42 protein-coding genes and 5 pseudogenes (1 of these 47 cut by a window edge) are annotated in these 57671 nt (G+C 70.0%); 29 read left to right on the forward strand and 18 right to left on the reverse strand.

The window, feature by feature from the left end; genetic code table 11:
- A pseudogene (locus ABT063_RS01675) lies at window positions 1–3415 on the reverse strand (type I polyketide synthase); the annotation flags it as partial.
- Window positions 3416–3847: 432 nt separating this feature from the next.
- Here ABT063_RS01675 and ABT063_RS01680 point away from each other — a divergent pair.
- From ABT063_RS01680 to ABT063_RS01710, 7 genes and pseudogenes are all read left to right on the forward strand, one after another.
- The gene (locus ABT063_RS01680; RefSeq protein ID WP_351055040.1) at window positions 3848–4987 is read left to right on the forward strand and encodes a WS/DGAT domain-containing protein; all 1140 of its coding nucleotides are present in this window, start codon (window positions 3848–3850) and stop codon (window positions 4985–4987) included.
- 82 nt (window positions 4988–5069) lie between these two features.
- On the forward strand, window positions 5070–5342 hold the full coding sequence (locus ABT063_RS01685; RefSeq protein WP_351055041.1) for an acyl carrier protein: 273 nt from the start codon (window positions 5070–5072) through the stop codon (window positions 5340–5342).
- Complete coding sequence (locus ABT063_RS01690; protein ID WP_351055043.1) at window positions 5339–6553, forward strand: beta-ketoacyl-[acyl-carrier-protein] synthase family protein; 1215 nt, start codon at window positions 5339–5341, stop codon at window positions 6551–6553. The genes ABT063_RS01685 and ABT063_RS01690 overlap by 4 nt, the downstream gene beginning before the upstream one ends.
- A 9-nt stretch (window positions 6554–6562) precedes the next feature.
- Window positions 6563–7897, forward strand: coding sequence for a wax ester/triacylglycerol synthase domain-containing protein (locus tag ABT063_RS01695; protein ID WP_351055044.1), 1335 nt, complete (start codon window positions 6563–6565; stop codon window positions 7895–7897).
- Window positions 7898–8383: 486 nt separating this feature from the next.
- Complete coding sequence (locus ABT063_RS01700; protein WP_351055045.1) at window positions 8384–8515, forward strand: hypothetical protein; 132 nt, start codon at window positions 8384–8386, stop codon at window positions 8513–8515.
- Between the two features lie 120 nt (window positions 8516–8635).
- Window positions 8636–9148, forward strand: a complete 513-nt coding sequence (locus ABT063_RS01705) for a hypothetical protein (RefSeq protein ID WP_351055046.1) — start codon at window positions 8636–8638, stop codon at window positions 9146–9148.
- A 180-nt stretch (window positions 9149–9328) separates the two neighbouring features.
- Window positions 9329–10095: pseudogene (locus ABT063_RS01710) on the forward strand (SDR family NAD(P)-dependent oxidoreductase).
- A gap of 167 nt (window positions 10096–10262) precedes the next feature.
- Here the strand turns inward: ABT063_RS01710 and ABT063_RS01715 are convergent.
- A pseudogene (locus ABT063_RS01715) lies at window positions 10263–11614 on the reverse strand (flavin-containing monooxygenase).
- Window positions 11615–11795: 181 nt separating this feature from the next.
- On the opposite strand from ABT063_RS01715, the gene ABT063_RS01720 reads away from it, so the two are divergent.
- On the forward strand, window positions 11796–12752 hold the full coding sequence (locus ABT063_RS01720) for an expansin EXLX1 family cellulose-binding protein (RefSeq protein WP_351055047.1): 957 nt from the start codon (window positions 11796–11798) through the stop codon (window positions 12750–12752).
- A gap of 37 nt (window positions 12753–12789) precedes the next feature.
- Here ABT063_RS01720 and ABT063_RS01725 read toward each other — a convergent pair whose 3' ends face one another.
- On the reverse strand, window positions 12790–13380 hold the full coding sequence (locus ABT063_RS01725) for a TetR/AcrR family transcriptional regulator (RefSeq protein WP_351055048.1): 591 nt from the start codon (window positions 13378–13380) through the stop codon (window positions 12790–12792).
- Between the two features lie 154 nt (window positions 13381–13534).
- Here ABT063_RS01725 and ABT063_RS01730 point away from each other — a divergent pair, with 154 nt between their 5' ends.
- A complete protein-coding gene (locus tag ABT063_RS01730; protein ID WP_351055049.1) occupies window positions 13535–14554 on the forward strand; it encodes an aldo/keto reductase in 1020 nt (339 codons plus the stop codon).
- Between the two features lie 89 nt (window positions 14555–14643).
- A pseudogene (locus ABT063_RS01735) lies at window positions 14644–14811 on the forward strand (serine hydrolase domain-containing protein); the annotation flags it as partial.
- Between the two features lie 394 nt (window positions 14812–15205).
- On the opposite strand, the gene ABT063_RS01740 reads toward ABT063_RS01735, so the two are convergent.
- Window positions 15206–16132, reverse strand: a complete 927-nt coding sequence (locus ABT063_RS01740) for a hypothetical protein (RefSeq protein ID WP_351055050.1) — start codon at window positions 16130–16132, stop codon at window positions 15206–15208.
- 131 nt (window positions 16133–16263) lie between these two features.
- Here ABT063_RS01740 and lanKC point away from each other — a divergent pair, with 131 nt between their 5' ends.
- Together lanKC and ABT063_RS01750 are read left to right on the forward strand one after the other, a co-directional pair.
- Window positions 16264–18840, forward strand: a complete 2577-nt coding sequence (lanKC, locus tag ABT063_RS01745) for a class III lanthionine synthetase LanKC (protein ID WP_351055051.1) — start codon at window positions 16264–16266, stop codon at window positions 18838–18840.
- Between the two features lie 58 nt (window positions 18841–18898).
- The gene (locus ABT063_RS01750) at window positions 18899–19027 is read left to right on the forward strand and encodes a SapB/AmfS family lanthipeptide (RefSeq protein ID WP_351055052.1); all 129 of its coding nucleotides are present in this window, start codon (window positions 18899–18901) and stop codon (window positions 19025–19027) included.
- A gap of 99 nt (window positions 19028–19126) precedes the next feature.
- On the opposite strand, the gene ABT063_RS01755 is transcribed toward ABT063_RS01750, so the two are convergent.
- Entirely contained in the window at window positions 19127–20827 is a 1701-nt protein-coding gene (locus tag ABT063_RS01755) for a VanW family protein (protein WP_351055053.1), read from the reverse strand.
- A gap of 275 nt (window positions 20828–21102) precedes the next feature.
- Between ABT063_RS01755 and ABT063_RS01760 the strand changes: the two genes are divergently transcribed.
- The 3 genes from ABT063_RS01760 (at window position 21103) to ABT063_RS01770 (ending at window position 23356) form a co-directional block, all read left to right on the forward strand.
- Window positions 21103–21315, forward strand: a complete 213-nt coding sequence (locus ABT063_RS01760; RefSeq protein ID WP_351055054.1) for a hypothetical protein — start codon at window positions 21103–21105, stop codon at window positions 21313–21315.
- A gap of 360 nt (window positions 21316–21675) precedes the next feature.
- Entirely contained in the window at window positions 21676–22911 is a 1236-nt protein-coding gene (locus ABT063_RS01765; protein WP_351055055.1) for a cation:proton antiporter, read from the forward strand.
- Window positions 22898–23356 (forward strand): CBS domain-containing protein, encoded by a 459-nt coding sequence (locus ABT063_RS01770; protein WP_351055056.1) that lies wholly within the window; start codon window positions 22898–22900, stop codon window positions 23354–23356. The genes ABT063_RS01765 and ABT063_RS01770 overlap by 14 nt, the downstream gene beginning before the upstream one ends.
- A gap of 112 nt (window positions 23357–23468) precedes the next feature.
- On the opposite strand, the gene ABT063_RS01775 is transcribed toward ABT063_RS01770, so the two are convergent.
- Window positions 23469–24482, reverse strand: coding sequence for a PucR family transcriptional regulator (locus tag ABT063_RS01775; RefSeq protein ID WP_351055240.1), 1014 nt, complete (start codon window positions 24480–24482; stop codon window positions 23469–23471).
- A gap of 339 nt (window positions 24483–24821) precedes the next feature.
- On the opposite strand from ABT063_RS01775, the gene ABT063_RS01780 reads away from it, so the two are divergent.
- Window positions 24822–26303: a SulP family inorganic anion transporter gene (locus ABT063_RS01780; RefSeq protein ID WP_351055057.1), complete on the forward strand. Its 1482-nt coding sequence runs from the start codon at window positions 24822–24824 to the stop codon at window positions 26301–26303.
- 201 nt (window positions 26304–26504) lie between these two features.
- On the opposite strand, the gene ABT063_RS01785 is transcribed toward ABT063_RS01780, so the two are convergent.
- Window positions 26505–28412: an NAD-binding protein gene (locus ABT063_RS01785; RefSeq protein WP_351055241.1), complete on the reverse strand. Its 1908-nt coding sequence runs from the start codon at window positions 28410–28412 to the stop codon at window positions 26505–26507.
- A 508-nt stretch (window positions 28413–28920) separates the two neighbouring features.
- Between ABT063_RS01785 and ABT063_RS01790 the strand changes: the two genes are divergently transcribed.
- From ABT063_RS01790 to ABT063_RS01800, 3 genes are all read left to right on the forward strand, one after another.
- Window positions 28921–29361, forward strand: a complete 441-nt coding sequence (locus ABT063_RS01790; protein WP_351055058.1) for a hypothetical protein — start codon at window positions 28921–28923, stop codon at window positions 29359–29361.
- A gap of 114 nt (window positions 29362–29475) precedes the next feature.
- Window positions 29476–31521: a flotillin family protein gene (locus tag ABT063_RS01795; RefSeq protein WP_351055059.1), complete on the forward strand. Its 2046-nt coding sequence runs from the start codon at window positions 29476–29478 to the stop codon at window positions 31519–31521.
- A gap of 90 nt (window positions 31522–31611) precedes the next feature.
- The gene (locus tag ABT063_RS01800; RefSeq protein WP_351055060.1) at window positions 31612–36501 is read left to right on the forward strand and encodes a DNA repair ATPase; all 4890 of its coding nucleotides are present in this window, start codon (window positions 31612–31614) and stop codon (window positions 36499–36501) included.
- A gap of 147 nt (window positions 36502–36648) precedes the next feature.
- Here the strand turns inward: ABT063_RS01800 and ABT063_RS01805 are convergent, their stop codons facing one another.
- The 6 genes from ABT063_RS01805 to ABT063_RS01830 form a co-directional block, all read right to left on the reverse strand.
- Window positions 36649–36840 (reverse strand): hypothetical protein, encoded by a 192-nt coding sequence (locus ABT063_RS01805; RefSeq protein ID WP_351055061.1) that lies wholly within the window; start codon window positions 36838–36840, stop codon window positions 36649–36651.
- Window positions 36841–36980: 140 nt separating this feature from the next.
- Window positions 36981–38417 (reverse strand): flotillin family protein, encoded by a 1437-nt coding sequence (locus ABT063_RS01810; RefSeq protein ID WP_351055062.1) that lies wholly within the window; start codon window positions 38415–38417, stop codon window positions 36981–36983.
- Window positions 38418–38521: 104 nt separating this feature from the next.
- Window positions 38522–39037 (reverse strand): NfeD C-terminal domain-containing protein, encoded by a 516-nt coding sequence (locus ABT063_RS01815; protein WP_351055063.1) that lies wholly within the window; start codon window positions 39035–39037, stop codon window positions 38522–38524.
- Between the two features lie 210 nt (window positions 39038–39247).
- Window positions 39248–39613, reverse strand: a complete 366-nt coding sequence (locus ABT063_RS01820) for a transglycosylase family protein (RefSeq protein ID WP_351055064.1) — start codon at window positions 39611–39613, stop codon at window positions 39248–39250.
- Window positions 39614–39979: 366 nt separating this feature from the next.
- The gene (locus ABT063_RS01825) at window positions 39980–40120 is read right to left on the reverse strand and encodes a hypothetical protein (RefSeq protein WP_351055065.1); all 141 of its coding nucleotides are present in this window, start codon (window positions 40118–40120) and stop codon (window positions 39980–39982) included.
- 446 nt (window positions 40121–40566) lie between these two features.
- Entirely contained in the window at window positions 40567–40794 is a 228-nt protein-coding gene (locus tag ABT063_RS01830; protein ID WP_351055066.1) for a hypothetical protein, read from the reverse strand.
- Window positions 40795–41484: 690 nt separating this feature from the next.
- Here ABT063_RS01830 and ABT063_RS01835 point away from each other — a divergent pair.
- From ABT063_RS01835 to ABT063_RS01855, 5 genes are read left to right on the forward strand one after another with little or no spacing between them, the layout of a single operon-like run.
- Window positions 41485–43044, forward strand: a complete 1560-nt coding sequence (locus tag ABT063_RS01835; protein ID WP_351055067.1) for a sensor histidine kinase — start codon at window positions 41485–41487, stop codon at window positions 43042–43044.
- A 37-nt stretch (window positions 43045–43081) separates the two neighbouring features.
- Window positions 43082–43519: a roadblock/LC7 domain-containing protein gene (locus ABT063_RS01840; RefSeq protein WP_351055068.1), complete on the forward strand. Its 438-nt coding sequence runs from the start codon at window positions 43082–43084 to the stop codon at window positions 43517–43519.
- A gap of 2 nt (window positions 43520–43521) precedes the next feature.
- Window positions 43522–43899, forward strand: coding sequence for a DUF742 domain-containing protein (locus ABT063_RS01845; protein WP_351055069.1), 378 nt, complete (start codon window positions 43522–43524; stop codon window positions 43897–43899).
- Complete coding sequence (locus ABT063_RS01850) at window positions 43877–44479, forward strand: GTP-binding protein (RefSeq protein WP_351055070.1); 603 nt, start codon at window positions 43877–43879, stop codon at window positions 44477–44479. Before ABT063_RS01845 ends, ABT063_RS01850 begins: the two co-directional genes overlap by 23 nt.
- Before the next feature lie 30 nt (window positions 44480–44509).
- Window positions 44510–45112, forward strand: coding sequence for a GAF domain-containing protein (locus ABT063_RS01855; protein WP_351055071.1), 603 nt, complete (start codon window positions 44510–44512; stop codon window positions 45110–45112).
- A gap of 92 nt (window positions 45113–45204) precedes the next feature.
- On the opposite strand, the gene ABT063_RS01860 is transcribed toward ABT063_RS01855, so the two are convergent.
- The 3 genes from ABT063_RS01860 to ABT063_RS01870 form a co-directional block, all read right to left on the reverse strand.
- Window positions 45205–46440 (reverse strand): acyl-CoA dehydrogenase family protein, encoded by a 1236-nt coding sequence (locus tag ABT063_RS01860; RefSeq protein ID WP_351055072.1) that lies wholly within the window; start codon window positions 46438–46440, stop codon window positions 45205–45207.
- 1054 nt (window positions 46441–47494) lie between these two features.
- Complete coding sequence (locus tag ABT063_RS01865) at window positions 47495–47725, reverse strand: hypothetical protein (RefSeq protein ID WP_351055073.1); 231 nt, start codon at window positions 47723–47725, stop codon at window positions 47495–47497.
- 506 nt (window positions 47726–48231) lie between these two features.
- Complete coding sequence (locus ABT063_RS01870) at window positions 48232–49302, reverse strand: choice-of-anchor P family protein (RefSeq protein ID WP_351055074.1); 1071 nt, start codon at window positions 49300–49302, stop codon at window positions 48232–48234.
- A gap of 989 nt (window positions 49303–50291) precedes the next feature.
- Between ABT063_RS01870 and ABT063_RS01875 the strand changes: the two genes are divergently transcribed.
- The 3 genes and pseudogenes from ABT063_RS01875 to ABT063_RS01885 form a co-directional block, all read left to right on the forward strand.
- Window positions 50292–51032, forward strand: coding sequence for a hypothetical protein (locus tag ABT063_RS01875; protein ID WP_351055075.1), 741 nt, complete (start codon window positions 50292–50294; stop codon window positions 51030–51032).
- 100 nt (window positions 51033–51132) lie between these two features.
- The gene (locus tag ABT063_RS01880) at window positions 51133–51549 is read left to right on the forward strand and encodes a hypothetical protein (protein ID WP_351055076.1); all 417 of its coding nucleotides are present in this window, start codon (window positions 51133–51135) and stop codon (window positions 51547–51549) included.
- A gap of 429 nt (window positions 51550–51978) precedes the next feature.
- Window positions 51979–52317, forward strand: a pseudogene (locus ABT063_RS01885) (winged helix-turn-helix transcriptional regulator); the annotation flags it as partial.
- 480 nt (window positions 52318–52797) lie between these two features.
- Here ABT063_RS01885 and ABT063_RS01890 read toward each other — a convergent pair.
- Both ABT063_RS01890 and ABT063_RS01895 read right to left on the reverse strand, forming a co-directional pair.
- On the reverse strand, window positions 52798–53820 hold the full coding sequence (locus ABT063_RS01890) for a methyltransferase domain-containing protein (RefSeq protein WP_351055077.1): 1023 nt from the start codon (window positions 53818–53820) through the stop codon (window positions 52798–52800).
- Entirely contained in the window at window positions 53817–54575 is a 759-nt protein-coding gene (locus ABT063_RS01895; RefSeq protein ID WP_351055078.1) for an RraA family protein, read from the reverse strand. The genes ABT063_RS01890 and ABT063_RS01895 overlap by 4 nt, the downstream gene beginning before the upstream one ends.
- 666 nt (window positions 54576–55241) lie before the next feature.
- On the opposite strand from ABT063_RS01895, the gene ABT063_RS01900 reads away from it, so the two are divergent.
- Both ABT063_RS01900 and ABT063_RS01905 read left to right on the forward strand, forming a co-directional pair.
- The gene (locus ABT063_RS01900; RefSeq protein WP_351055079.1) at window positions 55242–56123 is read left to right on the forward strand and encodes an ATP-grasp domain-containing protein; all 882 of its coding nucleotides are present in this window, start codon (window positions 55242–55244) and stop codon (window positions 56121–56123) included.
- Window positions 56124–56136: 13 nt separating this feature from the next.
- Window positions 56137–57671 carry the 5' portion of an NAD(P)/FAD-dependent oxidoreductase gene (locus ABT063_RS01905; protein WP_351055080.1) on the forward strand. 361 nt of this gene lie beyond the right edge of the window, so only the first 1535 of its 1896 coding nucleotides appear in the window; the start codon lies at window positions 56137–56139; its stop codon lies beyond the right edge, outside the window.

Below are 57671 nucleotides of genomic sequence, written 5' to 3' on the forward strand. Positions count from 1 at the left end.
AGCCCAACCCCGCATGCCCGGCGACGTCATGAGCCGTAACCCCGACGGAGCCCAACCCCGCATGCCCCGTCGAGTCCAGCGCGAGCAGCGACAGTACGCCGTCGAGCGTGCCGCCCGCGTCGGCCATCCGCTTCTCCAGCAGCTCCGCCATCCGCCGACGGTCCGCGTCCTGTGGCCCGACCGGCACGCGCACCGTGCGGCCGCCGAGCCGGTCGATCACCCACGTCATGCGCGTGACCAGTTCCTCGTCGACGCCGGCCGGCGGTGTCATCAGCAGCCATGTGCCGGACAGCGAGGGCGGCACCGCGGTCGGCGGGGCCACCACCGGCCGCCACCGCACCCGGTAGCGCCACTGGGCCGGGTCCGACACCGCCGCGGTCGGGGCGGGCTTGTGCGCCCTCGCGGTGGACTCGAGCCAGTAGCGCCTGCGCTGGAAGGCGTACGTGGGTAGTTCGACGTGCGCCGCGCCCCGCCCCTCGTAGAGCGCGCGCCATTCGACGTGCACACCGCGTACGTGCAGTTCGGCCAGCGCCGTCTGCAGGGTCGCCGCCTCGGGGCGTCCGGCCCTCGCCGCCGCCACGAAGGTGGAGCTTGTCGCGTCCTCGGGCAGGCAGCCGGCTCCCATGGCGGACAGCACCGCGTCGGGGCCGAGTTCCAGGTAGGCGGTCACACCCTGCTGGTGCAGGCAACGCATGCCGTCCAGGAACCTGACGGCCTCGCGCACGTGCCGCACCCAGTAGTCGGGCGAGGCGAGTTGCTCGGCCGTGGCCGGCTGCCCGGTGAGGTTGGAGACCACGGGCAGGAGCGGAGGCCGGTAGGTGACGCGCGCGGCGACCTCGCGGAAGGCGTCGAGCATGTCGTCCATGTGCGGGGAGTGGAAGGCGTGGGAGACCGTCAGCCGCTTGGTCCTGCGGCCCCGCTCCCGCCACAGCGCGACCACCTCGGCCACCGCGTCCGCGTCGCCCGCGACGACGGTCGCGGCCGGGCCGTTGACCGTCGCCACGACCACCCGGTCCCCGAACCCGGCCAGGGTCGCCAGCACTTCGTCCTCGGCCGCCTGCACCGCAGCCATCGCGCCGCCCGGCCGGCAGGACTGCATCAGCCGTCCCCGTGCGGCGACCAGCGCGCACGCGTCGTCCAGGGACCACACTCCGGCCAGGTGGGCGGCCGTCAACTCGCCGATCGAGTGCCCGATCAGCACGTCCGGGACCACGCCCCACGACTGGAGGAGACGGAACAGAGCGGTCTCGTACGCGAACAGGGCGGGCTGTGTGTACGCGGTCTCGTTCAGCAGCGCGGCCCCGTCTGGTCCCTCGACGCCCTGGGAGCCCTCGGATCCCTCGGAGCCCTCGGAGCCCTCGGGCGCGAACATCACCTCCCGCAGCGGCCGTTCCAGATGGACGTCCATCCGGGCGCACACCTCGTCCAGGGCCTCGGCGAAGACCGGGTACACGGCGTACAACTCGCGCCCCATGCCGGGGCGTTGGCCGCCCTGCCCGGTGAACAGCGCGGCGAGCCGCCCGTCCACGAGCTCCGGCGGCACGCTGCCGCGCGTCACGCCCGGCGCGGCGCCGCCCTCACCCACCGTCAGCAGGGCACGTACGGCCTCGTCGCGGTCGGCCGTGACGATGACGGCGCGGTGCTCGAAGCGGGTACGGGCCGCCAGGGTGAACCCGGCGTCCGGCAGGTCGACTTCCGGGTGGTCGGACAGGTACGCACCGAGGCGTCCGGCCTGCTCGCGCAGCGCCACCTCGGTCCGCGCGGACACCACGACCGGCAGGGCGGGCTGGGCGGCGACGGGCTCCGCCGGGGCCTCCTCGATGATGGCGTGCGCGTTCGTGCCGCTCACGCCGAAGGCGGACACGGCAGCCCGGCGCGGACGACCGGTGCGCGGCCACGGCACCGGTTCGCGCAGCAGCTCCACGGCGCCCGCGGACCAGTCGACGTGCGGGGAAGCCTCGTTGACGTGCAGGGTGCGCGGGAGCACCTCGTGGCGCATCGCCATCACCATCTTGATCACTCCGGCCGCGCCCGCCGCCGCCTGGGCGTGCCCGATGTTCGACTTCAGCGATCCCAGGCGGAGCGGCCGGCCCTCGGGCCGGTCCTGGCCGTACGTGGCGATCAGCGCGTTCGCCTCGATCGGGTCGCCGAGCGCGGTGCCGGTGCCGTGCGCCTCCACCGCGTCCACGTCGGCCGCGCTCAGCCGGGCCCTGGCCAGTGTCTGCCGGATCAGCCGTTGCTGGGACGGCCCGTTGGGCGCGGTCAGGCCGTTGCTCGCGCCGTCCTGGTTGGTGCCGGTGGCGCGCAGCACCGCCAGCACCCGGCGGCCCGCGCGACGGGCGTCCGAGAGCCGCTCGAGCAGCAGTACGGCCGCGCCCTCGGCCCATCCGGTGCCGTCCGCGTCGGCGGAGAACGCCTTGCAGCGTCCGTCCGGGGCCAGACCGCGCTTGCGGCTGAACTCCAGCAGCATGCCCGGCGTCGACATCACGGTGACGCCTCCGGCCAGCGCGAGGTCGCACTCACCGGTGCGCAGCGCCTGCGCCGCCGCGTGGAGCGCGACCAGCGACGACGAGCACTGCGTGTCGATGGTCAGGGCCGGTCCCTCGAACCCGAAGGTGTAGGAGACACGCCCGGAGACGACGCCCAGGGCGTTGCCGGTGAGCATCTGTCCCTGCGCCTCGTGCGGGGCCTCGTGCCAGGCGGGCCCGTAGTCCTGGAGCGACACGCCGGTGAAGACGCCCGTGCGGCTGCCGCGCAGGGAATGCGGGTCGATGGCCGCCCGCTCCATCGCCTCCCAGGAGATCTCCAGCATCAGCCGCTGCTGCGGGTCCAGTGCGGCCGCCTCGCGCGGGCTGATCCCGAAGAATCCGGGGTCGAACTCGCCCACCCCGTCGAGGAATCCGCCGTGCCGGGTGTACGCGGTGCCGTGCTGCTCCGGATCCGGGTCGTACAGCCCGTCCAGGTCCCAGCCCCGGTCCCCGGGCAAGCCGCCGATCGCGTCCCCGCCCTCGTCGACCAGCCGCCACAGGGCCTCGGGGGAGTCGATTCCGCCGGGCAGGCGGCAGCCGAGGCCGACGATGACCACCGGGTCGTCGGCGGTGCTCCGGGTTTCCGGCGCGGCGGATTCGGGCACGGTCGAGACGCCCAGCAGCGCGGAACGCAGATATTCGACCAGGGCGCGCGGCGTCGGATAATCGAACAGCAGAGTGGCCGGCAGCCGAAGCCCGGTCGCGTCCGACACTCCGTCCCGGAACTGTTGCGCCACGTGCCGGTAGATACCGAGGCGCCGCCACGGAGCCTGTGCCTCGACGGGGAGGCAGGCCGCTTCCGCGTCGGTGACCGCGGATATCTGTTCCTTTACCACTTCCAGCAGCGCGGTGTACTGCACAGCCGGAGAGAGATTGACCAGCCGCTGAAAATCCACCGTCTCACTCTGCACTCGCAACGCCCATCCCAGCACCCAATACTGTCGCCGGTGAATTTCCGGCCGCCCGAGCGATGATAGAGGCTGTGCGATTGCAATGTCCAGTAAAAGACATGTTAATGAGAATCGTATTATTTACCGAGCCCCGCACACACCATATCTGAATCTCGGGCGACATTGTGACGGGCACGTGAAGCGGCCACGTCAGTTTCATATGAGCAGAATAATCACCGTCCAAAAACGCCCCAAACGTGCGTTATGGTGATTGCGCCACTTTCTCCGGCCAGCACTGCTTCCTAAGGGTTCATGATGATGAATCGCATGAGGTTCCCGTTTGCGGATGAGTTGCTGGCGTCGAACGGATGCGCGGGAGTAGTCGGTGTCACCGCCGTGCTTTCAGGAGATCCGCCGCATATCGACGACGTGAGGTCCCGGGTGGTGGAGCGGTGGGGACCGCTGGACCGGATGAGCTGGGTGCGGGCGACCCCCCACAACCAGCCGGCTCGGTTTCACTGGACATGTCCGGGAAGGTTCGACGCCGCGGCCCAGGTCCTGGACTCGGGTGAAAAACTCGAGGACCTGCTGACCTCCCACGTCGACCGTCCACTCGGATACGAACTGCCGCCCTGGCGACTGCTGGTGGTCCGGGACGCCGCCTACGACGGTGACTTCGCCCTGGCGTTGGTGGCACAGCACGCCCTGCTCGACGGCCGGTCGCTGGTCACGCTGTTGAGCCTGCTGATGGACGACGCACCCGACCCCGCTCCAGCCCTGCGTCCCCCTCCTGCCGTACCCGCGGAAGGAGTGGGCTGGAGAGATGTCGGCAGGGAACTGCTCACCTTGTTCGCGCCGGGCCAGGCCATCCCGCTCGGAGCGACGGGTGATCCCCGCCCCTCGGTGGCGACCGTCGCGCTGCCGTCGGAGGTCGTGCGGACCGCCTGCCGACGGCGGATCGACGGGGGCCGCGTCACGCTGAACCACCTGCTGGTGGCCTCGGTGACCGGTGCCCTGTCCGCCCGTTACGGGCCCGCCGGCCGATGGCCGCGGGCTTCCCGTCCCGTCTACGCCATGGTGCCCTGCGATGTGCGCGGCGGTCATGAGGCCGCGGAACTGGGCAACATCGTCGCCGCTCCCCGGTTCCCCCTGCCCCTCGACCTCGACGACCCCCTGGACCGGCTGCGGGCCAGTGGCCGGCTCGTGGCGGACATCCGGCACCGCGGCAGGGCTCAGAGGGCGCTCGGATCGGCGTTCGAGACCGCGCGGCACTTCGCCCCCTGGCTGCCCAGAACCCTCGGCACCCACGGGGTCGACGCGTCCCACGTAGCCGCCGCGATCACCTCGCTGAAGTGGCCGGTCACAGCCAGTTCGTGGAACGGCGGGCCGCTGATCCGGCTCGTGTGTCTCTCCCCCCTGCACCGGCCGGGAAGCGCCGCCTTCAGTCTCGCGGAGGTTGTCGGCACGGTCACCCTCACCGTGGTCTGTCACCTCTCCGCGGGGGAAGCACAACGGCTCGCGGAGGCGATCACTCAGGAAGTGGAGGCGTTGGCCGAGCACGCGGGCTGACGCCCGCTCCCGGAAGTCCACCATGCCCACGATCCGACGGCGGGCCGCCGCCGCCGGACAACAGGAAGGCACGCAAGGACGCATGACAGTTGATCAGCAGCAGGTGCTGGATGCGCTACGCCCCCTGTGCGCCGAGGTGATGAGCGTTTCCCTTGAACGGGTCGTCGCGTCGGCCCGCCTGGTGGCCGACCTCGGGGCCGACAGCCTGGACCTCACCGAACTCGAAGTCGCCATCGAAGCGACGTTCGGCGTGCGGCCCGAGGCTTCCCAGGTCAGGGGCGTGGCCACGGTCGAGGACGTCGTCCACCTCATCATGGGGCTGCGCGCGGGGAGCCAGTCGAGTGTGGTCGTATGAAGGGCGGCCACGTCGCCATCACCGGGCTGGGCGTGCGGAGTGCGGCGGGACACACTCCCCCGGAGTTCTGGCAGACCCTGCTGCGGGCCCGGCCCACCGCACGCCTCCACGCCTTCGACGACGCCCGCTCCGTACAGCACGCGGCCTGCGCGATCATCGACTTCGCCCCTGACGGCTACCTGACGCCGAAGGAGGCACGTCGTACGGACCGGTCGTCACAGATGGCCCTGTGCGCCGCCACCGACGCGATCCGCGACGCGGGCGGGCTGGCCGCCCCGCCCCGCCGACGTGCCGTGGTGACCGGCACCGGATACGGCGGGGTCATCTCCCAGGAAGACGGGCTCGGCAACCCCGGTTCCCTGTACGCGCCGCTCCTGATGCACAACGCCGGCGCCTACTGGATCACCGCCCGGCACAGCATCACGGGTCCCAGTCTGACCGTCTCCACCGCATGCGCCTCCGGCACGCACGCGATCGGCGAAGGCATGCAGCTGATCCGCTCGGGTGCGGCCGACGTCGTCGTGGCGGGCGGACACGACGCCCCGCTCACCGCCACGACCGCCCTGGCCTTCGCCAGAGCGCGCGCGATGGCCGGCGGGTACGACGACCCGTCGACGGCCTCACGCCCCTTCGACGCCGACCGTCTCGGCTTCGTCCTGGGCGAAGGGGCGGCCTTCCTGGTCATGGAACGACTCGACGCCGCGCGCGTCCGCGGCGCACGTGTCTACGCGCTGCTGACCGGGTACGGACGCACCTCCGACGGCTACCACCTGACCGCACCCCATCCCGACGGGGCGGGAGCACGCGCCTGTATCGAGCAGGCGCTCGCCGATGCCGGCACGGCACCCGACAGCGTCGTCCACGTCAACGCCCACGGCACGGGCACCGAGCTGAACGACCTGGCGGAGGCGCGGGCTCTCGCCGCGGTCTTCGGGCCCGGGAGGGTGGCGGTCACCGCGCCCAAGGGGGTTCTCGGTCACGCCCTCGGCGCGGCCGGCGCCCTGGAGGCCGTGGCGACGGTCCTCTCCGTGGCCGAGGGACTCGCACCGCCGACGGCCAACCTGACGAGGCCCGACGCCCGGTGCGAGATCGACGTGGTCACCGGCGAACCGCGCAAACTCGGCGCGGGGCCAGTGATCAGCAACAGCTTCGCCTTCGGCGGCCACAACGCCTGTCTCGTCTTCGCGGAAGCCGGTGCAGATGAGCTATGAGGATGCGGAATGACTGACGCGATGAGACTGCCGGCTGTGGACGAGGGCCACATCCGTACGGGCCGCCCCGGCGTCATCGGGATCGCCGCCGTCTTTTCCGGACGCGGACCCGAGCTCGCCACGATCCGCGCCCGCGTCGTCGAACGCTGGAGCGAACTGCCCCGCGTGAGCTGGACTCTACGACCGCCACCGCGGCGGCCCGGAATCCGCGCGGGTGCCTCGCTGTCGAGCCACCGGTGGGCCGCTGCCACCTCCGCGTTCGATCCCGAGTCCCAGGTCCTCGCAGCCGACGAGAAACTCGAACCGCTGCTGCGCACCGTCATCGAGCAGCCGCTTCCCACGGATCTGCCGCTGTGGCGGATGTGGCTGACCGAGGGCGCCTCCTACGGAGGCGACTTCGCCGTCGTACTGCTGGCTCACCACGGTCTGATGGACGGCCGCTCGCTGGAGACCCTGATGCGACTGCTGATGGACGAGCCTCCGTCCTCGCGCCGCTTTGCCCGCCCCCCACAACCGTCCGCCGTGACGATGAAGGATGCGGGCAGGGAACTGCGTCGCATGCGAGCCGGTGGCCAGGCACTCCCGCTGCCCTCACCTCGCGCCGCCGAGGCCTCGGTCGCGGTGGCGGACCTTCCGGCCCAGGTGATCCGGGCGGCCCGACGCCTCCCGGCCGGTGGGCCGGACGCCACGCTCAACGAGCTGCTCCTGGGATCACTGGCCGGCGCCCTGCGAGCCCGTTACGGACCGGTCGCCAGGTGGCCCGAGGCGCCTGCGCCCCTTCACGCCACGGTTCCGGTGGACCTGCGTTCCGGCGCCGACGCGTACCGCCTGGGCAACATCGTCACCGCTCTGCGCCTGCCGCTGCCGGTCGACGGCGACTCCCCCGCGGACCGCCTGCGCGCCTGCCAGCGGCTGTGTGCCGAGCTGCCCGCCCGCACCGAGGTCCACCGCAAGGTACTGCCCCTGCTCGAAGCCGCGGCACGCCCCGGCCCCTGGGTTCCGGCGCTGCTGGCCCGGCATCTGATGCAGCCCGACGTGACCCCGACGGTATGCACGGCGTTCAAGTGGAGAGACAGGGCCAGCACTCTGCACGGACGCCCGCTGGTCCGCGTCATCCCCCTTCCCCAGCTGCACCGACCGGGCACGGCCAACCTGTGCCTCATGCAGACCGGCGACACCTACACCCTCACCGTGGTCAGCAACCACAGGCCCGGTGAGGCCACGGAGCTCGGCGACGCGGTCGCGCGTGAGCTCGAGCAACTCGCGGCGGGCCAGAAGGGGACGCCTTCTGGCGTATCCGGCGCGCCCACGCAGGACGATACGGATGAAACGTGGTCATGCTGAAGTGAGCCGGCCAGCGCTGTCCCCGTCCGCGCTCTCCCGGTTCGCGCCATCCGGTCCCTCGCTGTTCGGTCCCTCGCTGTTCGGATCGGTCCGCTCCGCCGCGCAGTGGCTGACCGGCGTACCGGCGGCACTGCCGGTGGTCGGGCCCCTGCTGCGACCTCGGGCGCCCCGGCTCTGGCGGACCCCCGGCGGCGTGCAGATCGAGGTCCAGCGCCTGGGACGGCCCGGGACGGCCGGCGCGGCACGCGAGGTGGAGACCACGCTGCGGGGGATGCCGGGGGGGTACCGCGCCGAGGTGAACGGCACGCCGGCCCTCCTCGGTGCGGGGCGCCGCCGGTGTCGCCGCGCGGGCGGGACGGACGGAGGGGCATACCGTGCCGGAAAGGGAAAATTCACCCCCAGGTCACCCTGGTGCCGCCTTCCGGAAGCCGTGAGACCGCACAAAGGAGCGGTACCCAGCACGACGCACACGAAAGGCGGCTGAACATGCCGCACATCCTCGGCACGATCCTGACCCAGGTGGCGGTCGCCCTCCTCGAGGCCGCCCTCATTCGCCTGTCCATCCAGCTCTGGAAGGCGTTCGTCGGCAACGGGCGCCCGGTGGCCGCTCACGCCTGACCCGGCACCGGACACAACCTCTGTCCTTTTTGACGCATTTAAGTGGTTTGTCGCGGCCCAGGGGTGGAAGCGTGGTGAGGGAGGACACATCCACACGCTTCCCAGCACGGGAGGACGGAGATGACTTCCCCGCAGCCCCAGCCAGAACAACCACTGACCCAGGAACAGCGAGCCCAGACCGCTACGGCCCCGACACAGGCGCAGACCACGGTGGCTCCCACACCCGCCCAGGCGCAGCAGGCGCCCGAGGCTCCGGCGGAGCGCCGCGAGGAGGAAGCACAGGGCCTGGAGCCCGGCGCGGTCGGCAAGGTCGTGCACCTGCACACCGCGCACCCCCGGGTCCCGATCCCCTATGTGACCCCGGGCGACTTGTTCAGCGGCGCCGGCAGGGGCACCTCGATGCTCCCCTCGCCCCGCAAGATGGTCTACTACGGGATCCTCGGCGGCATGACCGTGGCCGGAGCCCTGCAGTGGCCGGTCGCGGTCGCCATCGGCGCCGCCACCGAAGTGATCACCCGCGAGCAGGCTGCACGGCAACGCGCCGAGCAGCAGGAGCAGCAGCGCCGGCGACCGGACACCGAGCCTTCCGCCCGGACGGAAACCACCCAGCCCGCGCACACAGCGACGGCATGACCGACGCCTTCGCGTCGTGAACGCCGCTGGGGTCCGGACGCGGTCCAGCGTCCGGACCCCAGCGGCGTTCCCATGCCCGCATCCGAACCGGTTTCCGCCTTTATTACTTGACTCAAGTAATGCTCCCTGCTTGCTTGTCCAGGACAAGCAGGCAACCGCCGAGGGAGTCGAGGAGCACCTATGGTCAGCACCGGTTTGGCGGGGCGCAGCGTCGTCGTCACGGGAGCGGCGTCCGGCATCGGCCGGGCCGCGGCCCTGAAGTTCGCGCGGGAGGGCGCCAAGGTAGTGGTGGCCGACCTGAGCCAGGGGGCGCCGAAGAGACCGTCAAGGAGATGGAGGCCGCCGGGGGCGTCGGCCTCGCGGTCGTCGGCGATCTGAGCGACCAGCAGGTCGTGGACCGGGTCGTCGAGCGTGCCGTGGAGGCGTTCGGCGGCCTGGACGTCCTGGTGAACAACGCCGGGATCATGGACCGTATGTCGGCGCTCGGCGAGGTCGACGACGCCGAGTGGGAGCGGGTCATCCGGATCAACCTGACCGCGCCCTTCCTGCTCACCCGCGCGGCGCTGCCGCACATGCTGGCCGCGGGCCGCGGTTCCATCGTCTTCACCGGCTCCGAGGCGGGCCTGCGCGGCAGCGCGGCGGGCGCGGCCTACACCGCCTCCAAGCACGGCGTCGTCGGCCTGGTCAAGAACCTCGCCGTCATGTACCGCACGCAGGGCATCCGCGCCAACCTCGTCGCCCCCGGGCCGACGGCGACCCCCATCAAGGTCGACACCGACCCCGAGGCCCATGGCCCGGCCGTGATCGGCCGGCTGATCGGAGCCAACATCGGCCGGCTGGGCACCGCGGAGGAGCAGGCCGACGCCATCGTCTTCCTCGCCTCCGACGCCGCCGCCTTCATCAACGGAGCCGTCCTGCCGGTCGACGACGGTTGGGCCGCCGTCTGACGACGGCCCTCCCCCCACGCCCTTCCGGGACGGTCTCAGGCCCGGCTGTTCACCGTGGACCTTGGAACCCCACAGCCGGTTGGGCGGGTTGAGCCGCTCGGTCTGCCAACGGGCGCTGGTGACCTGCCGGTTGCCGGTGTCGTCGAACCGGCTGGGAGATCCGCTGCTCATGCCGGCTGCTCCGACTCCGCCAGGACGTCGTCCATGCCGCCCTCCGCGCGCCAGCGGCGGAGCAGTTCGTGGAAGGCGACCGGCCCGTCGCCGTACGACTCGCTCCGCTCTCTGGGCCTGCCCTCGTTGTTGTAGTAGCCGGGGGTGCACTCGGCCTGGAACTCGTGCAGGTCGGCGGCCTTCGCGCGGATCGTGGCCACCCAGGCTTCCTGGGCCTCGGCGGTCGGTTCGACGTACCGGGCCTGCCGCTTGCGCGCCTCGGCGACGATCTCGGCGACGTGGGTCGCCTGCTCGTCGAGGATGTGCACGTAGTTCACGGCGGAGGCGTTCTGCGGCGGGCCGAGCTGGAAGAGGCCCGGACAGGATCCCCGGCACCCCGGCCTGGAAGCCGGTCGCGAAGATGACGCAGTCGACCTCGCACTCGGTGCCGCCGACCACGACGGCGTCCTCGGTGATCCGCTCCACTCCGTGGGTGTCGGCGGTGCCAGCCCGGCTGCAGCGACTCGACCCACTCCGGGTCCGTGGGACGCTGGCCGCGCACGTCCACCGTGGAGGGCGTTCGCTGGAACACGTACAGGTGCCCGGCGTCACGGCCAAGGTGCGGGACGACCTGGATCGCGGTCGCGCCGGTGCCGATGACGGCCACCTGCTTGTCGGCGAGCTTGCGCAGGCCGCCGTCCGCGTCACCGCCCGTGTAGTCGTAGTCCCAGCGGCTGGTGTGGAACATGTGCCCCTTGAACGTCTCGATGCCGGGGACGGCGGGGAGTTTGGGCATGCTGAGCGTTCCGCTGGAGATCACCACGTAGCGGGCCCGCATCCGGTCACCGCGGTCCGTGCCGACGATCCACTCCGAGTCGGTGTCGTCCCAGCGCAGTTCGCTCACCTGGGTCTGGAAGCAGGCGTCCCGGTAGAGGTCGAAGTGCCGCCCGATCGCCATCGCGTGCTGCCGGATCTCCTCGCCCGGCGCGTACTTCCACTTCGGGACGTGGTTCAGTTCTTCCAGCAGCGGCATATAGACGTACGACTCGATGTCGCAGTGGATGCCCGGGTACCGGTTCCAGTACCAGGTCCCGCCGAAGTCGCCGGCCTGCTCGATCACCCGGATCGGCTCCACGCCCGCCTGCCGCAGCCGCGCCCCGGCGAGCAGCCCGCCGAACCCGCCGCCGATCACCACCGCCTCGACCCGGTCGCGCAACGGCTCCCGAGCGACGAACTCGGTGTACGGGTCGTCGGCGTACGAGCCCGACTCGCCGGTGAGGCGCCGGTACTGCCCGTTGCCGTCGGGGCGGATCCTGCGGTCGCGCTCGGCGCGGTACTTCGCGCGCAGGGCGTCGGGGTCGAAACCCAGGGCAGGCTGACGGCCTGCGGCCGGTTTCCTGACGGAAACCTGACATGACCGAGATCACATCTCCATTCGGCCGAAACCTCGGCAACCTTTACGGACCCCGCGACCACTGATGGGTCGGGAGCTCCCTCCACCGGAGCCTCACACGAACGCGCGTTCTCCCGAACTACGTAAGGGCTCATCCGTGGCGTCCCCTTCTCACCGCCGTCTTCCGCGCAAGCGGGGCACCGTCCTCGTCTCCGCCGCCGTGGCGGCCGTCGCGCTCGTCGTATCCCTGGTCATGGCTCTCCACCCCGACCGCGAGGACGATGACGGGCGGTCAGCGGCCACGTCCGTCGCCGACGCCCGGACGCCCGTGCCTCCCGCGACGCCAGGGCGGAAACCGTCCACGGCGCCCCCGACCGCGACCGCCGGTGCGACGACCCCGGCGGCTACCGCGACCACCGCTGCGGCTACCGCGACCGCCGCGGCGACGCGGCCATCGGCTAAGACCACCCCCCAGCCGGCCTCCGCCGTGGCACCGTTGGCGGGACGGATTCGGCCCGACGTCACCTACCGAGGAGTCGCCACCGTCTACGACGCCGGGACCGGCGACGGCGCCTGCTCGTACGGCCCGAGCGACGACCTCATGATCGCGGCGATGAACCACGCCGACTACGAGTCGTCCAAGGCGTGCGGGGCGTATGTGCTCGTTCGTGCGGCCACCGGGGCCTCCGTCACGGTCCGGATCACCAACGAATGCCCACTGCCCTGCGCACCCGGGCAACTCGACCTCAGCGCACAGGCCTTCGCCGAACTCGCCGACCCGTCGCGCGGCCGGATCCCGATCACGTGGACCCTGCTGAGCCCCGGCACGCCCGACACGGTCTCGATCCGGTACAAGACCGGGTCCAGCCGCTGGTGGTGCGGCATCCAGGTGATCGGCCACCGGAACCCGATGGCGCGGCTGGAGGTGCGCACCAGCGGCGGCTGGACCCGGCTGCCCCGTACCGAATACAACTACTTCCTCTCCGACCAGGGCAGCGGGTGTGGCGGCGCGATCAGGATCACCGACATCTACGGAGAACAACTGACCGTCGACGGGATCGCGCTGCGGCCGAACGTCGTACAGCCGACCCGCGTGCAATTCGCCGAACGCTGACCCCGCCGCAGGGCCCCACCGCTGCCCTCACCGATGGTCAGTGCGGTCGGCGCAGTCCCGCGATGAGGAGTTCGACCAGTCGACGTGCGTCGTAGCGGGGATCGCTGTCCGCGCCGATGCAGAGGTTCCCGACGCCGCGCATGAGCTCGTAGGCCTCCAGGTCGGAGCGGATCTCGCCGGCGGCGGCCGCGGCTTCGAGCAGTTGGGCGCACACGGGCACGAGCCGGTCGAGGAAGTAGGCGTGCAGCGTCTCGAAGCCGGCGTCGTCGGAGTGCAGCACGGCGGCGAGTCCGTGCTTGGTGACCAGGAAATCGACGAAGAGGTCGATCCATTGCCCCAGTGCGGCGTGCGGAGTCGCGCTGGTCGCCAGCAGGGCCGGCCCGGCCTCGGCGCAGGCGTCGACCTGGTGCCGGTAGACGGCGATGATGAGATCCGCTCGCGTCGGGAAGTGGCGGTAGATCGTGCCCAGCCCGACCCCGGCCTTGGCCGCGATGTCGCGTACCGGCGCTTCCACGCCTGACGTGACGAAGACCGCGGCGGCCGCGTCGAGCAGGGTCTCCTTGTTGCGCCGGGCGTCCGCCCGCTTGGACTGGGCCGCGCGCCCCGCGCCCTTGTCGCTGTCGTTCACCGCGCCGCTCCCTCCGCTATCGAGCTTGCCAAAACGGAACAGCGTTCCATATCGTTCCGGAACGAGGTTCCGTTTGCTCATGATGTCAGAGCAGGAGCCGACAACCAAGCCACGCGTTGCCACCACGCTTCATCCGCAATGGAGGAACACGGTCATGCAGTACCGCACCTTGGGCCGCACCGGTGTACAGGTCAGCTCCCTCGCGCTCGGCGCGATGAACTTCGGCGAGATCGGGCGCACCACCCAGGACGAGGCCACCGCCATCGTCGACGCCGCCCTCGATGCCGGGATCAACCTCATCGACACCGCCGACATGTACAGCGGCGGCGAGTCGGAGGAGATGGTCGGCAAAGCCATCGCCGGCCGCCGCGACGACATCGTGCTGGCCACGAAGGCGGGCATGCCCATGGGCGAGGAGCGCAACCATCGGGGCAGTTCGCGCCGCTGGCTGGTCACCGAGCTGGACAACAGCCTGCGCCGTCTCGGTGTCGACCACGTCGATCTCTACCAGATCCACCGGTGGGACCCGAGCACCAGCGACGAGGAGACACTGTCGGCTCTGACCGACCTGCAGCGCGCGGGAAAGATCCGCTACTTCGGCTCCTCGACCTTCCCGGCCTACCGCATCGTGCAGGCCCAATGGGCCGCCCGCGAGCATCACCTGAGCCGTTACGTCACCGAACAGCCCAGCTACTCCATCCTGCAGCGCGGGATCGAGACCGACGTCCTGCCCGTGACCGAGCAGTACGGGCTCGGTGTGCTGGTGTGGAGCCCGCTGGCCTCGGGCTGGCTGTCGGGCGCGATCCGTGAGGGCCGGGAGACAACCACCAGCCGCTCCACGTTCATGCCGGAACGCTTCGACACCGCCATCCCCCACAACCGGGCCAGGCTCGACGCCGTCGAGCAGCTGGCCAAGGTCGCCGACGAGGCCGGCCTGACCATGATCCAGCTCGCGCTCGGTTTCGTGACCGCGCATCCCGCCGTGACCAGCGCGCTCATCGGCCCCCGCACGCTCGACCACCTGCACGCGCAGCTCGCCGCCGCCGACACCGTGCTCTCCGCCGACGTGCTCGACGCGATCGACGCGATCGTCGCTCCCGGCACCGACCTGGCCGCGCACGAGAAGTACGACACTCCGCCCGCGCTGCTCGATTCGTCACTGCGGCGCCGCTGATCGGCCGGGGGACAGCGTCCACATCCCGGGTCGGGTCAGGGCCCTTGTGATGGATCTCCGCAGGAGAAGGAGCGGCGTTCGGGGCGAGCGTGCGCACCGCCAACCCCGCCGACCACACTCGGCTGCGGGCACTCCTGCGACGGCTGACCACGGTCGACGGCGGGCCCGGAGCCCTCGTCGAAGTACGGGACCGGCGCGGCAGCGTGGTGCTGACCAGCGGCGTCGCGGACGTGAAGAGCCACGCGCCGGTGCGCCGCGACAGCAGGTTCGGGATCGGCAGCATGACCAAACCGTTCGTGGCGACGGTCATGCTGCGCCCGGCCCAGCTCCGGGAGATGACGAAGACCCGGCCGACCGGCAACCCGGACGGCCGGGCGTACGGCCTCGGCCTGGAGAGCAGGCCGCTGCCCTGCGGCGGCCTCTACTGGGGGCACACCGGCGACATCTTCGGGTACGAGACGGCGGGCGGCGCCACGTGTCGACGGCGGGCAGGCGACGGTCATGGTGAACCTCGGTCCGGGTGGTTCGGACGCCCAGAGCGACGACATGAAGGCCGCCGTCCAGACGGCGGCTCTGCGAGGGCCGGCCATCGACCTCTCCGTAGCGCGCGTGGCGCCGACCCGCTCGGCGGCTCCACGTGTGCGTCGGCCCTTACCTGCCGCGTGAGGTCAGGCGTTTCACCTCCTGGGCGGCTTCGTGTGCTGCCTGCTCGGCCCGGGCCAGGGCATCGGCGGCCGTATGACGGCGTTCCTCGGCTTCCCGCTGTTCTTGGTCGGCGCGCTGGAGCGCCTCGCGGGCCTGCCGCAGCTGCTGCTCGGCCGCGGACACCTGCTGACGGGCCCGGCCGTAGTCCTCCCGTGCCCGTTGCAGCGACGCGTCAGCCTCTGCTTGTTCGGCGCGCCGGTCGCGGAGGCGCTGCTGGGCGGCCTTGGCTGCGCCGCGGGCCTGATCGAGCTGCTGCTGCCTCCGGCGGCGCCGCTCGGCGAGTTCGTCCTTCGTCTGTGCCCGCGACGCGGGCGAAGCGGCCGGCCTGGGCGGCTTGCGCGGTGGGCCGGCCGTCTCGGCGGTGCTGGACGCGAAGGATGACGGCGGAGTGAGGGCGCTCTCCAGGCGGCCGGTGGCCCAGCGGTCCGCCGCGTCCTGATCGGCGAGCACGGCGCGCAGCGTGGACTCGACGTCCTGCTGCGCCGTGTCCGACAGCCGATGCCCGGCCTCACGAGCGAGCTGGGCAGCCTGCCGGGACAGGCCGGAGACAATACGTCGGCGCTGCTCGGACAGCTCTTTGATCCCGCCGGGGTCCAGGGTTCGGTAGGCCTCGCGCAGCTCCCGGCCCAGCCGCAGGAACTGCTCGCTCTCACCCGGTCGCGAGCGCAGCAGCAGGTTCGCCGCCCAGGCCGCGAGCGTGGGACGGCGGGCGGCATGGATCCGGCGCGCGTCCTCGGCACGGCCGGCCGCCCTGGCTTCGGCGGCCAGCTCCTCACGACGGGAGACGAAGCCGGGCGGCGGCGTGGCGTAGAGCTCGTCGAGAACCGCGTCCACGTCGTGCCCTGTGCCGCCCCGCCCACCCTTGCGCTGCATGATCCTCAGACTCCACCGAGGTGGTATATATGGGCTGAATTACGTGATCAAGCCATTACCAGAAGCTACACGAGAATGCACCGAATATCGGTCTGATTCGATAAGCGTTCGGATAAAAGGAGCAGTCGGGGTTGGACAAGCGGTATGAGGCCTACTGCCTGACCGACAAGTACTTCTACGACATGCCGGATCGTCTCCCCGCGGACGCGGTCTTCGCTGCCGTTCGGCGCCCCGTTCCCGCTGGGTGGCAGGCCCACCGCAGAGGGGACTGGTTCCAGCTCGCTCCGGGTGGCGGCGTCCGCCCCCTCCAGGGGTGGAAGGTCCATGTCTCGGCCACCGTCCACGATGCCGAGAAGACCGCAGGCGATCTATGGGACTACTGCGTCCCGAGGAGCGTTCCGTTCAAGCTCGTACGCGGCCCGCGGCTGCTGCACCTGCGTAACAGCAAGTACGCCGCCCGCGACGGCAGCGGGAAGTTCGCGACCGTGTACCCGGCGGACGAAGAACAGCTGCACAGCGTGCTCACCGGGTTGCACGCGATCCTCGGGGGCCGCCCGGGCCCGTACATTCTCACTGATCTGCGATGGCACGAGGGGCCGTTGTACGTGCGGTACGGCGCCTTCGCGCAGCGCTCCTGCGTCAACGAGCACGGCATGCTCGTCACCGCGATCGAGGACCTCGAGGGGCGGCTCGTACCCGATGACCGCAGGCCGGTGTTCCAGGTACCGGCCTGGGTGACGCTCCCGCCCTTCCTGAAGCCGCACCTGGCCGCGCGCAACGCCACGGCACTCGGCGAATTGCCGTACCGCATCGACAAGGCCCTGCATTTCTCCAACGGCGGAGGGGTGTATCGCGGCACGGACACGCGCGACGGACGGCAGGTGGTGCTCAAGGAGGCGCGAGCGCACGCGGGGCTCGCCTCCGACGGCGCCGACGCGGTCGCCCGGCTGGAGCGGGAGCGGGCAGCGCTGGAACGGCTCTCCGGGCTCGGCATCGCCCCCGAGGTGCGCGACTGGTTCGGTCTCGGCGATCACCGCTTCCTGGTCATGGACTTCCTCGAGGGCCGCACCCTCAACTCGTTCTTCGCCGAACGTCTTCCCCTGCTCGCCGCCGACCCCGCGCCCTCGGCCGTCGCCGACCACACGGCCTGGGCGCTACGGATCCACCGGGCTGTGGAGGAGGCGGTCGAGGCCGTCCACAGCCGGGGGCTGGTCTTCAACGACCTGCACATGTTCAACATCATGGTCGCCCCGGACGAGCGATCGGTGTCCCTCATCGACTTCGAGGCCGCCGCCTCGGCATCGGAGCACGGCGGCCAGGTCGTCGCACACCCCGGCTATGTCGCACCGCCCGACCGTACCGGCACCGACGTGGACCGGTACGCGCTGGCCTGTCTCCGCCTCGCCCTGTTCCTGCCCCTGACCACGCTGCTGGCCATCGACCGGAACAAGGCGGCGCACCTCGCGCAGGTCGTCACCGAGCACTTCCCCGAGGTGCCGCGGCAGTTCCTCGACACGGCGGTCGCCGAGATCACCCGTACCGCCGGCCGGCCTTCTTCACCTTCCTCCTCCCGGCTGCCCGAGCCGGGCGACTGGCCCCGCGGGCGGGACTCGATGGTGCGCGCCATCCTCGCCGGCGCCGACCCGGACCGCGACGACCGGCTCTTTCCGGGGGACGTGGCCCAGTTCGCCGAGGGCGGCGGACTCGGCCTGGCACACGGTGCGGCCGGAGTGCTCTACGCCCTGGCCGAGGCCGGGGCGGAGCGGTACGAGACAGGCGAGCTGTGGCTGCTCGACCACACCGACCCGGTTCCGTCCGGGACCCCGCTCGGCCTCTACGACGGTATGGCAGGCATCGCCCTCGCCCTGGACCGCCTGGGGCACAGGGAGCGGTGCCTCGACCTCACCGAACGCCTCCTCGGCGAGAACTGGCAACGGCTCCCCTCCGACCTGCACGCCGGCCTGGCAGGGATCGGCCTTCTCCTCGACCACCTGGCCCGCACCACGGGCGAAGGGCACTTCCACGAACGGGCCGACGAAGCCGCCCGGATCATCGCCGACCGCCTCACCGAAGCACCCGCGCGCCACCGTGCCGGACTGATGCATGGCGATACCGGGTCCGCACTCCTCTTCCTGCGCCTGTACGAGCGCACGGGCGCCCCCACCCTGCTCGAACTCGCCGGCGCCGCCCTGCGCTCGGACCTCGCGCGCTGCGTCCGTACACGCCAGGGCTCACTGGAGGTAAATGAAGGCCGGCGCACCATGCCGTATCTCGGGGCGGGAAGCATCGGTATCGGCGCCGTCCTGGACGACTACCTCGCCCACACGACCGAGCCAGAAGCCGACGCGCTGGCCGAGGCCCGCTCCGGCATCCTCACCGCCGCCCAGCCGCGCTTCTGCGTCCAACCAGGCCTCCTACGGGGCCGGGCCGGCATGATCTGGTACCTCGGCCGCACCACCGCTCCCGGCGTCACGCCCGAGACACTGCGCGCCCAGGTGGCCGCCCTCGACTGGTACGGCATGGACTACCAGGGCGGACTTGCCTTTCCGGGGGAGCAGATGATGCGGCTCTCCATGGACCTCGCCACCGGAACGGCCGGCTGCCTGCTCGCCCTGTCCACCGCCTGCGGTGAACGCCCGGCCCAGCTGCCCTTCCTACCGCCCCTGCCGGCGACCCGAAGCCGGCTCCACACCCCCGTGGAGCCCTGACTGCACCCCGCGACTCGCGAGTGTGCAGGTGTCCACAACCACAAGGAAGGAAACCAACATGGTCCTGCTCGACCTTCAGGGTCTGGAACCCGAACAGCACACCGACGAAGACCCCGGCGCCATCCCGAACAGCATCGCCAGCGTCGTCCTCTGCAACAGCGCCGCCAGCATCGCTTTGTGCCTGTGACACCACGACAGGCGCACCGACACACGCCCGGTTCCTGATGATCGTTCCGGGCGAGCCCACTTCGCGGAGGGCCCGCCCGGGTCGGCAGAGGTCGCCCGCTCATTCGCAGGTGATCTCGTCACGCGGGACGTAGCGGGTGCGGAACGGCTCCCGCTTCACTTCGCGACCGTCGTTGTAGAAGACCCGCTCGACGGTGACGTCGAAGCCCTCGAGCGGGGTCTGCGGCACGCATTCCTTGTCGGTGCTCACCTTCTGCGCCGGCTCCTTCACCTCGGTGCGCGGACCCTTGACCGACCTGATCTCGTCGTACTTCTTGGTGCCGAGGAAGGTGACGGTCACGGAAGTGTCGGTGGACTCGGCCTGGATGTAGATGGCGTTCCCGGAGTCGTTGGTGAACCTGAGATCCAGGCTGCCCCAGGCGACCGTCGCCTCACGGCCCTCCGGGTAGCGCTCGATGTAGAAGGAGTGGGCCCCGTACTCCACGGGCTTGACCCCGGCGAAGTACATCGCGTTGAACACGGTCGTGGCCACGGCGGAGACACCACCGCCGGACGCCTTGGTGAACTGGTCGTTGAGGATGATGATGCCCTCGCCGAAGCCGTTGGCCTCGGTCCGCTCCCCGACGGTCCGGTTGAAGCTCCAGGTCTTGTTCGGCATGACGACGGAGCCGTTGATGAGTTCCACGGCCCGGCCGACGTTCTTCGTGCGGTACGGAGCCGGTTCGAAGTTGACGGTGAAGGAGGACATCTTCTCCGTCAGCCCCAGCCGCGCGGCGTTCTCGCGGGTCACCTCCGGCTGGGTCTTGCGCGTGGCCACTTCGCCGGTGCGGTCGGTGCCCGACTTGGTGAGCAGCGGCAGCACGGCCTTGCTCAGCGCCTTGTCGGTGACCTCCTGGCCGATTCTGCCGTCGGCGGCCACCTCGACCTTGTCACCGTCGAGCCGCAGCCTGGCGTTTTCGGCCTCGCCGGCGACGTCGGCCAGGGGGCGGGCCACCTCGGGGGCGGCGAGCAGGCCCTTGCCGTCGAGCTTCGGTATCAGTCTGCCGGTGTCGTCCGGCCGCATCGTGAGGTAGTCGCTCAGGACGCTCTGGTCGATCGTGAACCGCTGGCCGCCCGCGGTGAGCGTGACGGGCGCCGACACGGCCGGTCGCGCGAACTCGCGCACCGCGCGCCGTACCTCTTCCGCCGTGACCTTCGGCTTGGTCTCGCGGGCGGGCAGGGCCGTGACCGAGTCCGCCTCGCCGCGCAGGAAGGAGGTGCGCAGGGCGCCGATCGCGGCGTTCACGTCCAGCGCGTGCCCGCTGCGCGGAGCGACCTGCTCGACATGGCCGTCGGTGAAGGTGACCGCGCCGTCGCGGACCTTCTGATCAAGTGTCTTCGACAGCTTCCCGAGAGCGGCGCGGGTCTTGTCCTCGTCGACGCGTACGACCGGCTCGATGTCACCGCCCGAGCGGAAGAGCCCGCCGATCGCGCTGAACGGATCGGCTCCGGTGCGTGCCGCCCGGTCGACGGTCTGCCGGGCGTCGAAGGTGAGCCCGGCCCGCTGCGGATCGACCGCTCCCCTGCGGTCGCCGACCTCCACGGCCAGATCCCGTGAGCCGGACGCCGCCAGGTGCTTCTCCAGCTTCCGGGTGGCCTCCGCACGGCTCAGGCCCCCGATGTCCACACCGCGCACGGTCGTACCCGCGTCGATCTCACCGCCCGTGAGCAGCAGACCGGCGAGATACAGACCGCCGACGCCGACGGTCAGCGCACCGCCGACCAGGGCGAGGGGCGGGACGGAGGCAATGCGGGAGCGCATGAGTCTCCAGGGTGATCGAAAGGATGGTGCACCCGATGACGCGACACTGTGCGCGGGGCAAGCACACCAAGCTACCCATAACCGGCAGTAAAGGCGTATGTCCCACGTCACGCCAGACCCTCCAGGCAGCCACGAAGAGCAGCCGCCCCTGTGCCGACGGCGGACGTCCTGCGCCGCACTCCGTTCAGTGCTCCTGTTGCGCCGTTTCTCGCGCATTACGCCCGGGGATTCTTCAGGCACCGCCCATCCAAAACTTGAATGAAACGAGGGTATTCATGCCCTACATTCGGCAGCGACTGACCATCTTCACCATTTCCGCCGTGGCGGTCGTCACCGCCGGCCTCGTCGGCAGCAGCCCGGCCTCGGCCCTCGACGTAAAAACCAGATTCTGCACAAACGGAAGCGCGAACGTCGAGGTCGGCGGGACCCAAGTCCAGGTCGCACGTGGCGCGCAAGACGACTGCGTCAGGTTCGGCGTCACGCTTTGACGTGAGTGGTCCGGCTGGTGATGTGCCGGGCGCCCGGGGAGGCGAGGAAGTATGCCGTATCGGCTATGTCCTCGACCGTGCCCGGGCGCTTGTGTGACTGCGCCGTACGAGCCGCCGCCGCGCTCGGCTCCGATCGAGCCGATGCTGATGATGGAACTGCCCGGTGACCGACGTTCGACGACGCACGATCCCCGTCGAGAGTTGAGCGAGTTCTTCACAACGCCCCGCACGTTCGTGCCACTCCGGTGCGCATTCGTGATCTGTCAAAGACGCATCAAGAACAGGTAAGGTGCCGCTTGGTGCGCCGGGAAGCCTGGTCGGCAAATAGGGGACATCTCTCTTCCGATCGGGGCGTGCTCCATGGTGCTCGTGGTGGTCTTCGGAGTCGCTCTTCTGGTGGCGGTGCTGCTGTCGGGCCTGGCGGCGCGCACCGTGCTCTCCACCTCCTTCCTCTTCCTGGTCGGCGGCGCACTCGTCAGCGACGGCTTCCTCGGCCTGATCCACATCACGCCGGAGAGCGAGATAGTGTCCGCGACGGCCGACCTCGCGCTCTTCGCGGTGCTGTTCACCGACGGTATGCACGTCTCGCTGGCCAAGCTGCGAGCCAACTGGAAGAACCCGGCACGGGCCCTGGGCCTGGGTATGCCACTCGCGTTCGTCTTCATGGCCCTGATCACTCACTTCCTGGTGGGTCTGGACTGGACGACGTCGTTCCTGGTCGGCGCGGTGCTCGCACCGACCGACCCGGTGTTCGCCTCGGCGATCGTGGGGCGGACCGAAGTCCCGGCGAAGCTGCGGCAGTTGCTCAACGTGGAGAGCGGCATCAACGACGGTCTCGCGCTTCCCGTGGTCCTCGTACTGATCGCTGCCGCCGGTCCGACCGCGGACAGCGCGGATGCCTCCGGCACGACGATCGCCGCCGAGCTGCTGCTCGGCCTGGCCTTCGGTATCGCGCTGCCCCTGCTCGTCAGCGGTCTCGCACACTTCCGGCTGCTGGGCGCCGAGCCGAAGCTGCAGCCGCTGCTGCCGCTGGCCACCGGCGTCATCCTCTACGCCGTCTGCCATCTGACCCACGCCAACCCGTACCTGGCGGCGTTCTCTGCGGGCGCGGCCCTGGCGCACGTGTCGCAGGAGGCGAAGGAGTCCTTCGAACCGCTCGGCGAAGCACTGGCGGAACTGGCGAAGTTCGCGGCGCTGCTGGTGTTCGGCGCGCTGCTGACGCCACAGCTGTTCGGTGACCTGTCCTTCGGCGGTTACGTCGCCGTGATCCTCGCGATCGTGCTGATCCGGCCGGCATCGCTGTTGCTGTCGCTGATCGGCACGAGCCTGACCCGCAAGGAGAAGCTGGTGGCTGCCTGGTTCGGCCCGAAGGGCTTCGCGTCGGTGGTCTACGGGCTGCTCGTGCTGCAGGCCGGGATACCGCAGGGCGAGGAGGCGTTCACGCTCATCGCCGTGTGCATCGCCTTTTCGATCATCGCGCACAGCTCCACCGACGTGCCGATCGCCCGCCTCTTCCACGTCGACGACCTCGCCGGTGTACCCGGCGGCGCCCGAGCACCCCGTACCGCCAAGGAGGCCGACCATGTCGGCACATGAACTCGCCGAGCCCTACCCGTATGTGTCCACCGACGACGCCGCCACCGACGCGGCCCTGCTGCTGGCCGAGCACAAGCTGCCCGCGCTGCTGGTCGTCGACCCCGACGAGCAGCCGTACGCCATCGTGCCCGGCTCGCAGCTCGTCGGGCAGCTCGTGCCCGAGTTCGCCCTGGCAGACCCGCACCTCGCCGCCTCGATGGACGACCGGGACCTCGACGAGGTGCCGGACGAGCTCGCCGGGCTCACGGTCGCAGAGTGGCTCCCTCCCCGCAGCTTCCGGCCGCCGACGGTCGGCCCCGACGCAAGCGTCATGCACATGGCGGCCCTGATGGCGCGCACCCACACCCCGCTGGTCGCCGTCGTCGAACGCGTCGGCGACCGTAGCCAGTTGGCGGGCGCAGTAACGGCCGCCCGCCTGATGCAGCGACTCGTCGGAGGATCGTGAACGACGCCGGCGTCGTCGTGCTCGGCATCGCCGAACGCAGCCGCCGGCCCATCTCCTTCCGGCAGTTCACCAAGTACGGCCTCGTTGTAGGCCACTTCCGGTCATCCAGCAGTCAGACGTCGCTGTCAGGCCAGCCCAGGAGCCTTGCGCCGATCACCGCGGTCTGCAGGGTGTAGCGGTGGTCGGAGTCGGCTGGATTGGCGCCGGTGAGCTTGTGGATGCGCTCCAGGCGGTAGGTGAAGGCGCGCACGCTCAGATTGAGGCGGCGGGCCGCCTCGGCCGCGACGCACCCGGAGTCGAAGTACGCGCTCAGCGTTTCGACGAGGGGTTGGGCACCACCGCGCGCACTCTGCAACGGACCCAGAGTGTTGCGCACGAGGTCGGCCATGGCCTGCCGGTCGCGGGTCAGGACCGGATAGACGAGGAGGTCGGCGGCGCGCAGCACCGGCTCGCGGAGGTGCAGTCGGCCGGCCAGGTCGAGGGCGTTGAGGGCTTCCTCGTAGGAGTGAACGACGCCTCCGGCACCCGGGTGGGGGCGTCCGATGGCGGCCTGGCCGCCGTCGGTGGCCGCGTGCGCCTGTTTGGCGAAGAACGCCAGCACGTCCTCCTGGTCACCGGGTGCGACGCAGACCAGTCGCCCGTCCTTCGTGGTGAGCAGGATGCGCCGCTCGCCGAACCGGCCGACCAGGGCCCTCTCCACCTGCCGGGTGGCCGGGTGGAGGTCCTCGACCGGCTTGCTGCCCTGGGCGACGGCGACCGCGTGCGCGCGGGACAGGAGCAGCCCGAAGCGCTCCGCGCGCTCGGCCAGGCGGCCGAGGTCGCTGCGGCCGTACAGCAGGTCGTCGATGAACTCCCGCCGGACTGCCTCTTCCTGCCGTACGGCGAGCCGCTGCGCCCGTTCGTGTCCCTCGGCGAAGGCGTCGATCGCCTGCTGGACGGCGGCGAGCAGGTGATCTCCGTCCGCAGACGAGAGGACGGGCAGGCTCTCGCGGGTCGCGGACAGGTGCCGGCTGACGAGGGCCCGCAGCCCGAGACCGGCCTCGGCGGCGCGCTCCCCCCGAGCCCGAAGAGACTCCAACTCGTCCCGAGTGAGGCGGCGACCGGTCTCGCACACCTCGGCCAGCATCTGGGCGTACCCCTCCAGATACTCGTCAGGTATCGCCCGTCCCGTCACCCGTCCCCCTCTGCACTTGACGCCTTGCCGGCGTCTTCCTGACGCACGCCGGACAAGAGTGGCAGACACCGGGGCGGTGAGAGAGCCCGGCACCCCGCGCCGGTGGCCGGTGGTCGGTGGCCGGTGGCCAGTGGCCGGTGGCCAGTGGCCGATCTAACATGGCGATCTTTGGTCTTGTCTTGACGCGATCCATACGGCATCTTTGCTCGCGGAGTGCCGGGAAGCCTGGTCGGCAGCTCGGTCCGTCGTGGGCCGAGCTTTTCAGCATGCTGTCGACCGAAGTGGGAGCCGATGTTCCAGCGCGTCGCCAAAGAGATCCTTTCCGGCCTGACTGTGGCGATAGTGGCCCTGCCACTCGCGATCGCCTTCGGCATCACCGCGACCGGCACCTCCGAAGGCGCGCTCGTCGGACTCTACGGCGCGATCTTCGCCGGATTCTTCGCGTCGCTGTTCGGCGGTACGCCCGCCCAAGTGACCGGCCCCACGGGCCCCATCACCGTCGTCGCCACCGGAGTCATCGCCGCGCACGGACTCGAGGGCGCGTTCCTCGCGTTCATCATGGCCGGCGCGTTCCAGATCCTGTTCGGACTGTGCAGGCTCGGATCGCTCATCCGCTACATACCCCACCCAGTGGTGTCGGGTTTCATGGGCGGGATCGCACTGATCATCATCCTGGGCGAACTGGACCAGGTGCAGAGAAGTTTCCTGGTGGCAGCAGGAACGATCGTGCTCATGCTCGTGTCCACACGAGTGATCAAGTCGATTCCGGCGAGCCTGATCGCGCTCGTGATCATGACCGTGATCCTGCGGCTCGCGGACTCGGTGCTGCAGGACGTGCGCGTCGGACCGGTCTCTCTCAACGCGGGGATCGACTACATCGGCCGGATCCCGGAGTCGATTCCCTCGATCACCATTCCCGAGTTCAGCGGCTCGCTGATCCTCACTCTCCTCCTGCCCGCGCTCAGCATCGCGCTGCTGGGCTCGATCGATTCGCTGCTGACCTCGGTCGTCATGGACAACATCACCGGCAACCGGCATCACAGCAACAAGGAACTGATCGGCCAGGGACTCGGCAACGCCGCCAGCGGACTGTTCGGCGGCCTGGCCAGCGCCGGCGCGACCGTCAGGTCCGTGGTCAATGTCAAAAGCGGCGGCCGCACCGCGCTGTCCGCGGCCACGCACAGCGTCATCCTCCTCGTCCTCGTGGTCGGCCTCGGGGCTGTCGTGCAGTACATCCCACTCGCGGTGCTGTCGGGGATCCTGATTCTCACCGCCTTCGGCATGTTCGACTGGGAGAGCCTGCGCAAAGCGCATGTCTCTCCCAGAGGTGACGTCGCCGTGATGTTCGCAACGATGATCGTCACCGTCCTCTTCGACCTGACCGTGGCGGTCGCCGTCGGCGTCGCCCTGGCGCTCATCGTCCACGCCGTACACTCGCGCCGGCGCAAAGCCTCGATCGTCCAGGACGACACCGACACCTACCACATCGAGGGACCGCTGTCGTTCCTGTCCGTCGACCGTGTCTTCTCCACACTGCGCAACGACCTGCCGGGCCTGTCGCTGAACCTGAAGAACGTGACCTACATCGACATGTCCGGGGCGAAGGCGTTGCTGACCTTCATCGACCACTCGCGCAAGTCCGGCGTCGAACTCGGCATCAAGGACCTGCCGCCGCATGTCGAGAGCAGACTGATCGCACTCGCGAACGAGGAACAACGGGAAAAGCTCGACACCATCGTCGAAAACCGCCTGGCCCCCGAACCCACCACCTGACCACCGCCGCGGCCCAGAAGTGATCCTGCCCGCCGTGCTCGACATCGCACCGGTTCCGGTGCGATGGCTGCCGTGGGGTTGGCGCTGGTGATGGCCGTCTTCGTGGCATGGGGCCGCTTCGGCCCCGAGTCCTTCACCGGCTGACCGTTCAGGTCAGGAGCACCCCGGTCGGCGCCAAACTCGCCAATGCGCCTGGTGGCCTCACGGTCCCGTGGCGCGCGGCCGGGTCCGCGGGTGGACTCCCAGGAGTTCGGCAAGGCCCTGGCGGGTGGCGGCGAGGACCACGCGATCCTGCGGGCGCAGGACGTAGCCGGGGTGCAGGTCCCAGACGAGGCCGCTCGGGTGTTCGGCGCCCTCGTCCGACGGCGTTGCCGCCAGGTCGGGCAGGCGTTCGTCAGGGGCTGCGGAGTCGATGGCCAGGACGCGCCACGCGCCGGGGCTGAATGACTCGGCGACCGTGCGGCCTTCCAGCCGCGGATGCCTCGCCACGTCGAGCGCGGCGAACACGAGGACTCTGCGCTCGACGGGGATCGCGCCGAGGATCCGGCGGCCCATCATCGCCCCGGCGAAAGCGGGTGCGGCGAGGGTGGAGACGCTGCGGCTGCGGGTGAGGGCCCGGGGGTGGGCGGCGCGGAGGGTGCGGTAGACGGCGGTGGCGAAGTCGTCGTCGAACAGGCGCAGCGACACCCGCAGGCCGGGCTGCACGGACCGGGCGTAGAGGGCGGCTTCGAGGTTGGTGGTGTCGCCGCTGGTGACGGCGAGCAGCGCGTGCGCGCGGTGGATTTTCGCGGCCTCGAGCACACCTTCCTGGGTGACGTCCCCGATCACGGTGGGCACACGCTGTCGGCGCGCCAGCGGGATACCGCGCGCCTCGGGGTCCTCTTCCACGCACACCACCGGGATGCCGAGTTCGCACAACCGGGCCAGGACGCGGGTGCCGACCTTGCCGAGGCCGAGCAGGACGACATGGCCGGACAGACCGCGCGGCGGGCGGCGCAGTGCGGAGGCGGTGCGGAACGTACCGAGGCCTTCCAGTACGGCGGCGAGGAGGACGGGCAGCAGGAGCAACCCGGCGAATCCCGACAGGAGTTGGAGGACCTGGCGGGCCGGGGGTTCGCCGGTTGCCGGGTCACCGATGGCCAAGAGGTCGAGGAGGGTCACGTAGGCGGCGTGCAGCGGATGATCGCCGGTGGTGAAGTAGGCGGCCACCGCCAGACCCAGGACGCTGAGCATGAGACCGGCCAGGGACCAGCGCAAGCGGCGTGAGAAGAACGAGGCGAGCGGCAGGCCGCGCCCCGCGAGGCGGCCGGGCGGACGTGTGGGTCCGGCGTGCGTGACGGTCTCCAGGACGATCGTGCCGCGCCCTCTGGCGACGGCGACCGCGCGGTCGTCCGGCAGCAGCAGAGGGCCGTCCTGGCCACTGGCGTCCGAACCCTCCTCCCCCGCCGGGTCGTTGGCGGTGGAGGAGAGCAGGGCAAGCGTGCACAGGCCGGGGTCGGCGACCTCGCCGCGCCCTGGCGGGGTGCGTTCCACGGCCCGCAGCAGCAGCCCGTCCGCCTGAACGACCTTGCTGGTGCCCGCGACGGCCGTGGCCACCAAGGCGGGCGCCGCGGTGTCGGCGTCCGACAGGACGGTGGTGGAGGTGTCCAGGGCCTCGGGGTCGAGACCGGGTGACGCGACCGCGGCGGCCTGGTCCAGCAGGTCCGCCAGGTGCTGGCCCAGTTTGCGGTCGTAGAGCCGGATGACCAGGCGAAGGCGGGGGTTCAGGCGGCGGGCGGCGAGCGCGGCGCGGATGTTGGTCTCGTCGTCGTCATGGACGAGGGCGAGAGCGTCGGCCCGTGCGACACCGGCCTCGGCGAGAGCCTCCTCGTCGAGGACAGGTGCCTGAAGGACGCGGATGCCCGGCGCCGCCTCGGAGTTGGCGGTCCGGTTGACGACCGCCTGCGTCCGGGCAAGCAGGGCCGCTACCCGCGCCCGTCCCACGGTTCCGTTCCCGGAGTCGGTGGTGGCAGGGAGCGACGGCAGGACGACGGTGACCCGCATGCGGTACAGCTCGCGCAGCTCGGCGGCCAGGCGCTCGGCGAGGGCGTCGTCGCCGCACACCACCATGTGGCCCGGCAGCGCCGGATGCCGGGACTGGTCCGGAAGCAAGGGCCCGCGCCTCACCGTGTGGTCCTCCGTCCGCCGATGCCCGTCCGGTCGGCGCCGCCGCGAGACGGACCTGCGTCCGCTCGCCCGTCCACCGCTCGGCGACTCTCCCCCGTGCCACCGTACGCAAGTCGGCTCACCTCTACTCCTTCCCGGAAACCGGTGTCGGTCCGGTGACGACGGCGAAGTGCGAGCCGCCGAGACCGGGACTGATCATGACGCAGTGCGGGCCAAGCAGCGACGGCCGGCTCGACTCCCTCCCGGTCGGCCCACCCCCACCCTCCCGGATTCGGCCGCGGCGTCGCAGTCCGGCATCAAAGGCATGTCAAGACTGCCGGAACACGGCAATGCGGTGTGAGCCGATGCCAGGTCAAGATGGTTCGGCCAGACCATGCAGGCAACGCCGATGCCGTGACCTGGCAACAGTGATGGTCACCGGGACCGCGGACCTACGCTTGGGGGTGAGGAGATGGGGCAGGTCATCGACGCCGCCTCGCAGTTCCCCACCCTCATCTTCACCTCGGCCCTCGTGGTCGCTCTCTGCTTCTGGCTTCTGGTCCTGCTGGGCCGGGCCGACGTACGCGCCTTCGATGCCGACGCTCCCTCGCTGGCCAGGACACTCAGGGGTGCGCCGCTCACCGTCGCCGCCTCCGTCCTGATCACGAGCGCCTGGCTCGCCGGCCTTGCCGGAATGGTTCTGATGAACCGGGCAGGCCTGACGGGGCTCGGCGGTGCCGTGGCCCGCGTCGCGCTGCTCGCGCTGTCCGTGCTCGTCGCCTGGTGGGTGACGCGGAGCGTCGCGGCCCCGCTGGCCAAGTTGTTCCCTGAGGAACGACCGGGGGCGCGCCCGCGGAACTTGGCGAGCAGCGCCCCGTTCGACCCCGGCAGTCGTCGCCCCCCTCGCATCTGAGCCACCGCCTGCCCGCGGTGGAAACGCAAGGCCGCGCCTGACGCACTGTGCGCGCCCGAACGGGCCACCACGTCGCCTGAGACGTCAACTCTTCGCAGACTTCAAGGATTTCCTATGGATGCCACCACTGTGGGCATCGGCGTGACCGTCGCCGCTGTCCTGCTCGTCATGGTCGCCGTGCTGTTCGTCGTCTCCCGCCTGTTCCGCAAGGTGGAGCAGGGCAAGGCCCTGATCGTCTCCAAGCTGCGGAAGGTCGACGTGACCTTCACCGGGCAGGTCGTGCTGCCGGTGCTGCACAAGGCCGAGGTGATGGACATCTCGGTGAAGACCATCGAGATCACCCGGACCGGCCGGGACGGGCTGATCTGCCGGGACAACATCCGCGCCGACATCCGCATCTCGTTCTTCGTGAAGGTCAACAAGACCGTCGAGGACGTCATCAAGGTCGCCCAGGCCGTCGGCACGGCACGGGCGAGCGACCGGGACACGCTGCAGGAGCTGTTCCACGCGAAGTTCTCCGAGGCGCTGAAGACCGTCGGCAAGCAGCTGGACTTCACCGACCTCTACACCAAGCGCGAGGAGCTGCGGTACCGGATCATCGAGGTCATCGGCGTCGACCTCAACGGCTACCACCTGGAGGACGCGGCGATCGACTACCTGGAGCAGACGCCGCTCAACCAGCTGGACCCGGCCAACGTCCTGGACGCCCAGGGCATCCGCAAGATCACCGAGCTGACGGCCGTCGAGCACGTGCGCACCAACGAGTTCCAGCGCCACGAGGAGAAGGAGATCACCCGGCAGAACGTCGACGCCCGCGAGGCCATCCTGGAGCTGGAGCGCCGCCAGGCCGACGCCGAGATCAAGCAGCGCCGGGAGATCGAGACCGTCCGGGCCCGTGAGGAGGCCGAGACGGCTCGGGTGGTGGAGGAGGAGCGGCTGCGGGCGCAGTCCGCGTTCCTGAGGACAGAGGAGCAGCTCGGCGTGCAGCGGGAGAACCAGGCCCGCGAGGTCGCCGTCGCGCAGAAGAACCGCGAGCGGGTCATCGCCATCGAGAACGAGCGCATCGAGAAGGACCGCCTCCTCGAAGTCATCGCCCGCGACCGGGAGACACAGCTGACGCAGATCGCCGCGTCGAAGGAGGTCGAGGCGGAGAAGCGGGACATCGCCGAGGTCATCCGCGAACGCGTCGCCGTGGACCGTACGGTCGCCGAGCAGGAGGAGTCCATCAAGAAGCTGCGTGCGGTGGAGGAGGCGGAGCGGCAGCGGCAGGCCGTGATCATCGCCGCCGAGGCCGAGGCGCAGGAGTCGCTGGTCAAGGACATCAAGGCCGCCGAGGCCGCCGAACAGGCCGCCGTCCACCGCGCCGCCGAGGAACTGACCCTGGCCGAGGCCCGGTTGAAGAGCGCCGACCTCGACGCGCAGGCCAAACTGCGGCTCGCCGAGGGCGTCCAGGCGGAGGCCGCCGCCGAAGGCCTGGCCGCCGTCCAGGTCCGTGACAAGGAGGCCGAGGTCATCGAGAAGGCCGGCCGTGCGGAGGCCGAGGCCGCCGAGGCGCGCATGCGGGCCGAGGCGGAGGGCGCCAGGGCGAAGGCGCTCGCCGAGGCCGAGGGCATCGGCGAGAAGCTGAAGGCGGAGGCGGCCGGCCTGACCGAGAAGGCGGCGGCGATGGCCGCGCTGGACGAGGCGTCCCGCGGTCACGAGGAGTACCGGCTGCGGCTGGAGGCGGAGAAGGAAGTCCGGCTCGCCGGTCTGGACGTGCAGCGGCAGGTCGCCGAGGCGCAGGCCACGGTGCTGGCGACCGGGCTGGAGAACGCCGACATCAACATCGTCGGCGGCGAGTCGGTCTTCTTCGACCGGCTGATGTCCTCGATCGCGCTCGGCAAGGGCGTGGACGGCTTCGTGCAGCACTCCGAGACGGCGCAGGCGCTGGCGAAGCCCTGGCTGGACGGCACGGCGAGCTTCACCGACGACCTCAGCCGCGTCCTCGGCTCGGTCTCCACGGCCGACGTGCAGAACCTGACCGTCTCCGCGCTGCTGATGAAGCTGATGAAGGCCGGTGGCGCGAACACCGGGCAGGTGCAGCAACTGCTGGACAAGGCGGGCGAGTTGGGCCTCGCAGACGCCTCCCTCGCCGCCCTGAACGGCAGCGCCAAGGTCTGAACCGACCCGCGGTCCGGAGCCGCCGCACAGGGGACGGCGGCTCCGGACCCGCGTTTTCTCTCCGAATTCCTGTTTCCTGAGAGGGATCCCATGACCACCGGCCTGGACACCGGCACGTACGAGGTACTGCGCGACCGCCTCACCGCGCAGGCCGCCGAACTCGCCCGCCGCGCCGAGGAGCTGAACGCCCGCCGCATCGAGGAGTTCGGGGCGATGCGGATGGAGCTGACGAGCACCGAACGGCTGCGTACGGAGCACGCCTGCCTGCCCCGCGATGTCGTCTCCGTCGGCGACGTGCTGCTCTTCGGCCGCACCACCGCCGGCGGCCCGGAGCCGGAGGCGGCCGTGGCCGACGTCTTCGCGCTGTACGACCGCGACCTGAACCGACTGCCCGGCGACGCCGTGCCCGGCCTGCTCGACGACGCCGCCTTCGTACGGGAGTTCGCGGCGCTCCACCGCTACTACCGCCAGGCCCGTCTCCTCCAACTCCGAAGCGTCGACGGCAAAGTGCTCGCCGTCTTCCGGACGGGAGAGAAGGCGGACGACATCCGCGTCCTGCGCTGGGCGCTGTCCGACGACGGCCGGGTGAGGTTCCTCGACGCACGCGGTGAGCGCGACCACGTCTTCCCGCCCTCCCACGACTTCCAGTGGCAGGAGACGACCCGCGAGGACCATGTCCTCGGCCGCCACCCGCACGTGTCCGTCGCGGGTGAGATCTACGTCGAGACGCTCGGCGGCACGCTCACCGTCAAGGTCGACAACGACACCGAGACGGACGACGGCGTCTACCACGAGCCGGTCGAGGAACCGCTGCAGTCGCTCGCCGACGCGGACATCGCGTACGCGCGCGTGGGCACACTGATCCTGCTGCGGATCCGCCCGTACAAGGAGGAGGACCACCGTCACCTGGTGTTCAACACGCTCACCAGGACGGTGATCCGCCTCGACGGCATCGGGCGGGCCTGCCGCCGCCTGCCCGACGACCAGGGCATCGTCTTCCCGGGCGGCTACTGCCTGGCGACAGGCACGTACAAGACGTACGAACTCGACACGGACGGCCTGGAGTTCGAGCGCGAGGTGCGCTCGCCCAACGGCGAGGACGTGCTGTTCGCGTTCCACGCGCGCGTGGAGGGCCGCAGCCTGCTGCTGCCGTACAACACGATCCGCAAGGAGGTCGCCACCCCGCTGTCCTGCCACGGCTGGGCACTCTTCGACGACGGCGCCCTGATGGTGCTGCGCACCGACGGCGAGGAGCCGGCCCGTGTGCACCCGATCCAACTGTGGCACTCCCCCTACGTCTCCGACACCCATGCCGCCGCGCAGCCGACCGGCGACGGTCCCCTGGCCCGCGTCGGCAACGCAGACCTCGTCCGCGGCATCTCCGACTGCCTGTCCCTCACCCGCGCCGTCACCGACACCACCCCGACGACCGAGGTGTACGAGGCGCTGGCCGCCGCCTGCGTCCGGGTGGCGGACTCCCACCACTGGCTCGGCGACGCCGGACTCGGCGACCTGGGTGCGCCGCTCACGCAGGTGCGGACGACCGCCGAGCAGGTGCTGGCCGAGTTCGAGACCGTTCAGGCGTTGACCCGGCAGGCCGCCGACGCGCTCGGCGAGGCCGCCACCCGCGTTGCCGGAGTCGTACGTCGGCTGCGTGGCGAGGTCCCGCGCGGTGCCGCCGAGTGGGTGGCCGGTCTGACCGAACTCCGGCACGCCCAAGGACACTTGCTCACGCTCAAGGAGATGCGGTACGCGGACACCGCCCGCATCAACGAGCTGGCAGCGGACGCCGAGGCCGACCTCGCCACGTTCGGGCAGCGGGCCGTCACCCACCTGGCCCGCGAGGACGCCTTCGCCGGCCACCACGCGGACGTCGAGCGGCTCGTCGCGGACGCCGAGTCGATCGCCACCGTGGCCGAGGCCACGCCCGTCGCCGACCGCCTCGACGAACTCGCCGACGGGCTGAGCACGGTGACCGAGGTCGTCGCCGGGCTCGACATCGGCGACGCCACCGTCCGTACGTCCATCCTGGAGCGGATCGCCGAGGTGCTCGGCGGCGTCAACCGGGCCCGCGCGACCCTCGACGCCCGCCGGCGCGAACTCCTCGACCGGGAGGGACGCGCCGAGTTCACCGCCGAGTTCGCCCTGCTCGGCCAGGCGGTCACCGGCGCGCTCGCGTCCGCGGACAGCCCCGAGGCGTGCGACGAGCAACTCGCCCGGATGCTGGTGCGGGTGGAGAACCTGGAGTCCCGGTTCGCCGAGTTCGACGACTTCCTCGGCGAGCTGGCGGACAAGCGCGACGAGGTCCATGAGGCGTTCTCGGCCCGCAAGCAGACTCTCGCCGACGCCCGCGCCCGCCGCGCCGAACGCCTGGCCGACTCGGCGGCACGCGTCCTGCGGACCGTGGCCCGCCGCGCCGCCACACTCGCCGACGCGGACGCCGTCGCCGCGTACTTCGCCTCAGACCCGATGCCCGCCAAGATCCGCCGCGTCGCGGACGAACTGCGCGAGCTGGGCGACCACGTCAGGGCGGAAGAGCTGGACGGCCGCCTGAAGGCCGCCCGCCAGGAGGCCGCCCGCGCCCTGCGCGACCGCACCGACCTCTACGCCGACGACGGCCGCACGCTCCGCCTGGGCAGTCACCGCTTCGCCGTCAACACCCAGCCCCTCGACCTCACCCTCGTCCCGCACGGTGACGGTCTCGCCTTCGCCCTGACCGGCACCGACTACCGCTCCCCCGTCACCGACCCGGAGTTCGCCGCCACACGCTCCTGCTGGAACCGCCCGCTTCCCTCCGAGTCCCCCGAGGTCTACCGCTCCGAACACCTCGCCGCCCGCCTCCTCGACGAACACGGCCCCACCGCCCTGGCCGAGGCCGGCCTGCCCGCCCTCGTCCGGCGGGCCGCGGAGGAGGCGTACGACGAGGGCTACGAGCGCGGTGTCCACGACCACGACGCGGTCCTGATCCTCACCGCCCTCCTGCGCCTGCACGAGGGCGCGGGCCTGCTCCGCCACGAGCCCGCCGCCCGCGCCGGCGCCCAGCTGTTCTGGGCGCACGGCACGACGGCCGAGGCCCGGCAGGACTGGCAGCGGCGCGCGATGTCCCTCGCCCGCGCCCGGGACACCTTCGGCCTGACGGGCGCGATCGACGACCTGCGCCAGGAACTGGCGGAGGCGATGGTGGGGCGGGGCGCCGCAGAGGCCGCTGCCGGCGCCGGCTACCTCTTCGATGAACTGACCAGCGGCCCCGAAGGATTTGTCATCAGCGCCGGCGCCCGCACGCTGCTCGACAAGTTCCGCCGTACGGTGGGCACGTCGGCCTACGACGAGGACCTCGCCTCCCTGGGGGACCTGGACGCGCGCCGGCAGCTCGTCGAGGCGTGGCTGTCCTCGTACGCCGCATCGACCGGCGCCGGCGTCACCTCCGGTGACCTGGCCGAGGCGGTGGCCGCCGAGCTCTGCCCCGACCTGGCCCGCTACGAGTCCGACGCACCGCTGACGGAGACAGTCGGGGGCCTGCTCGGCACCCACCCGCGCATCCACGGCCGTACTCTCACCGTCCGCGTCGACGAATTCCTCGCCCGCACCCGTGACTTCCGCGCCCACGACGTACCCGAACACCGCGCCTACCAGCGCCACCGCACCACTGTGCTCACCGCCGAGCGGTCCCGTCTCCGCCTGGAGGAGTACCGCCCCCGAGTGATGTCCGCGTTCGTCCGTAACCGCCTCATCGACGAGGTGTACCTCCCGCTGATCGGCGACAACCTCGCCAAGCAGCTCGGCACCACCGGTGGCTCCAAGCGCACCGACACCGGCGGCCTGCTGCTGCTCATCTCCCCACCGGGCTACGGCAAGACGACACTCATGGAGTACGTCGCCGACCGCCTCGGCCTGATCCTGGTCAAGGTCAACGGCCCGGCACTGGGCCGTGCCGTCACCTCACTCGACCCGGCCGAGGCCCCGAACATGACCGCCCGCCAGGAGGTCGAGAAGATCAACTTCGCGCTGGAGGCGGGCAACAACACCCTCCTCTACCTGGACGACATCCAGCACACCTCACCCGAGCTGCTGCAGAAGTTCATCCCCCTGTGCGACGCCACGCGCCGCATCGAGGGCGTGCGGGACGGCGAGCCACGCACCTACGACCTGCGCGGCAAGCGATTCGCCGTCTGCATGGCCGGCAACCCCTACACCGAGTCCGGCAGCCTCTTCCGCGTCCCCGACATGCTCGCCAACCGCGCCGACGTCTGGAACCTCGGCGACGTCCTGACCGGCAAGGAGAACGCCTTCGCGGTCAGCTTCATCGAGAACGCCCTCACCGCCAACCCCGTTCTCGCCCCGCTCGCCGACCGCGACCGCGCCGACCTCGACCTGCTCATCCGCCGCGCCGGCGGCGATTCCACGGCCCGCACCGACGCACCGGCCCACCCGTACGCCCCCGCCGAGCTGGAGCGGATCCTGGCCGTACTGCGCCATCTGCTCACGGCCCGCGAGACGGTCCTGGCGGTCAACGCCGCGTACATCGCCTCGGCGGCCCGGTCCGACGCCACCCGCACGGAGCCGCCCTTCCAGCTCCAGGGCTCGTACCGCAACATGAACAAGATCGCCCAGCGTATCCAGCCGGTCATGAACGACGCCGAACTGGCGGCGCTGATCGACGACCACTACACGGCCGAGGCCCAGACCCTCACCAGCGAAGCCGAAGCCAACCTGCTCAAGCTCGCCGAGCTCCGCGGCACGCTCACCCCCGATCGGGCGGCACGCTGGGCAGAGGTGAAGGCCGCCTACGTCCGCACCCAGACCCTCGGCGGCCCGGAGGACGACCAGCTCACCCGCGCGGTCGCTGCCCTCGGCCTCCTCGCCGACCGGATCGCCGCCGTCGAGTCGGCGATCAACCGTGCCGCCGACCCCCGCACCCTCATCGCCAACCCCACGGCTCGGCACGCGTCCCGGCCGGTCCCTGGCCACGGAGAGCCCTGAGCTGCCGCGCACCCGTCCGGCGGAGCCGCCCCGCGCAGCGCGGTGTTCCGTGGCGTGCTGCTCCTCGGAACGCCGGTGCTGCGCAGCCTGGGGGCTCGTGGAGCTCACCGCCGCACGTAGGCCCCGCGCCGACTGGCCTGACGGCCATTACTTGGGGCTCAGCGTTCCCGCGGCGCCGAGGAGGTCGTGCAGGAGGTGCGAGGTGATCACACCCCTGACGCGGATGCCCCACGGGGTCGTACGATCACGGACCCGCCTGTGCGCCCAGCCGCGCAGCGAGGCGATCGCCAGGGGCAGCACGAACACCGCCCAAGCGACCAGCCAGATCCACAGGAGCACGTCCCACACTCCACGTCCGGCAGCGGCCGAACGACGTCTGCGGCCACCTGCCGACCGCCCGCACACGCCGACGCCCCTCCGCGCGTGAGCCCGGGCGGTGTGGAAACCGCCCGGGCTCACTCCACCGGCCACGACCAGTGTCAGCCGGTGATTTCGATCTTTCCGTTGGCCTCGGCGGGCGCCTTCGTCGTCGGCTGCGAGCCGTCGTCGGATCGCCGGGTGATGCCCTTCAGGAGCTCGGCGAGGTCGACTCCGGTGGTGGAGCTGAGGAGTTCCATGCCCTGGGCGACGTTGTCGGCGACCGTGCGGGAGAGCTGGCTGGCGCCGTCGGTGGAGATCACCGTCATCTTGTCCACCGCGCTCAGCGGCTCAGAAGCCTTGGCGACCACCTGCGGCAACACCTCGACGAGCATCTGCAGCACGGCCGCGTCGCCGTACTGGGCGAAGGCGTCGGCCTTCTTCCGCATGGCCTCGGCTTCGGCGGCGCCCTTGGCGCCGATCGCGGCGGCCTCGGCCTCTCCCTCGATCCGTACCGCGTCGGCGAGCGCGCCGCGGTGCGCCTTCTCGCCCTCACCGGTCAGCCGGGACCGCTGGGCGTCCGCCTCAGCCTGCTTGACCAGGGCGATACGGCGGGCCTCGGCCTCCTGCTCGGCCTGGTAGCGGGCGGCGTCGGCGGGCTTGCGGACCTTGGTGTCCAACTCGCGGTCGGTCAGCGCGGCCTGCCGCTCGGCGACCTTCTCCTGCTCGCTGAGCACTTCCTGCTGCCGCGCCGCCTCGGCCAGCGGACCGGCGGCGGCCGCGCGGGCCGCTGCCTCGTCGGTCTCGGCCTTGATCTCGGCCTGCTTCAGCGCGAAGGTCCGCTGAGCGATCGCGATCTCCTCCTCGGCCTTCAGCCGGGCCTGCTCGGCGGCGCGCCGGGCAACGGCCTCCGCGATGTCGGCCTCCTGCTTGGCCCGCGCCGCCTCCGGCCGGCCGAGGTCCTCCAGGTAGGAGCCCTCGGTGGTGATGTCCTGTATCTGGAAGGCGTCCAGCACCAGGCCCTGCCCGGACAGGCTCGCCTCCGCCTCCTCGGCCACCTGGCCCGCGAAGGCGGCCCGGTCGCGGATGATGTCCTCCACCGACATCCGGCCGACGATGGCGCGCAGCGCGCCCGACAGCACCTCCTGCGTGAAGCCGACAATGCCGTCCTGCTGCATCAGGAACCGCTGCGCGGCGGCCCGGATCGAGTCCTCGCTACCGCCGACCTTGACGATCGCGACGCCCTCCAGGTTCGCCTTCACCCCGCGCAGCGTGACCGCCCCGCGCACCGCCACCGGAATGTGCCGGGAGGAGAGGTCGAGGGTGAACTTCTGCTGGACGAACGGCACGACGAACACGCCGCCGCCGACCACGACCTTCTGGCCGCTGTTGTCGGTGAAGACTCGGCCGGTCTCCGGATCGGTGGCCGTCTTGCCGCGCCGCCCTGTGACTATGAACGCCTCGCTCGGGCCCGCCACCTTGTAGCGGGTGATCACGACGAGTGCGAGCAGGACGAGAAGTACGACTACGCCTATCACGGCGATGACGACTGGACTCATGGCGAATTCTCCTCAGCCCTCCCAGGGGACGGCAGGTCGATGCGGGTTCGGTGGATGAAAGGGCACGGTGGGTCGGCCCCGGGTGTGAACAGCAGCGCGGTCGGTCAGCGTTCAACCGGGCGTACGGACACCGCGGTGTGCGACAGCGCCTGCTCGACCCAGACCTCGGCTCCTCGGGCCACTGAGGTCGAGCTCTTCGCCGCGAGCTTCACCGGCTGGCCGGCCAGGTGGACCAGTACCTCGCCGTATCCGTCGGCCGGAATGGCGGTGACCACGGATCCCGGGACGCCGATCAGATCATCGTCGCGAGGTGCGACGCCGGACCGGTCGCTCATCAGGGCACGGCTGAGGCGGTACGCGAGCCAGCCCGTGGCGGCTCCGGCAGGCACTCCGATCGCGGTGGCACCGACCGCGCCCACGCCGGTGGTTCCCATGGCGATCGCACCGGAGAAGCCGAGCATGGACACGAATCCGGCGATGACCGGAAGCGACAGGAGTCCGTCGAAAAGTCCGTCCAGCACGCCGACGCCGTCGAAGAGGCCTTCAAGAACGCCGTCGAGGACGAGAGACAGCACAAGGAGCACGACCCCCGCGATGCCAAGCCCCAGAAACCAGGCCATCCGTGATCACCGCCTCTCCTCAGCGTCACCGCGCCAGTGAACGCATACTCACATGGGAGAGACGGTGGTCACATTGCCAGGTTCCGGCAGTCTTTACGCGACTTTGATGCCGTGTTCTGCGGGCAGCTCTCCTGGGCCCCGTACAGGTCGGACCACGAGGAATACGGAGATGGACGGGACGGCAGAGGCACTTCCCTACCGCGGATCAGGTCACGCGCAGGACCACGCCGACATCCCCTGCAGGGCGGCCAGGCGTTTGGCGACCGTGATCTGTTCCCTGCGGGTGGCCAGGTCTGCGCGCGAGGCGTATTTGAGTCCGCCTGCCGCGACCCAGCTGGATTGTGTGAACTGCAGGCCGCCGTAATGGCCGTTACCGGTGTTCGTCTTCCAGTTGCCCCCTGACTCGCACTCAGCGATGGCGTCCCAGTCAGGCCCGGCCTGAGCGGACGGCAGGGCCTCCGATGTGGCTGTGAATCCCAGTATCACCGCGGTCGTCAAGACTACGAGTGCCGTTGCAGCCCTGCGGCGACGGCAGCTGTCAGCGTTGCTCAGGTCGGCCTTCTGTGACGAGATCATATACATACTGTTACATATCGTGACAGAAAGTGGCGAATCGGGGCGTGTCCACAGCGGCCTGCTCCAGGAACCGAAGCCGAGTGCTCGGCCGACAGCGGTAACCGCGGCTGCCATACGGCGGATCTTCCGGACCTGTCGGCAAAAGCGTGGGGAGCGGCGCGACGCCCGGGTCGAGTCCGACCGCGTCACGACCTACGGCATCTGTCAGCCACCCTGTCGCTGCTCGAGGTACGCGGGCGACACGTGGGCCATCGGAGTCCAGACTCGGCCGGGAATCGATCTCCTGAGGGAGAGCAGGACGACCGGGCGCGGCCAGGAGCACGTGGCGAACGCCGTTTCAACGACCGGCACCCGAAGGACCAGCGGTCACACGTCGCCCTCGTCCGGTTCCTCGTCGCCCGCTCCGAAGCTCCGAGCATCGACATGGGGCTTCCGCAGGGACTCCCACAGCGCCCGCGCGGCGGAGCCCGCCGAGGCCGCGACCCCCGCCGCAGGGCGCGTAACCACGGGCCGATCCGCGGATCTGTCCGCGTGTCCACTGTGTGCCCACTGGATCTTGATCCGAGCGGGTGAGGGCGGGGCGGGTGGGGCTCGACCTACGGCCGACGGATGATGAGTCCTTTGAGGATTGTCCGCGATCTTCCCGGCCCTTCCGGCCACTGACGGGCCACCAGGGCCACTGGCGGGCCACGTCGGATCGCATGATTGACCGCTGCGCAGCCCTCGCCATCGGCCGCGACGGAACTCTGCGGTGTGGCGGCGCGCGTCACCGCTCCGCGCCGAGTGGGGCGCAGATCCCGCCCTTGACGCCACAGGTACGGCCCCGCCCGCTCAGGCCGTGCGGACGGCTACCCGCCGCATACACGGGCGCCACCGCAGAGCGGCCTGACCGGTTTGGCCAGGTGCGGCAGTACCTCTTGCGTCAGCGGCGTACGGCCGTTGGCATGGGCACCTCAACCATCGAGAGCCCGGCCCCCGCGTGAGGGCAGCGGGTCCCCTCGGCCCCCGCGATCCTCAGCGAGCAGTTCCGCCACCGCGTCTTCAGTGATTCCCAAGCGGGACAGCTTCGCCTTCGCGACGGCGTACTCCTTCTCCAGGGCGGCAAGCTGCGAACGTGACTCCTCCACCCGTTCCCGCGCCGCCCACGCCCGCGCCCTCAACGTCTCCACCAACGAGGTCATCGACCGCCCCCTTACCCCGATCGGTACCTGCCAATCCGCCCCGGCTGCGGGGAGTTGGCGTACCCCATCACCTCACCGTAAGAGAGGATCACGAATCTTGGCACGCGGAGGGGTACTGGTTCGGCCTCGTCCACAGCTCAGAAGAAACAGGGAACTTTTTCGGTTTCTCCACTTCTGCCATCGACGCGATCTGACATGAATGTAGATAGTTCTCAACTGGGACATTCCAGATACATCACCGATCCGCGAGCGACTGCCGCATCGCACCTTTCTCGCCACCGCGACCTACCGTCGCGCCCGCACGGTTTTCCCAGCGTGTCGCCGCACATGGCAAATGGACCCTTTGCCGTGTAAGCGTGCATCGGCTCCCGTTGCGGGGAGGCCAGAGGATCGTTTCAGCAGGCCAGGGTTGCCTTTCTGTCGGAGGGCGCGAGTACGTCAGATTGGGGAGGGTGGCGTAGGGTGGCTGTCCTATTAACTGTCCGGTTCCTGTGCCGAGTTGACGGTCGGTCCACGCTGCGCGACGTGCGTCCGAACTGGTTGATCGAGAGGACTCCGATGCCCGAAACCCCGACTTATGCAGCGCGTTCGGAGCCCGGTCGGGTGACCGCTACGGGCCCGGCACGGAACAGACATGCCCGGCCTCCCGCTCAGGAGGGACCGACAGTTTCGGCCAACCGGTCCCGCGCGATGCGCCTCGCTGTCGTTCCCGCGGCACTCATGGCGGTCCTCGCCGCCGCTCTGATCGTCTTCGTCCTGCTCACCCAGGACGGCGCCGCCGACGCGGCCACCTGGGCCGTGCTCACCAGCGGCGCCGTCCTCGGCGGTGCCGTTCTGGTCGGTGCCGCATTCGTCGCCCGCGCCGAGGCCCGGGGGGTGTCGCGGCAGCACGCGTCACTGCGCCGCGCCGTCGCCGCGGGCCAGTCCGACCTGCGGGACATGCTGCAGCGGCTCGAGCGGGGCGAGCCGCTGCAGCAGGTTCCGTTCACCGATCAGGCTTCACCCCGGACAGATCCACTCGGCCGTCTCGCATACGAGATAAGCGTCGCCATGTGGCAGGCCCGGACAGTCGTGGCGCAGACGGCACAGTCCTCCCGGAGCGTCTCGCCGGACACCGAGGACAAGGTCGAGGTCTTCGTCAATCTCGCCCGGCGACTGCAGTCGCTCGTGCACCGCGCGATCAGCGTGCTCGACCAGCTCGAGAACGAGGTCGAGGACCCGGAACTGCTCAAGGGCCTCTTCCACGTCGACCATTTGGCCACCCGCATACGCCGCCACGCGGAGAACGTCGCCGTGCTCGGCGGCTCGGTGTCCCGCCGGCAGTGGACCCGCCCGGTGACCCTGACCGAGGTGCTGCGTTCGTCGATCGCCGAGGTCGAGCAGTACTCCCGGGTCAAGCTGGTGCCGCCGATCGAGGGCACACTGCGCGGCCATGCCGTCGCCGACGTCATCCATCTGCTGGCCGAACTGGTCGAGAACGCCACGTCGTTCTCCGAGCCCCATACCCAAGTACTGCTGCGCGCCCAGCGCGTGACCTCCGGGCTGGCCGTCGAAGTCGAGGACCGCGGTCTGGGCATGCCTCCACAGGAGCAGGCGCGGATCAACACGTTGCTCGCCGAGCCGGACCACATCGATCTCAGCAAGCTGCTGGCCGACGGCCGTATCGGCCTGTACGTGGTGTCTGCGCTGGCCCGCCGCCACGGCATCGCGGTCCGGCTGCAGAGCAACATCTACGGCGGCATCCAGGCGGTCCTGATCATCCCGCGCGGGCTGCTCGGCGACGAGCCTGCCGAGGCGCCCGCCCAGGCGGCCACCGACATGCCCCGGCCGGCCCAGGCGGCCACCGACGTGCCCCGGCCCGCCCAGGTCGCCGCGGCGCAACAGCCGGCCGTGCAGGCCTCCCCTGCCCGGCCGGTGACCCCGCCGCCGTCGATTCGGCAGCCGCTGCCGCCGGTCAGTACCGCGGCCGCGCCGATGCCCCCACAGCAGCAATCTGCCCGGGGCGCGGGAGCGACGGCACCGCGTGACGGCGAGTCCGCGTACGGCAGGGCCCCCCGGGACGAGCGGCCACCGCTGCCGCAGCGCCACGCACAGGAGCACCTGGTGCCGGAGCTCCGGAAGGGTCCTGTCCCTCGCATGTCCGAGGAACAAGAGGTGGAGCACGATCCGGGGCTGATGGCCACGTTCCGGCGCGGAGTCAGCCTCGCCGACAACGAATCCGACGAGCCCCCCACCGACAGCTCTCGCTGACCGCACGCCCCGTACTTAGCAAGGAGAAGACGCCACCGTGAGCGACACGCATGCCGGCCAGCCGAAGAATCTCGACTGGCTTCTGGCCGGACTCGTCCAGAGGGTTCCCTACACCCGCAGCGCCCTGCTCCTGTCCTCCGACGGACTCGCGAAGGCCTTTGACGGGTTTGAGACCGCAACCGAAGCAGACCACCTGGCCGCCCTCGCGTCCGGTCTCCACTCGCTCGCCCGCAGCGCGGGCGTGCAGTTCGCCGAGGGAGCCGACGTGCGGCAGGTGGTGGTGGAGTTGGACACCGCCCTGATGTTCGTGTGCGCGGCGGGCTCCGGCGCTTGTCTGGCTGTCCTGGCCGATCGGCAGGCCGATGCGGCCGTGCTCGGCTACGAGATGGCCATGCTGGTCAAGAGTGTTCGGCCGTATCTCGCTACGCCGGTGCGACAGCAGACAGCCCGCGCGTCGATGGATCCGGGGCGCTGAGGATGTCGGACACGGAGGACGGGTCGTGGCTCGACGACGAGGCCGGGCGGTTGGTGCGTCCGTATGCCATCAGTAATGGGCGCACCCGTCCCTCGGCGCACTTCGACCTCCTCACCCTCGTGATGGCCACGGGCATCCGGCCCCAGACCTACCTCGGCCCCGACTACGACCGGGTCCTCGCTCTGTGCGACGGGCCCGTCACGGTTGCCGAGGTGGCCGCTCACCTGCGGTTGCCGGCCGTCATCACCAAAGTTCTGCTGTCCGACCTCGTGACGTACCAGGCGCTCACCGCGCGAGCGCCCAATGCCCTCGAGGCGACCTCCCCGACCGACCGAAACCTCCTGGAGGCGGTGCTGCATGGTCTTCGCAAGCGGCTCTGACCCCTTCCCCACCGCCCTGAAGATCCTCATTGCCGGAGGCTTCGGGGTCGGCAAAACCACGTTCGTCGGAGCGGTGAGCGAGATCGAACCGCTCAGCACTGAGGAGCTGCTGACTCAGGTCAGCGCCCGCACGGACAGCCTGGTAGGCATCGAGGACAAGTCGACCACCACCGTGGCGATGGACTTCGGTCGCATCTCCCTGGACCAGAACCACGTCCTGTATCTGTTCGGCACGCCCGGGCAGGAGCGGTTCTGGTTCATGTGGGACGAGCTGTCCAGCGGGGCGCTGGGCGCCGTGGTTCTCGCGGACACCCGTCGGCTGGACCACTGCTTCGCCGCTGTCGACTTCTTCGAACGGCGCGGCATCGGCTTCATTGTGGCCGTCAACGAGTTCGACGGTGGCTATCGTTACACCTCCGAAGAGGTTCGCGCGGCCCTCGGCCTCAAGCCCGACGTACCCGTCGTGATGTGCGACGCGCGGCAGTGCAACTCCGGAACCCGCGTGTTGATCGCCCTCGTACAGCACCTGCTCGCCTCGACTCCCGGCGCATCGCCCGCGGAGCTTAACCCGTTGCGCTGAGCCCGCTCACCGCAACCGATTGGAGCCTGCATGTCAGCCCCGGTTCCCTACAGCCAGTCCCAGTACGACCCCACCGGCCACCTGCTGCTGACCCCGGAGGACCGGGACGCACCTGCCCGGGTGGCCAGACTGCGCGAGCTCGGCATCGGGGACGTCCCCATCCCGGAATTCGACGAGTTCGCACGCAACCTGGCACAGGTCACCGGCGCACCCTTCTCGATGGTCAACTTCATCGACGAGAACCGCCAGTACTTCGCCGGCCTCTACGCCGCCGGCCGACCGGGGGTGCATCTGGAGCCGGCACCGCAGCAGGAGCAGGAGCAGGTCGGCCGGACGATGACGCGTGATCAGGGTTACTGCCCGCACGTCGTCGTGCGCAAGAAGGCGCTGGTGCTCGAGGACGTCTGCGACTATCCGCGGTTCGCCGGGAATCGTGTCGTGGACGAGATCGGTATCCGCTCCTACATGGGCGCGCCGCTGATCGACTGGAAGACGGGCATGGCCCTGGGAACGATCTGCGTGGTGGACACGGACACCCACCCCTGGGGGCGGGAGGGCCTGGCGACCATCAAGTCGATGGCGCAGCAACTGGTCGAGCGGATCCACTCCATGGAGGAACGGGGCGAGCTCTGAGCGCGCACGGGCGGCCTCGGTTTCCCGCGCAAGACCCCTGAACCAGATGCGGGAGCCGCGGGCACGACGCTGTGTCCGTGGCTCCCTGTGGTTCAGCCCGCGTGGCCGGCCGGCTCCAGCTGTTCTTCCCGACGCCGCGGTTCCACGGTCCGTACGAGATCGGCCAGGTGCTCGGACCACTGGCCCTTGGCCATGCCGAGCGCGACCTCGCCGAGCCGCAGCAGCTGGATGTCGGAGGTGCCGGCGGGTGCGTAGATGTGGTGGGCGTCGCGCAGATAGCGCTCCACCGGGCGGTCGGTGAACAAGCCGCTCGCGGCGTGGATCTCCATTCCGTCGCGGGTCGAGTCAACAGCCGCCTCGACGTTGAGCAGTTTGGCGTTCATCAGCTCCGCGTCGCACGGCAGCCCCTGGTCGAGCAGGTGGACGGCGTGGTAGGCGGCCAACCGGGCTGTCATCAGCCGTGACTTCATCCTGCCCAGCTTCAGCTTGATGTTGGCGAGTTCACCCAGCGGTGAACCGTACCGCTCACGCTCGATGCACAGGGCGGTCGTCTCCTCGAAGACGGCCTGGTGGATACCGAGAGAGACCGCGGTCAGGTTGGGCCGGCCGTAGAGAATGCTCGACGAGTAGGCGACGGCCAGGCCCTGGCCCTCGGCGCCGAGCAGATTCGCCGCCGGTACCCGGCAGTTGTCAAAGATCAGCTCACCGAAACTGAAGCCGTGCAGGCCCATGGCGGGCCGCAGTTCGCCGAGCGAGAAGCCGGGGCGGTCGGCCTCGACGAGGAAGGCGGACAGTCCCTTCGATCCCTCACCCGTACGCACGACCACGCCGTGCAGGTCTCCGACGTGACTGTTGCCGACGAAGACCTTGCGGCCGTTGAGGACGTACTCGTCGCCGTCGCGGACGGCGGTGCTGCCCATCCCCAGAACGTGTCCGCCCGACTCCGGTTCGGTGACCGCGATCGTCGGCAGACAGTCGCCCGCGGCGATACGCGGCAGCCAGGTCCCCTTCTGCTGCGCGCTGCCGAAGTGAATGATCTTGGCGACGCCGAGCTGGGAGGCCTGCACCATGGCCCCCATGGCCCCGCTGACGCGGGCAAGCTCCTCAATGATGATCGTCTTGGCCAGGTGCCCGGCCCCCATCCCGCCGTACGCCTTGGAGACGGTCACGCCGATCCAGCCCTGCTGGGCGATGAGTCTGGACAGCTCATGGGCCACCGCACGTGAAGTCTCCATGTCCGCTATCCGCGGACGCACCTCTCGCTCTGCGAACTCACGCACCCTGTGCCGTATGTCCTCGTGCCACCCGCTGGTGAAATAGCGTTCCACAACCCCTCCTACAACTGCCCCCGTGTCCGTCCGGATCCGGGGGTCATTCGTCGGGCAGTGGTTCCTCGCCCCCAGGCTGACCACCCGGAATATTGTCTACTTATCGATCCATCTCAGCCAAGATCACCCTACAAGGTTGACCGAAACACGACCACTTGCACGTCACCTCAAGTGTGCGATACACAACGGTACTTACCCTCATTCAGGCACGTTACGGAGAGAAACCGCTCAGGCGTGAACAAGATTCGCCCGATTCGGACATAGGTCTGCCCATCAGGCGATTCCCGGGGCGCAGACAGAGGCGCACATCGACAACCAGTCACGTTGTGTCTGGCTGATAAAGGGCCCTTCACGGAACTGCCACAACGACGTCCACCGGCACAGTTCAGCCATGGTCACAGAGGACCGATCGGCAGAAGCTGCGCCGGCATGTGAGGTGATGTCCGTTTCCCGGGGCAGTTGGGCAGGGCTGCTGATCACGGGGCTTCGGGCGGCTACTGCTTCCTGGTGAAGCTGCCGGCGTCGGCCTCGGTGAGGACGGCGAGGATGCGGGGGTAGTCCGGGTGGCCGAGTCCACCCTCGCCGTCGTGCCTCGCGAGGTGGCGTACGACGTACGCCAGAAAAAGGCCCCGCCCTCTTCGCCCGAGGGTGGAGCCGCGTGGCTTCTTAGCAGGTGAGCCGCCTGATCACAGCGCAGCGGCTGCCGAGGCCGCTGCGTACCTCGCCATCTTCGGAAGATAAGCACGTCGGAGCCGCAGTGCGCTGTAGGAAGCGACCCGATCACGAGGGTCGAGGGAGCCCACCCTCTATGGAGGGGGCAGCGGGCTCCAAAGTGCAGGGGCAGGCTCGTTCCCCCCGTGACCGGTCTACCCCTGCACGCATGAAGGCCCGGGCACCCAACCGTGGCACGGCACCCGGACCTTCATCGTGAGCGCGGTCACAGGGACCGCTCTTCAGGCTTGCGCAGCTCGCCAGTCCCAGCGGCCACGGGACGAGGCTGGACATCCGTTCCCTGAGCATCGCGCCCTTGCCGGAATCCTGGCTGCGCAAGGGCTCAGCGAACGCCGTCGGTTCGGTCCGCACGCTCGAACCGCTCCAGGTCACCCCCGTTGCCAATCACCGCCACCAGGTCGGCGCCGACCAGCCGCGCGCGCGGGATGCCCGTCTCCGCGACGAGCCGGCTCACGGCCACGCGCTCCGGATCGTCGGCCCCGCGGTGCTCGGTCGTCAACTCCGCCTCGTCACCGATCAGAAGCAGGACCCTGGCCCTGATCCTCTCGCTCAACTGCTGGTTCCTTCCGGGAGGGCGGTCAGAGCGGGGACCGTACAGTCGATCAAACGGGAGCGGAAAAGGCCCTTCCGAGCCCTCCAAGAATCTCCGGCCGAAGACCCTGGCCAACACCTCGGCACCGGTTCACATCGGGGACGAGAGAGGCTGCCGCTCCACACCGACGGCCTGCTCACCCGTCCCGTGCCGGCGCTCCACACCCCGTACACGCGCGTGGTCCGCCACTCCGGGCAGCCGCTCGGGACGACCCGGCCCTGGTGCTGTGCCAGCCCGCCGGGACCGGTTTGGATGCCGTCTCCGCCGCGGATGGCACTCCGCGACCTCCGTTCGGGTGCAGGGCAGATCCATCACAGAGGGGGGCCTCCTCGACCCTCGGTGATTGGGTCGCCTTCTACAGCGCATCGTGGCGCCGGTGTGTCACACCGGACCCGCTCTGCTGCGATGGGCTTCGACGAGGTCCGGCCCCGGCCTCGGGCGGGAGCGCGGCCGCGACCGGTCCCGCGTCAGTTGTTCTGAGTGGTGCGGCGGCGACGCATCAGGTATACGGCCGTGGCGCCGCCGAGGAGGAGCGCCCCGCCCACGCCGGCGATGACGGGTGTGGCGGAGTTGCCGCCGGTCTCGGCAAGGCTCAAGCCGTCGTCGCCGGTCTGTGTGCCGGCCTGATTGCCCGCGGCGTCGGCGCCCTCGGCGCCCTCGGCGCCCTTCGCACCGGCGGACTCGCTGGAGGACTGACCGTCGGACGAGCCGCCCTCGGCCACGCCACTGCCGGATCCGTCACCATCGGATCCGGCACCATCGGATCCGGCACCGTTCGAACCGTCACTGTCCGAACCGTCACTGTCCGAACCGTCATGGGCGGCGCCGGAGCCGCCCGGCATCGCGCAGGTGGCCTCGGCGAGCACGATCTCTCCGGATGCCTTCGCCACGCCCAACTTGGCCGGGGTCACTGCGTACTTCAGCCGAAGCGCGGTGGCGGCCCCCGTGCTGTCCGTCGTGGTGGCGTCCTCCAGGACGAGGTCGACGGTGCCGACGCCCGGCACCTCGACGTGCTGGTTGCCGGGCCCGTTCACGCGGACCGGCTTGCCGAGGACGGTCACGTTGTCCGCCAACGCGGCTTTCGCGGTCGGCTTCTTGCCCGTCTCGCACGAGGCCGTGGCCTTGAGAAGGTCGGCGCTCAGCAGCGGGTTGTCGGGCAGGCCAGGTGCGTAGGCCCGTACGCCGACGAGCTTGACGTCGCCCACCGACCGATGCGCGTCCGCCTTGACGCTGGAATACGCGACCTTGGCCTTGACCAGCGTTGTGGGCTGCCCCTTGTTCGCACCGTTCACCTCGGCGGTGAGCAGCGTCTGCTGCGCGTCCCCGGGCGCGCTCAGGTCGCTGAGCGCCTTCTTCACCGGAACGTCGCCGACGCCCTCCACGGAAACGATGAGGTCGGCGCGCGCCGCGACGGCGGTCGCCTTGCCGGTGGAGCCGGAGCGTCCGTCCGCGGGTACGGCATAGGCCGGTCCGGCGACCAGTGCGCCGCCGATCGCCAGAGCCGAGACGCTCAGGAGCGCGGCTGGGCGTGCGGGCATGCTGAAGACATTCGTGTACAACTGAGAAACCCCCACAGAGAAATGGAGCCGTCGGCGCTGCCGTGCTCGGTACAGCGTGCCGCCGACGACCTCGACCCGCAGATCATGACCTCACGGAGGCCGGTCGTGCGACAATCCGACAGGGGATCACTCCAACGTGCGGTTTCCTCGCCCGCTCCTTGCCCGGCGCGCAACTTCCGGCCCGGTAGCTCGTTACTGCCGCCCGGCCGGGTGTTCGTGACCGGCAGTCCGACGCTTGTAGTGGCAGTGCGGTTGAGCAGCTGCTTTCTCCGCGCGATGGATCGCCTCATGCCCTGTCCGGCGACGCGGGATGCGGGCGAAGCGGCGCAGTCCACGCCTGGTAGGCGGAGCCGCCCTGAGGCCTGGAGGGGTTCGGGCCAGGACGGCTCTCGGTCAGGCCGAGACGCGTCCTGGCGGCGCAGCGAGCCGAGCAGGTCGGCGGTGGGCTCGTCGTCCACTTGCTCGGCGAGGACCTCCCCGGCCCGGCACGCCGCCAGTGCCCGCGCCGCGGCCGCGTACTCGTCCTCCGCGTGCCGTCACCACCCCAATGACCCAGTCGCCTCCCGCCGTCGGCCATGCGTCGCCACCACTGCCCGCGTTCCGCCGGTCGGAGCGCCGTTTGCCGTGCCCTGGCGGCATGCTGGTGGGTGCGTACGTGTGGGGAGCGGAAGAACAACGTCGTGCCGGGTAGCGGGCCATCACCCCAAAGAACTGGGGCTCGCCCATGTCGGCGACGGCTGACATCAGCTGCCGCCGCGAGCTCAGGCCACGGGTGCGGGCCGCACGCAGGCGGAGAATACCGTCGCAGCGCACCGGCCACCCGGCACGAAGGCGAATTCAGGCAAAGCCTGATGCTCCGTCACTCCCATCCCTTACGCTGCGACCGCGCAAGACGTGAGGCCTGCGGGGGGATTACGGCATTGTCTGGGAACGAGTCCAAGGCTCGGTGGGATCCACCTCATCCGCCCATGGCCGGGGGGCATCTGAACGGTACGACGGGTGACCGGGGCCAGGTTCATCAGGCCGGGGGCAACATCATCAGCAGTACGGTCAACAACAGCCGCCTCGCGGGATTGACCGTCCTCGCCACGATGATCGTCGCTGCCGTCGGTGTAGTGGGCGTGTATGCCATCGTCTCCCACCACTCCGGAGGGGGTGTCGTCCGCGGGTCCTCCGCCTCGTCCGCGGACGCGTCGGCCGACGATCCGACGCCGGGTGACGACGCCGCTGAGAAGCCAGGCGCGGAAGCCGCTCCGGGCCCGGAAACGACCCCCAGCACCGAGACCCGGAGCAGCCCTCCGCAGGACCCGCCCGCGAGTCCCGCCGCGCAATGGCGGGGCACCCTGCTGCTTGACACGGAGGGCAGGGAGCTCGACTCCAGCCGCCCCAGCAAGGTGGCTTCGCCCCTGATCGGCGGTGACATCGGCCTCGGGTACGGCAACACCGGGTGGCAGGTGGTGATGATGAGCAGCGGAACCATCGCCCTGTGGAAGGAACCGGGGAAAGAACCCGGCCATGCGGACTGTGCCGCATCGACGGACACTGCCGGTTCGTACATGGCGCCCGTGAGGCAGGGCGCCGTGCTGTGCGTGCGAACCGACGAAGGGCGCATCGCGCGGCTCGAGATCACGAAATCCTTGGAGGGATACGTCCCCGCGGTGGAGTTCGACGCCATCGTCTGGGAGCTCTCCGCTCCCCAGGGTGGCTGATCTACGCGGGGCCACGCGGTACGAGCCGGAGGGCGCCCCTGCACTGGGGCACGCACCCGATGCCGACAGCGAACGAATAGCAATTCATGAGGGGGAAAGTGTGGACCCACTGGTAGTGACGGCAGGGACCGCCGTGGTTGCCGCGATGGCGACCGACGCCTGGCAACAGGCGCGCTCCGCCGTAGTTGAGTTGTGGCGGCGGGCGCATCCCGAGCGCGTTCCCGCCATCGAGGGAGAGTTGGCCGAGGTTCGCGAAGAGGTGCTGACGGCCCGCAACGACCAGAACGACCAGGCCGAAGAGAGCCTCGCGGCGGACTGGCGGCGACGCTTGGACCGACTGGTGCGCGCCAACCCCGAGTTGGCGAAGGAGCTCAAGCGCCTGCTGGACGAGCAGCTTGCCCCCCTCCTGTCCCCGCAGGGCGGCCCTTCCGGCCCCGGCTCGAGGACGAACATCGCGCACACCGGCAACAACTCCCGAGTCATCCAGGCAACCGGCGACATCACCATCGGCCGCTGAACGATGCCCCCGCCGCCCCGGGACCCGACCGCGAGCCGGAGCGGGATCGCGTCGCACGGTCCCGGCGGGCCCCGCAGCGGCTTTCGCCGCCCAGCGCGTGTCTCTTTGACGGGCGGGTCAGTTGATCGGATGTGTCTGTCCGGTTATTGACCACTGATGCGATGCGAGACCGGATCGAGCCGTTGATGCCGGCCGATCCCGGTCCGTGGACGGGGTCGGGGACGAGGCGGTCCGGCATGGTCTGCCGCTGCGGATCGTCCTGGGAGCGGTATGAGGGGTGATGCCCTCGCGGAGGTCCCCGAGCCCCTGCGGAACCCGTGTTGGAGCTCATCCACTATCAGCGAGACGGGACACAGGCTGACCAACCAGTCTCACATTCGTGTCCGATCTGCCCCTTTTCATTAGATCTTGCAGAAACGGGCCGCTGACCTGCGGGGTGACAGGTTGAGTTGCGACTCAGAGCAAGGGGGGAGCGGCGTCCCGGAGGTCGCCCGCACGCTCGACCTCGTCGGCGACAGATGGAGCCTTCTCGTCATCCGCGACGCGATGGACGGGGCACGATCGTTCACCGAGTTCCAGCGACGCACCGGCATCGCCAGCAACATCCTCACCGACGGCCTCCGCAAGCACACCGCTCACGGGCTCCTCATCCTGCGCACCGCGCCATCGGGCCGCCGCCAGGAATACGTGCTCACCGACGCCGGCCGCGCCCTCTTCCCCGTCACCCTCACCCTGCGACAGTGGGGAGAACGGCACGCCTTCGCCCCGGCGAGACCCAGTGCAGAAGACCCGATAGAAAGCAGACCCTCGGGCGTGGGCGGCGGGGTGCTCTACGGCGAGGCGCCCAAGGCCTCGCCCGGTGGCAGCCCGCCACTCTGTCGCTGCTCGCGAAGAACGACATCAAGGTCGTCCAGGAACGGCTGGGCCACTCCTCGCGCCAGATCACCTCGGACACCTGCACCAGCGTCCTGCCCGAGATGATGCGCGCCGAGGCAGAGTCCATGATGACGGTCGTGCCCCGCGAGGTCTCGTACGAGGACCACAGCCCGCTGCAGATCCCCGACAGCGCCTGGCAGAGCGGCGTCATCGTGGTCTTCGCCCACGGCGCCCGCTGCCATGGGAACGTGTGGGCCATCCCGTGGTCCGCCGCCGACAGCCGGCCCCGGTCGCTGAGTCGTTGCGGAAGATTACCGCCAGTCCGCCGACGCGCCGGTCGGTGCGTGCACCGTGTCCTGGTCGCGACGGCCATCACATCGTCCCGGACCGTCCCGGCTTCTCCCCGACGGCGACAAGAGCAAAACGAGGCAGGACGCCCTGCCACTTCGACAGGCCCAAACGCTCGACGACGCACTCACGGACATGGTTCTGCATGCCGTCGAACGCCGTCGAGGGCTCCCAACGGAAGGTTCGGCAGGCGAGTTCGAACGCCACCATCGAGGCGCCCTCCTCCCCATGCGCTCGCACCAATTTGTCCAACCCGTACATCTGCACCAGGTACTGGCCCAACGCGGCCTGTGCCCCCTGTTCCGACGTACCGGTCGCCACGATCGGGTCGAACACCCAGGTCGTCGTCACATCGCGGAAACCTGAGCGCACGAGACACTCCCGCATCCAGTCGGCGGTGAAGTGCGCGTAGCTATGACCGGTCTCGGACTCCTTGTCCACGACTTCCTGGAACCAAGTCGCCATCGGCGACCCTTCCGCGAAGTCGTGCAGCACGAACCTGCCCCCGGGCCGCAGCACCCGCCACGCCTCGTCGGCCACGGCCTGCCGTTCCGGCTCCGGCACGTGGTGGCTTCCGTAGGCGAGGAGCACACCGTCGACGCTTCCCGAGCGGAACACCTGCCGCTGGGCGCGCTGACGGACCGCCGGAACACCCGCCGCCCACGCGCTTGCGACCATGAACGATGACGCGTCGCAGGTCACAATCGTCATATCAGGCATGTCGGGACGCAGGCAGACCCGGTGAAGCAGCCCATCCCCACCCAGCAGGTCCAACACGACCGGCCGATCCCCGCCTGCGGAGCCGCCCACCAAGTCCATGAGGGCCCGGATACCCGTGATCCGCGCCTCCGGGCGCGCCTGCTGAGCGGCGACGTAACTCTCACCCCTACCGCCTTCCCGTGCGGCACCGAAGTCGTCACGGTCCTCGTCAGCATCGAAGCCGAGCGCCCGCTCCTCGTCGATAAGCGTGTACACGTGCGGCCAGGTCTCTTGCAACGCCAGGAGCTGGGATCTCCGGTCCTCCGTCACGACCACTTCGACCGTCATGCCGTACCTCCGTTCCCGGGGACACCGAGGCGGAGGTAGCCGTTGGCGGCTCGGGCCTCGGACAACGGCGCACCCCCCCGCACAGCGGCGAGCACCCGCTCCTCCATCTCGTCGATCCGGCGGATCTCAGTGGCGACGGCGTCGGCCGTCTCGGCCGGGACAACCACGATTCCCGACTCGTCCGCACACACCCAGTCACCCGGGTGAACCGTGACGCCCCTCACCATGACCGGCTCCAGCACGGCAGCCAGCCTGACCCGGCCGCGCCCGGACTTGACACACGTGCTCGCCGCCCAGATCGAGTAGCCGATCCCGGCGCTGCCCGCGACGTCACGGCAGGCTCCGTCGATCACCGTTCCCGCGACTCCGCGGGCATGGGCGACCGTACTGACCAGGTCGCCCCACACAGAGCACCAGTCGCGGCCGCCGTTGTCGATCACGATGACCGCCCCGGCGGGCACGTCATCGACGAAGTCGCCGAGAGTGCCCGGGGAATCTGCGGTCACGACCTCATAGCGCAGCGTGAAAGCGCGTCCCACGACCACTCCCTCGCCGGTCAGCCTGCGCAGTCCGGTCACCCCGCCGTCACGGCCGAGGACGTCCATCGCGTCGGCGATGGTCGAGCAGTTCACCGTGTCGTTCAGGCACTGCAGAGGAGACCCGCTGAGGACATCCGATGAGCGCGCATTGTCGAGGCAGTCCTGGACGCTGGGCCCGGGGCACCGCACTGTGCCCGACTCCGACGTTTCGTCCATCTTCTCTCCTCCGCCAGAAACTTTAGATCGAGCTTAGTTAGCTAGCGCGATCAGAGGCAACACTCGGGATGCCATTCGGGCGCCACATAGCCGCCTACCCGGACTTCTGCGCCGCTCACCTCGAATTCGTTGCGACAGCCCCCTCCCCAAGCCCGCCGAAGCGTGCCACACTCCCGGCACCCGAAGCTGTACTGCTTCCCAAGTATCTCTTTCGACGGGGACAACTTTCCCACTGTCCGGCCACAGTGCCGCACGGCCGGCCACGGCGGCCCGCGACGTCCCCCAGGACGGCGGTCCATACAGCCCACTCGACCACCTACGCGTGCCGTCCCGGCCCTCGGGCGGCACAGGATCAGCCCGCACAGAGCCGACCGCCGCGGAAGCGCGAGCGACGCGGACCACGGCAGTCAGGCCCACACCACGGGAGTACTCAACGATGAGTTCCAGACCCGGACGCGACCTCCGTCGCGCAGTCACCGGGATCGTCCCCGTCACCCCCGTGCCCGCCCTCGCGGCATGCGGAGGATGCGCGCACCGCCGACCGCCCGTCAGGAAAGCGCAGGGCATCTCATGAATCGACGACGCCGAATCGCATATCTCTGCCTCACGGTCCCGCATGATGATCTTCCGGACGTCGAGGCGGCTTTCGCCCGGCACAACACGGATGTGGAGATCGTCAAGCTCGCCGAGGCGGACCGTACCGACTGGGACAGCATCGACCTGCTGAGCCTGCGCATGCTGCGCTACTTCCATCTGGAACCGGACCTGGTCCCGCGCATCGACTCCCTCTGCGCACAGGTGAAGGCGAACGTTCCAGGTGGTCTTCCGGTGGTCAACCCGCCGGGACTCGTGGCCAGGGGGCTGGACAAGTTCGACTATCTCCCCCGGCTCGCCGACGCCGGCGTGCCCGTTGTGCCGACCGAGTGGGTACCTCGGGGAACGACGACCACGCTCAGCGCCATCCTGGACCGGACCGGGTGGCGGCGCGCCGTGGTGAAGCCGACGCTGTCGGCCCGGGGCTGGAACGCTTTCCGGGTGACCAGGGTCGAGCACCCGGTCGATGATCCCGACCCCACCGCCGACCATCCGCACTTCACGCTGCCCGATCAGCCGGACGCGGCGGCCGGGAGCTCCGCCGAGCGCCGGTTCGCCGAGCTGACGGAGATGACGACGGTGAGCGTGCAGCCCTTCGTCGACGAGATCACCACGCGCGGCGAGACGTCCTTCGTGTTCATAGGGGGAACGTTCAGCCACGCGATTGCGAAGTCTGTCGCGGAGAACGGCTGGGTCGCGCACGAGTCCTTCGGCGGGGTCAACACCCGAACAGAAGCCGAGCCTGCCCAGGTCGCCTGGGCCGAAGAGCTGCACGGTCTGCTGTGCTCATGGTTCGGGCAGCTGCGGTACGCGCGGATCGACACTTTGCCCGCGCCACAGGGCGGGCTGCAACTGCTTGAGTGCGAACTGGTCGCCCCTCGTCTGTTCCTGCGCGAGGGCGACGCATTGGATCGCTACGCCCGCAGCATTCTCGAAGCAGCCCGCACGGCCTGAGAGGGGGCAGCACATGGACAGTCATGTCGAGCCGGAGCGAAGAGCAGAGTCCCAGGCGGAAGTCGTGGTCGTGGGCGCGGGCATGGTGGGTTTGCTGGCCGCGCTGGGGCTGGCCAAACGGGGGGTGAACGTCACCGTCATCGACGACGTGGTGCACCAGAAACGCAGCTACAAGGTGGGCGAGTCGTTCCTGGTCTCCACCGGGATCCCCCGTGTGATCGGCGAGCTCGACGACTTCCTCAACGACGAGTGCTTCGTCAAGCTGGGCGTCTGGTTCACCTATGGCGTTCAGGGAGAACGGGAGTTCCGCCCCAAGTCGGAGTGGGTCGTCGCCGCCATGTCGGAGTTCACGCTGCGGGAGATGTCCGACGACTTCCGTGATCATTACTTGTACAAGATGGCCAAGGACAAGCTGGCGTTCCGCTCACTGGCAGTGGACCAGCAGATATGCCGACCCGACACGGAAGACCTCCTGCGCAAGTCCGTGTACTCCAAACCCAACATCCGCTTCCTCGACACCGCGCGGGTGACCGATGTCGAGATCGCCGGGAGCGGCACCGACGAGCACGTGGTGACCTGGACCGACCACACCGCGAACACGCAGGGCAGTGTCCACGCCCGTTGGGTCATCGACTGTTCCGGCAGGACCAGGATGCTGGCGAGCAAGCTCGGCCACCGCGCCGAATCGCGGGTGCTCGGTGACGGCTTCCAGACCACGGCTCTGTGGGGGCAGTTCTCTGGCATCACAGACGAGATGTTCGAACCGGTGTGGCGGTACACCACCGAGGACGGTGCCTCCACTCGCAGGGACCTGTTCACCCTGCACCTGTGGGGCAACGGCCACTGGATCTGGGTGATCCGGCTCGCGGGAGGCCGGGTGAGTGTCGGCATCACCTTCGATCAGAAGAAGCTGCCGCAGGGGGGCAGTCCCCGGGAACAGTTCTTCGCGGCACTGGCCGGATACCCCGTCTTCGACGGGGTGCTCAGCCCGGAGAACCTGCTCGAATTCCGCATGTACCGGAACGTGCAGCACGTGACGGACACCTTCGTGCACGCGAAGCGGTACGCGATGATCGGCGACTCGTCGTCGATCATCGATGCCTACTACAGTCAGGGGCTGGGCCAGTCCTGCCAGACGATGTGGCACGTCTCGAACATCATCGAGAAGGACGTCCGGCACACCGAGCTCGACACCGGCTACATCGACCGGGTCAACAAAGCCACCTTCGAGGACTGGCTGATCATCAGGAACTTCGTCCGGGAGAAGTACACCGACGCCATCGCCGACCCGCGCTTCTTCCTGCTGTCGCACCTGCTCGACTGGGTGGTGATCTGGTCGACCGGGACCGCCCGGTACCGCTGGACGAACTGGCTCGCGGCGACCGGCGGCGACCCGTCCAAAGAGAACGCGGCCGACAGCAGGGCGCGAAGGTTCTGCGAAACCCACCTGTTCTATTCCAAGGGACAGCCGTGGCACTGGCTGCCTGAGCAGGCGGTCCGACGTCGCCTGGAACGTTTCCAGACCAAGCTCGGAGAGCGGGCACGATG

Source organism: Streptomyces sp. NPDC002838 (assembly GCF_040295365.1).
GTDB lineage: Bacteria > Actinomycetota > Actinomycetes > Streptomycetales > Streptomycetaceae > Streptomyces.

Coding starts and splice junctions, on each gene's coding strand:
- ABT063_RS01855 (WP_351055071.1), top strand. CDS start 44,510: ATGTCAGCCCCGGTTCCCTACAGCCAGTCCCAGTACGACCCCACCGGC.
- ABT063_RS01780 (WP_351055057.1), top strand. CDS start 24,822: ATGTTCCAGCGCGTCGCCAAAGAGATCCTTTCCGGCCTGACTGTGGCG.
- ABT063_RS01690 (WP_351055043.1), top strand. CDS start 5,339: ATGAAGGGCGGCCACGTCGCCATCACCGGGCTGGGCGTGCGGAGTGCG.
- ABT063_RS01700 (WP_351055045.1), top strand. CDS start 8,384: ATGCCGCACATCCTCGGCACGATCCTGACCCAGGTGGCGGTCGCCCTC.
- ABT063_RS01875 (WP_351055075.1), top strand. CDS start 50,292: ATGGCCGGGGGGCATCTGAACGGTACGACGGGTGACCGGGGCCAGGTT.
- ABT063_RS01870 (WP_351055074.1), bottom strand. CDS start 49,302: ATGCCCGCACGCCCAGCCGCGCTCCTGAGCGTCTCGGCTCTGGCGATC.
- ABT063_RS01695 (WP_351055044.1), top strand. CDS start 6,563: ATGACTGACGCGATGAGACTGCCGGCTGTGGACGAGGGCCACATCCGT.
- ABT063_RS01730 (WP_351055049.1), top strand. CDS start 13,535: ATGCAGTACCGCACCTTGGGCCGCACCGGTGTACAGGTCAGCTCCCTC.
- ABT063_RS01760 (WP_351055054.1), top strand. CDS start 21,103: ATGCCCTACATTCGGCAGCGACTGACCATCTTCACCATTTCCGCCGTG.
- ABT063_RS01795 (WP_351055059.1), top strand. CDS start 29,476: ATGGATGCCACCACTGTGGGCATCGGCGTGACCGTCGCCGCTGTCCTG.
- ABT063_RS01775 (WP_351055240.1), bottom strand. CDS start 24,482: ATGCTGGCCGAGGTGTGCGAGACCGGTCGCCGCCTCACTCGGGACGAG.
- ABT063_RS01815 (WP_351055063.1), bottom strand. CDS start 39,037: ATGGCCTGGTTTCTGGGGCTTGGCATCGCGGGGGTCGTGCTCCTTGTG.
- ABT063_RS01830 (WP_351055066.1), bottom strand. CDS start 40,794: ATGACCTCGTTGGTGGAGACGTTGAGGGCGCGGGCGTGGGCGGCGCGG.
- ABT063_RS01765 (WP_351055055.1), top strand. CDS start 21,676: ATGGTGCTCGTGGTGGTCTTCGGAGTCGCTCTTCTGGTGGCGGTGCTG.
- ABT063_RS01890 (WP_351055077.1), bottom strand. CDS start 53,820: ATGACGGTCGAAGTGGTCGTGACGGAGGACCGGAGATCCCAGCTCCTG.
- ABT063_RS01750 (WP_351055052.1), top strand. CDS start 18,899: ATGGTCCTGCTCGACCTTCAGGGTCTGGAACCCGAACAGCACACCGAC.
- ABT063_RS01685 (WP_351055041.1), top strand. CDS start 5,070: ATGACAGTTGATCAGCAGCAGGTGCTGGATGCGCTACGCCCCCTGTGC.
- ABT063_RS01755 (WP_351055053.1), bottom strand. CDS start 20,827: ATGCGCTCCCGCATTGCCTCCGTCCCGCCCCTCGCCCTGGTCGGCGGT.
- ABT063_RS01845 (WP_351055069.1), top strand. CDS start 43,522: ATGTCGGACACGGAGGACGGGTCGTGGCTCGACGACGAGGCCGGGCGG.
- ABT063_RS01895 (WP_351055078.1), bottom strand. CDS start 54,575: ATGGACGAAACGTCGGAGTCGGGCACAGTGCGGTGCCCCGGGCCCAGC.
- ABT063_RS01740 (WP_351055050.1), bottom strand. CDS start 16,132: ATGCAGCGCAAGGGTGGGCGGGGCGGCACAGGGCACGACGTGGACGCG.
- ABT063_RS01835 (WP_351055067.1), top strand. CDS start 41,485: ATGCGCCTCGCTGTCGTTCCCGCGGCACTCATGGCGGTCCTCGCCGCC.
- ABT063_RS01785 (WP_351055241.1), bottom strand. CDS start 28,412: ATGGTGGTGTGCGGCGACGACGCCCTCGCCGAGCGCCTGGCCGCCGAG.
- ABT063_RS01770 (WP_351055056.1), top strand. CDS start 22,898: ATGTCGGCACATGAACTCGCCGAGCCCTACCCGTATGTGTCCACCGAC.
- ABT063_RS01800 (WP_351055060.1), top strand. CDS start 31,612: ATGACCACCGGCCTGGACACCGGCACGTACGAGGTACTGCGCGACCGC.
- ABT063_RS01820 (WP_351055064.1), bottom strand. CDS start 39,613: ATGATCTCGTCACAGAAGGCCGACCTGAGCAACGCTGACAGCTGCCGT.
- ABT063_RS01705 (WP_351055046.1), top strand. CDS start 8,636: ATGACTTCCCCGCAGCCCCAGCCAGAACAACCACTGACCCAGGAACAG.
- ABT063_RS01790 (WP_351055058.1), top strand. CDS start 28,921: ATGGGGCAGGTCATCGACGCCGCCTCGCAGTTCCCCACCCTCATCTTC.
- ABT063_RS01850 (WP_351055070.1), top strand. CDS start 43,877: ATGGTCTTCGCAAGCGGCTCTGACCCCTTCCCCACCGCCCTGAAGATC.
- ABT063_RS01810 (WP_351055062.1), bottom strand. CDS start 38,417: ATGAGTCCAGTCGTCATCGCCGTGATAGGCGTAGTCGTACTTCTCGTC.